55 protein-coding genes and 1 pseudogene (1 of these 56 cut by a window edge) are annotated in these 56,599 nt (G+C 67.9%); 23 read left to right on the top strand and 33 right to left on the bottom strand.

Annotation, left to right across the window (positions count from 1 at the left end):
- From ATJ97_RS20160 to ATJ97_RS00875, 10 genes and pseudogenes are all read left to right on the top strand, one after another.
- Positions 1-339 (top strand): annotated as a pseudogene (locus ATJ97_RS20160) (urease subunit beta) (its annotated part extends 57 nt beyond the left edge of the window); the annotation flags it as partial.
- Between the two features lie 191 nt (positions 340-530).
- Complete coding sequence (gene ureC, locus ATJ97_RS00915) at positions 531-2,243, top strand: urease subunit alpha (protein WP_098482135.1); 1,713 nt, start codon at positions 531-533, stop codon at positions 2,241-2,243.
- A gap of 28 nt (positions 2,244-2,271) precedes the next feature.
- Entirely contained in the window at positions 2,272-2,748 is a 477-nt protein-coding gene (ureE, locus tag ATJ97_RS00910; RefSeq protein WP_098482134.1) for an urease accessory protein UreE, read from the top strand.
- On the top strand, positions 2,729-3,442 hold the full coding sequence (locus tag ATJ97_RS00905; RefSeq protein WP_098482133.1) for an urease accessory protein UreF: 714 nt from the start codon (positions 2,729-2,731) through the stop codon (positions 3,440-3,442). The genes ureE and ATJ97_RS00905 overlap by 20 nt, the downstream gene beginning before the upstream one ends.
- A 54-nt stretch (positions 3,443-3,496) precedes the next feature.
- Positions 3,497-4,111, top strand: coding sequence for an urease accessory protein UreG (gene ureG, locus ATJ97_RS00900; RefSeq protein ID WP_098482132.1), 615 nt, complete (start codon positions 3,497-3,499; stop codon positions 4,109-4,111).
- Positions 4,108-4,965 (top strand): urease accessory protein UreD, encoded by an 858-nt coding sequence (locus ATJ97_RS00895; protein WP_098482131.1) that lies wholly within the window; start codon positions 4,108-4,110, stop codon positions 4,963-4,965. Before ureG ends, ATJ97_RS00895 begins: the two co-directional genes overlap by 4 nt.
- 387 nt (positions 4,966-5,352) lie before the next feature.
- The gene (locus ATJ97_RS00890; protein WP_245861924.1) at positions 5,353-6,360 is read left to right on the top strand and encodes a FecCD family ABC transporter permease; all 1,008 of its coding nucleotides are present in this window, start codon (positions 5,353-5,355) and stop codon (positions 6,358-6,360) included.
- Positions 6,361-6,416: 56 nt separating this feature from the next.
- Positions 6,417-7,403: an ABC transporter substrate-binding protein gene (locus ATJ97_RS00885; protein WP_143426833.1), complete on the top strand. Its 987-nt coding sequence runs from the start codon at positions 6,417-6,419 to the stop codon at positions 7,401-7,403.
- Entirely contained in the window at positions 7,400-8,176 is a 777-nt protein-coding gene (locus tag ATJ97_RS00880) for an ABC transporter ATP-binding protein (protein ID WP_098482129.1), read from the top strand. Before ATJ97_RS00885 ends, ATJ97_RS00880 begins: the two co-directional genes overlap by 4 nt.
- Positions 8,177-8,657: 481 nt before the next feature.
- Positions 8,658-8,972, top strand: coding sequence for an SHOCT domain-containing protein (locus tag ATJ97_RS00875; protein WP_170037010.1), 315 nt, complete (start codon positions 8,658-8,660; stop codon positions 8,970-8,972).
- 405 nt (positions 8,973-9,377) lie between these two features.
- Here ATJ97_RS00875 and ATJ97_RS00870 read toward each other — a convergent pair whose 3' ends face one another.
- From ATJ97_RS00870 to ATJ97_RS00845, 6 genes are all read right to left on the bottom strand, one after another.
- Positions 9,378-9,842, bottom strand: a complete 465-nt coding sequence (locus ATJ97_RS00870; protein WP_098482127.1) for a hypothetical protein — start codon at positions 9,840-9,842, stop codon at positions 9,378-9,380.
- A 44-nt stretch (positions 9,843-9,886) separates the two neighbouring features.
- Entirely contained in the window at positions 9,887-10,669 is a 783-nt protein-coding gene (locus tag ATJ97_RS00865; protein ID WP_211287002.1) for a ferredoxin--NADP reductase, read from the bottom strand.
- Positions 10,670-10,767: 98 nt separating this feature from the next.
- Positions 10,768-13,584, bottom strand: a complete 2,817-nt coding sequence (gene acnA / locus ATJ97_RS00860; protein WP_098482221.1) for an aconitate hydratase — start codon at positions 13,582-13,584, stop codon at positions 10,768-10,770.
- A 2-nt stretch (positions 13,585-13,586) separates the two neighbouring features.
- Positions 13,587-14,126: an OsmC family peroxiredoxin gene (locus tag ATJ97_RS00855; protein WP_098482126.1), complete on the bottom strand. Its 540-nt coding sequence runs from the start codon at positions 14,124-14,126 to the stop codon at positions 13,587-13,589.
- A gap of 78 nt (positions 14,127-14,204) precedes the next feature.
- Positions 14,205-15,260, bottom strand: a complete 1,056-nt coding sequence (gene gap / locus ATJ97_RS00850) for a type I glyceraldehyde-3-phosphate dehydrogenase (protein ID WP_098482125.1) — start codon at positions 15,258-15,260, stop codon at positions 14,205-14,207.
- A 762-nt stretch (positions 15,261-16,022) separates the two neighbouring features.
- Positions 16,023-16,697 carry a helix-turn-helix transcriptional regulator gene (locus ATJ97_RS00845; RefSeq protein WP_098482124.1) on the bottom strand — a complete coding sequence of 225 codons (675 nt, stop codon included), beginning with the start codon at positions 16,695-16,697 and terminating at the stop codon, positions 16,023-16,025.
- Positions 16,698-16,803: 106 nt separating this feature from the next.
- On the opposite strand from ATJ97_RS00845, the gene ctaD reads away from it, so the two are divergent.
- From ctaD to ATJ97_RS00820, 5 genes are all read left to right on the top strand, one after another.
- Positions 16,804-18,588: an aa3-type cytochrome oxidase subunit I gene (ctaD, locus tag ATJ97_RS00840; protein ID WP_098482123.1), complete on the top strand. Its 1,785-nt coding sequence runs from the start codon at positions 16,804-16,806 to the stop codon at positions 18,586-18,588.
- 94 nt (positions 18,589-18,682) lie between these two features.
- Positions 18,683-19,066 (top strand): DUF488 domain-containing protein, encoded by a 384-nt coding sequence (locus tag ATJ97_RS00835; protein ID WP_098482122.1) that lies wholly within the window; start codon positions 18,683-18,685, stop codon positions 19,064-19,066.
- A gap of 26 nt (positions 19,067-19,092) precedes the next feature.
- Positions 19,093-19,437 (top strand): carboxymuconolactone decarboxylase family protein, encoded by a 345-nt coding sequence (locus ATJ97_RS00830; protein WP_211287009.1) that lies wholly within the window; start codon positions 19,093-19,095, stop codon positions 19,435-19,437.
- A 146-nt stretch (positions 19,438-19,583) separates the two neighbouring features.
- On the top strand, positions 19,584-20,078 hold the full coding sequence (locus tag ATJ97_RS00825; protein WP_098482220.1) for a hypothetical protein: 495 nt from the start codon (positions 19,584-19,586) through the stop codon (positions 20,076-20,078).
- 56 nt (positions 20,079-20,134) lie between these two features.
- On the top strand, positions 20,135-20,749 hold the full coding sequence (locus tag ATJ97_RS00820; protein WP_098482120.1) for a class I SAM-dependent methyltransferase: 615 nt from the start codon (positions 20,135-20,137) through the stop codon (positions 20,747-20,749).
- Positions 20,750-21,019: 270 nt separating this feature from the next.
- On the opposite strand, the gene ATJ97_RS00815 is transcribed toward ATJ97_RS00820, so the two are convergent.
- The 15 genes from ATJ97_RS00815 to ATJ97_RS00740 all read right to left on the bottom strand — a co-directional run bounded on the left by ATJ97_RS00815 (position 21,020) and on the right by ATJ97_RS00740 (position 36,299).
- Positions 21,020-21,349, bottom strand: a complete 330-nt coding sequence (locus ATJ97_RS00815; RefSeq protein WP_211287001.1) for a helix-turn-helix domain-containing protein — start codon at positions 21,347-21,349, stop codon at positions 21,020-21,022.
- A complete protein-coding gene (locus tag ATJ97_RS00810) occupies positions 21,346-22,110 on the bottom strand; it encodes a DUF2975 domain-containing protein (protein ID WP_098482119.1) in 765 nt (254 codons plus the stop codon). Before ATJ97_RS00810 ends, ATJ97_RS00815 begins: the two co-directional genes overlap by 4 nt.
- A gap of 774 nt (positions 22,111-22,884) precedes the next feature.
- Entirely contained in the window at positions 22,885-23,505 is a 621-nt protein-coding gene (locus ATJ97_RS00800) for a recombinase family protein (protein ID WP_098482118.1), read from the bottom strand.
- Positions 23,506-24,053: 548 nt separating this feature from the next.
- Positions 24,054-24,722, bottom strand: a complete 669-nt coding sequence (locus tag ATJ97_RS00795) for a 2-oxo acid dehydrogenase subunit E2 (RefSeq protein ID WP_098482117.1) — start codon at positions 24,720-24,722, stop codon at positions 24,054-24,056.
- Positions 24,719-25,558 carry a class II fructose-bisphosphate aldolase gene (locus ATJ97_RS00790; RefSeq protein ID WP_211287000.1) on the bottom strand — a complete coding sequence of 280 codons (840 nt, stop codon included), beginning with the start codon at positions 25,556-25,558 and terminating at the stop codon, positions 24,719-24,721. The genes ATJ97_RS00795 and ATJ97_RS00790 overlap by 4 nt, the downstream gene beginning before the upstream one ends.
- A gap of 4 nt (positions 25,559-25,562) precedes the next feature.
- A complete protein-coding gene (locus ATJ97_RS00785) occupies positions 25,563-27,095 on the bottom strand; it encodes an FGGY family carbohydrate kinase (RefSeq protein WP_098482115.1) in 1,533 nt (510 codons plus the stop codon).
- A gap of 55 nt (positions 27,096-27,150) precedes the next feature.
- Positions 27,151-27,393 (bottom strand): lipoyl domain-containing protein, encoded by a 243-nt coding sequence (locus tag ATJ97_RS00780; protein WP_098482114.1) that lies wholly within the window; start codon positions 27,391-27,393, stop codon positions 27,151-27,153.
- Between the two features lie 30 nt (positions 27,394-27,423).
- Positions 27,424-28,419, bottom strand: coding sequence for an alpha-ketoacid dehydrogenase subunit beta (locus tag ATJ97_RS00775; protein ID WP_098482113.1), 996 nt, complete (start codon positions 28,417-28,419; stop codon positions 27,424-27,426).
- Positions 28,416-29,429 (bottom strand): thiamine pyrophosphate-dependent dehydrogenase E1 component subunit alpha, encoded by a 1,014-nt coding sequence (locus ATJ97_RS00770; RefSeq protein ID WP_211286999.1) that lies wholly within the window; start codon positions 29,427-29,429, stop codon positions 28,416-28,418. Before ATJ97_RS00770 ends, ATJ97_RS00775 begins: the two co-directional genes overlap by 4 nt.
- 46 nt (positions 29,430-29,475) lie before the next feature.
- Positions 29,476-30,360 (bottom strand): HAD-IIA family hydrolase, encoded by an 885-nt coding sequence (locus ATJ97_RS00765; protein WP_098482112.1) that lies wholly within the window; start codon positions 30,358-30,360, stop codon positions 29,476-29,478.
- Complete coding sequence (locus tag ATJ97_RS00760) at positions 30,357-31,871, bottom strand: xylulokinase (RefSeq protein WP_098482111.1); 1,515 nt, start codon at positions 31,869-31,871, stop codon at positions 30,357-30,359. The genes ATJ97_RS00765 and ATJ97_RS00760 overlap by 4 nt, the downstream gene beginning before the upstream one ends.
- Positions 31,872-31,873: 2 nt before the next feature.
- The gene (locus ATJ97_RS00755) at positions 31,874-33,322 is read right to left on the bottom strand and encodes an iron-containing alcohol dehydrogenase (RefSeq protein WP_098482110.1); all 1,449 of its coding nucleotides are present in this window, start codon (positions 33,320-33,322) and stop codon (positions 31,874-31,876) included.
- 188 nt (positions 33,323-33,510) lie between these two features.
- Positions 33,511-34,365 (bottom strand): lipoate--protein ligase family protein, encoded by an 855-nt coding sequence (locus ATJ97_RS19335; RefSeq protein WP_143426829.1) that lies wholly within the window; start codon positions 34,363-34,365, stop codon positions 33,511-33,513.
- Positions 34,362-36,032: a glycerol-3-phosphate dehydrogenase/oxidase gene (locus ATJ97_RS00745; protein WP_098482108.1), complete on the bottom strand. Its 1,671-nt coding sequence runs from the start codon at positions 36,030-36,032 to the stop codon at positions 34,362-34,364. The genes ATJ97_RS19335 and ATJ97_RS00745 overlap by 4 nt, the downstream gene beginning before the upstream one ends.
- Before the next feature lie 24 nt (positions 36,033-36,056).
- Positions 36,057-36,299 (bottom strand): lipoyl domain-containing protein, encoded by a 243-nt coding sequence (locus ATJ97_RS00740; RefSeq protein ID WP_098482107.1) that lies wholly within the window; start codon positions 36,297-36,299, stop codon positions 36,057-36,059.
- 212 nt (positions 36,300-36,511) lie between these two features.
- Here ATJ97_RS00740 and ATJ97_RS00735 point away from each other — a divergent pair, with 212 nt between their 5' ends.
- Positions 36,512-37,468 carry a sugar-binding transcriptional regulator gene (locus ATJ97_RS00735; protein WP_098482106.1) on the top strand — a complete coding sequence of 319 codons (957 nt, stop codon included), beginning with the start codon at positions 36,512-36,514 and terminating at the stop codon, positions 37,466-37,468.
- A 23-nt stretch (positions 37,469-37,491) separates the two neighbouring features.
- Here the strand turns inward: ATJ97_RS00735 and ATJ97_RS00730 are convergent, their stop codons facing one another.
- The 7 genes from ATJ97_RS00730 to ATJ97_RS00700 all read right to left on the bottom strand — a co-directional run bounded on the left by ATJ97_RS00730 (position 37,492) and on the right by ATJ97_RS00700 (position 45,360).
- Positions 37,492-38,478 (bottom strand): sugar-binding transcriptional regulator, encoded by a 987-nt coding sequence (locus tag ATJ97_RS00730; protein ID WP_170037007.1) that lies wholly within the window; start codon positions 38,476-38,478, stop codon positions 37,492-37,494.
- A 102-nt stretch (positions 38,479-38,580) separates the two neighbouring features.
- Positions 38,581-39,483 (bottom strand): ABC transporter permease, encoded by a 903-nt coding sequence (locus tag ATJ97_RS00725; RefSeq protein ID WP_245861921.1) that lies wholly within the window; start codon positions 39,481-39,483, stop codon positions 38,581-38,583.
- 144 nt (positions 39,484-39,627) lie between these two features.
- Positions 39,628-41,091 (bottom strand): sugar ABC transporter ATP-binding protein, encoded by a 1,464-nt coding sequence (locus ATJ97_RS00720; protein WP_245861918.1) that lies wholly within the window; start codon positions 41,089-41,091, stop codon positions 39,628-39,630.
- Positions 41,092-41,193: 102 nt separating this feature from the next.
- Positions 41,194-42,198 carry a substrate-binding domain-containing protein gene (locus ATJ97_RS00715; protein ID WP_170037001.1) on the bottom strand — a complete coding sequence of 335 codons (1,005 nt, stop codon included), beginning with the start codon at positions 42,196-42,198 and terminating at the stop codon, positions 41,194-41,196.
- 565 nt (positions 42,199-42,763) lie between these two features.
- Complete coding sequence (locus ATJ97_RS00710; protein WP_098482101.1) at positions 42,764-43,678, bottom strand: hypothetical protein; 915 nt, start codon at positions 43,676-43,678, stop codon at positions 42,764-42,766.
- Positions 43,679-43,777: 99 nt separating this feature from the next.
- Positions 43,778-44,779, bottom strand: a complete 1,002-nt coding sequence (locus ATJ97_RS00705; RefSeq protein ID WP_098482100.1) for an ATP-dependent DNA ligase — start codon at positions 44,777-44,779, stop codon at positions 43,778-43,780.
- A gap of 242 nt (positions 44,780-45,021) precedes the next feature.
- Positions 45,022-45,360 (bottom strand): hypothetical protein, encoded by a 339-nt coding sequence (locus ATJ97_RS00700; RefSeq protein ID WP_098482099.1) that lies wholly within the window; start codon positions 45,358-45,360, stop codon positions 45,022-45,024.
- A gap of 332 nt (positions 45,361-45,692) precedes the next feature.
- On the opposite strand from ATJ97_RS00700, the gene ATJ97_RS00695 reads away from it, so the two are divergent.
- The 3 genes from ATJ97_RS00695 to ATJ97_RS00685 are packed head-to-tail and all read left to right on the top strand — an operon-like array spanning position 45,693 to position 48,773.
- Complete coding sequence (locus ATJ97_RS00695; protein WP_098482098.1) at positions 45,693-46,001, top strand: MobC family plasmid mobilization relaxosome protein; 309 nt, start codon at positions 45,693-45,695, stop codon at positions 45,999-46,001.
- Positions 45,998-47,920: a relaxase/mobilization nuclease domain-containing protein gene (locus tag ATJ97_RS19945; RefSeq protein ID WP_098482097.1), complete on the top strand. Its 1,923-nt coding sequence runs from the start codon at positions 45,998-46,000 to the stop codon at positions 47,918-47,920. The genes ATJ97_RS00695 and ATJ97_RS19945 overlap by 4 nt, the downstream gene beginning before the upstream one ends.
- Positions 47,921-47,942: 22 nt before the next feature.
- Entirely contained in the window at positions 47,943-48,773 is an 831-nt protein-coding gene (locus ATJ97_RS00685; RefSeq protein ID WP_098482096.1) for a hypothetical protein, read from the top strand.
- A 102-nt stretch (positions 48,774-48,875) separates the two neighbouring features.
- Here ATJ97_RS00685 and ATJ97_RS00680 read toward each other — a convergent pair whose 3' ends face one another.
- On the bottom strand, positions 48,876-51,131 hold the full coding sequence (locus tag ATJ97_RS00680) for a heavy metal translocating P-type ATPase (RefSeq protein ID WP_425432713.1): 2,256 nt from the start codon (positions 51,129-51,131) through the stop codon (positions 48,876-48,878).
- 124 nt (positions 51,132-51,255) lie between these two features.
- On the bottom strand, positions 51,256-51,420 hold the full coding sequence (locus ATJ97_RS19610) for a hypothetical protein (protein WP_170036998.1): 165 nt from the start codon (positions 51,418-51,420) through the stop codon (positions 51,256-51,258).
- Positions 51,421-51,518: 98 nt separating this feature from the next.
- Between ATJ97_RS19610 and ATJ97_RS00675 the strand changes: the two genes are divergently transcribed.
- Genes ATJ97_RS00675 through ATJ97_RS00665 form a run of 3 tightly spaced genes read left to right on the top strand, consistent with a single transcriptional unit; the run spans position 51,519 to position 53,424 of the window.
- Positions 51,519-51,857 carry a glutaredoxin gene (locus ATJ97_RS00675; protein WP_245861915.1) on the top strand — a complete coding sequence of 113 codons (339 nt, stop codon included), beginning with the start codon at positions 51,519-51,521 and terminating at the stop codon, positions 51,855-51,857.
- The gene (locus ATJ97_RS00670) at positions 51,857-52,807 is read left to right on the top strand and encodes a cytochrome c biogenesis CcdA family protein (RefSeq protein ID WP_098482094.1); all 951 of its coding nucleotides are present in this window, start codon (positions 51,857-51,859) and stop codon (positions 52,805-52,807) included. The genes ATJ97_RS00675 and ATJ97_RS00670 overlap by 1 nt, the downstream gene beginning before the upstream one ends.
- Complete coding sequence (locus tag ATJ97_RS00665; RefSeq protein ID WP_098482093.1) at positions 52,804-53,424, top strand: peroxiredoxin family protein; 621 nt, start codon at positions 52,804-52,806, stop codon at positions 53,422-53,424. Before ATJ97_RS00670 ends, ATJ97_RS00665 begins: the two co-directional genes overlap by 4 nt.
- A gap of 3 nt (positions 53,425-53,427) precedes the next feature.
- Here the strand turns inward: ATJ97_RS00665 and ATJ97_RS00660 are convergent, their stop codons facing one another.
- Together ATJ97_RS00660 and ATJ97_RS00655 are read right to left on the bottom strand one after the other, a co-directional pair.
- Positions 53,428-54,252, bottom strand: coding sequence for a F510_1955 family glycosylhydrolase (locus ATJ97_RS00660; RefSeq protein ID WP_098482092.1), 825 nt, complete (start codon positions 54,250-54,252; stop codon positions 53,428-53,430).
- 214 nt (positions 54,253-54,466) lie between these two features.
- Positions 54,467-54,919, bottom strand: coding sequence for a DUF305 domain-containing protein (locus ATJ97_RS00655; protein ID WP_098482091.1), 453 nt, complete (start codon positions 54,917-54,919; stop codon positions 54,467-54,469).
- A 388-nt stretch (positions 54,920-55,307) separates the two neighbouring features.
- On the opposite strand from ATJ97_RS00655, the gene ATJ97_RS19605 reads away from it, so the two are divergent.
- Positions 55,308-55,463, top strand: coding sequence for a hypothetical protein (locus tag ATJ97_RS19605; RefSeq protein ID WP_170036995.1), 156 nt, complete (start codon positions 55,308-55,310; stop codon positions 55,461-55,463).
- On the opposite strand, the gene ATJ97_RS00650 is transcribed toward ATJ97_RS19605, so the two are convergent.
- Positions 55,429-56,541 (bottom strand): sensor histidine kinase, encoded by a 1,113-nt coding sequence (locus tag ATJ97_RS00650; RefSeq protein WP_245861912.1) that lies wholly within the window; start codon positions 56,539-56,541, stop codon positions 55,429-55,431. The genes ATJ97_RS19605 and ATJ97_RS00650 overlap by 35 nt on opposite strands.
- Positions 56,542-56,599: the final 58 nt, after the last annotated feature.

Here is a 56,599-nt window from a genome sequence, read left to right as displayed (position 1 = left end):
GAGACGCGCATCATGAACGTGACGAACCGGGGTGACCGGCCGGTCCAGGTCGGGTCCCACTACCACTTCGCCGAGGTCAATGCGGCGCTGGAGATGGACCGGGTGGGCGCGCGCGGCTTCCGGCTGGACATTCCGGCCGGGACGGCGGTGCGGTTCGAGCCGGGCGATGCGCGCAGCGTGCACCTGGTGGAGATCGGAGGGAACCGGCAGGTTCACGGATTCCAGAACCGCGTGAACGGGTCGCTGGGTGTGAGTATCCCTGCGGCCCATACCGAGGCCATCGGCGGTACCGCTGGAATCGATGCCGAGGCCGAGCCGCAGCTCGCTGCGGAGTTTGATATCGGCCTGCCCAACACGGGCGCCGATTCGACCGGATTCAGCACGAGTTTTGGGGTGGATCCGGTCTACGAGTCGCCCGGCCCGGAGACCGGTGACGCCGGCGAGGAGGTGGGGCGCGGTGCCGCCGAGCCCGCCGCAGAGGAACCAGAGGACGGCGGCGCACCGGCTGCCGAGGGCGGGGAGGACCGGCAATGAGCTTCGAGATGAGCCGCAAGCATTACGCGGAGATGTACGGACCGACCACCGGTGACGCGATCCGTCTGGCCGATACCGAGCTGCTGCTGGAGATCGAGCACGACTACACCCGGTACGGCGAGGAGGTGGTCTTCGGCGGCGGCAAGGTGATCCGCGACGGCATGGGCCAGAACGGGCAGCGCACCCGCGACGAGGACATCCCCGACACGGTCATCACCAACGTCGTCGTGCTGGACTACAGCGGCATCTACAAGGCCGACGTCGCTCTGCGGGACGGACACATCTTCAAGATCGGCAAGGCCGGCAACCCTGACATCTCCGACGGTGTCGACATCGTCATCGGTGCGGCGACGGACGTGATCGCGGGCGAGCACAAGATCCTCACCGCGGGCGCCATCGACACCCACGTGCACTTCGTCAGTCCCGACCAGATCCCTGTTGCGTTGGCGAACGGCACCACCACCCTGATCGGCGGCGGCGCTGGACCGTCGGATGCGTCCAAGGCCACCACCGTGACGCCCGGGCCGTGGCACATCGGCCGCATGCTGCAGGCGGTCGATGACCTGCCGGTCAACATCGGCTTGCTCGCCAAGGGGCACGCCAGCGCACGGGGGCCGCTGGCCGAACAGATCCGGGCCGGAGCCATCGGTTTCAAGGTGCACGAGGACTGGGGCGCCACCACCTCTTCGATCGACATGTCGCTGCGTGTCGCCGACGAGTTCGACGTTCAGGTGGCCATCCACGCGGACACGCTGAACGAGTGCGGCTTCGTGGAGGACACCATCCGCGCCATCGACGGCCGGGTCATTCACACCTTCCACACCGAAGGCGCGGGCGGTGGCCACGCCCCCGACATCATCCGTATGGCCGGGTTGCCGAACGTTCTGCCGGCCTCGACCAACCCGACCCTGCCGTACACGCACAACACGGTCGACGAGCACCTGGACATGCTCATGGTCGCTCACCACCTGAACCCCGACATCCCCGAGGACGTCGCGTTCGCCGACTCCCGGATCCGCAGGGAGACCATCGCCGCCGAGGACGTGCTGCACGACCTGGGTGTCTTCTCGATCACCAGCTCCGACGCGCAGGCCATGGGCCGGGTGGGGGAGATGGTGCTGCGTACCTGGCAGGTGGCCGATGCGATGAAGCGCCAGCGAGGCAAGTTCGCCCAGGATCCCGAACTCGGCGACAACTTCCGGCTCAAGCGCTATGTCGCCAAGTACACGATCAACCCGGCGCTGGCCCATGGGATCGCCGACTCGATCGGGAGCGTGGAGGTCGGCAAGTTCGCGGACCTGGTGCTCTGGGACCCCGCCTTCTTCGGGGTCAAGCCGGAGATGGTGATCAAGGGCGGGCAGATCGTCCAGTCGCTCATGGGCGACGCGAACGGTTCCATCCCGACCCCGCAGCCACGCACCCTGCGTCCCAACTTCGGGGCGCTGGGCAGTGCGGTGCACTCGTCCTCGATCACCTTCCTGCCGAAGGTCGCCATCGAGGAGGGCGTCCCGGAACGGCTGCAGCTGCGCCGGACCGTTCGCGCGGCACACGGCATCCGCACGCTGACCAAGGCGGACCTGAAGTACAACGGCGAGACACCGGACATCCAGGTGGACCCCGAGACCTACACCGTCACCGTGGACGGTGAAGTGGCGACCTGCGAGCCGTCCGACGTGCTGCCGATGGCCCAGCGCTACTTCCTGTTCTAGACCCGACATACCCGAGAGGAGGTACTCATTGATCATCGAGAACGTCATCGCCAACCGGCACGATCTCCCGGAAACTGCGCTTGCCGGCCTGCACGAGGAGAAGGTCGTCCTTCCCAGCAGCCAGCTGGTCAAGCGCGTCCAGCGCGTCACCACCGACCACGGCCGCGACATCGGCATCCGCCTGACCGCGCCGGCGGCGGACCTGCGCGACGGCGACATTCTTTTTCGCGACGAGTCGACCGTCGTGGTCGTCAGCGTCCTGCCCAGCGACGTCCTGGTCATCGCCCCGCGATCCATTCGTGAGATGGGCGTGGTGGCCCACAGCCTGGGCAACCGGCACCTGCAGGCGCAGTTCTTTGACGCCGGCAGCGAGTACGGGCCGGAGGTCATGGTGGTGCAGTACGACCACACCGTCGAGGACTACCTGCGGCACATGCAGGTGCCGTACTCCCGGCAGGAGCGGGTGATGCCCGTGCCTTTCCGACATGCCGAACACACGCACTGAGGCGCCGGGCCGCCACCCGTCGTCGTACCTGCTGCCCCTGCTGCAGCTCTCGGACTCCGCCCTGCCCACCGGCGCCTTCAGCCACTCGTTCGGGCTCGAGACGTTCCTGCAGCGCGGCCTCGTCCACGACGAGGAGACGTTCGCGGCCTGGCTGGCCCAGTACATCCACACCCAGCTCACCTACAGCGACGGCCTCGCCATCCGGCTGGCCATGGAAGCCCGCGCGACGGCGGACGTGCGGCACGTGGACGCGTTGCTGATCGCACAGGCTCTGCCGCGAGAGGTACGTGAGGCCGGAGCGAAGATGGGGGCTCGGATGCTCCAGATCGCCTCGGCCATTCTCGACAGCGAGGAACTCGAGGAGTACCGCCGGGATGTCGCCGGCGGGGCGTGCACCGGGCACCCGGCGCTGGCGTACGCCCTCGCGGGACGCGCCCTGCAGGTTCCGTTGCCCGAGCTGCTCAGCACGTACCTGTTCTCGGCGGCGACCTCGCTGACGCAGAACGCCATCCGCGCGATCCCCATCGGGCAGGACGCCGGGCAGCGGGTGCTCCGACAGATCCATCCTCATGTTGCCACCGCTACGGCACGGATCGCCGAGCTGGACCACCGTGACTTCGGTGCGGCCGCCCCCGGACTGGAGATCGCGCAGATGCGCCATGAACGGCAGCGCGCGCGCATGTTCATGTCCTAGGCCGCCCACCACACCATCGGCCGCCGTGACGGCCCGAAGCCAAGGAGGAAGACAATGGAACCCATCAAGATCGGCATCGGCGGCCCCGTCGGCGCAGGAAAGACCCAGCTGGTCGAACGCCTGACCCGACACCTGTCCGCGGAGATCTCGATGGCCGCCATCACCAACGACATCTACACCATCGAGGACGCGAAGATCCTGGCCGCCACCGGCGTCCTGCCGTTGGACCGGATCATCGGCATCGAGACCGGCGGCTGCCCGCACACCGCAATCCGCGAGGACACCTCGATGAACTCGGCCGCGGTCGAGGAGCTCAAGCAGCGGCACCCCGACCTCCAGGTCGTGTTCATCGAGAGCGGGGGAGACAACCTCTCCGCCACGTTCAGCCCGGAGCTCGTCGACTTCTCCATCTACATCATCGACGTGGCGCAGGGAGAGAAGATTCCGCGCAAGGCCGGTCAGGGCATGATCAAGTCGGACCTGTTCATCATCAACAAGACCGACCTCGCGCCGCACGTCGGTGCGGACCTGTCCGTGATGGAACGCGACTCAAGGGAGTTCCGCGGCGACAAGCCGTTCTGCTTCACCAACCTCAAGACCGACGAAGGCCTGGACGCGGTCATCGACTGGCTGCGACGGGACGTGCTGATGCAGGACCTGGCGCAATGACCGCAGCCGCCCCGGCAGCTCAGACGCAGCTACCCACCGGCGAGCTGCGCCTGACGATCGGTGAGCGCGGCGGCCGTGGCGTCGCCACCTCGCAGTACCACCAGGGCGCCCTCCGGGTCATCCGGCCGCACTACCTGGACGCCTCCAGCCAAGTCGCCTACACGGTCGTCAACCCCGGGGGCGGCTACCTGGGCGGGGACGTCTACGACGTCGAAGTCGAGGTCCAGGACAGGGCCCGGCTGCTGCTCACCACCCAGTCCGCCACCAAGATCTACCGGACACCCGGCGAGCCGGCCGTGCAGCGCACGCGCTTCACCCTCGGCCCAGGCGCCAGCCTGGAGTACGTTCCCGACCAGCTCATCGCCTACCGCGGGGCGAGCTACCGGCAGGAGACCATCGTCGAACTCGCCGCGGACTCCTCCCTGGTGATGTGCGACGTGATCACCCCGGGCTGGTCGCCGGAGGGGGAACTCTTCCGGTACGACGAGGTGCGCATCCGCAACGAGATCCGCCGGGACGGGCGTCTCTTCGCCCTGGACAATCTGCTGATCCGCCCCGGCGAACCCGGCGCGCCGCTGTCGGGCATGCTCCTCCTCGAGGACTACTCGCACCTGGGTGCCATGCTCGTCGTCGACCCCCGCGTGGACGCGGACCTGGTGCGCGAGCTCGAGGACCTGCTGGTCCCGCTGGATCCCGACGGGCAGCTCGGGGTCTCGCTGCTCAACGGCCCCGGCTTCGCCCTGCGGGCCCTGTCCCGCTCGACCGACACCCTGAACACCATGCTGCACGCCGCCGTGGACCTGCTCCGTGACCGCTGGTTCGGCCAGCCGGCCCTGAACCTGCGCAAAGGCTGACACCCGCCCACCTTGCTGTCCCCACGAACCGTGCGTACTCCGAACAGGTACGCACGAGAAGCCTCGGACCGTGATCAGGACCGGCCGCGGCTTGCGCCGGGAGGCCGGTCAGGGACACGGCCCGCGAACCGGTCACCATTGGCCACTCCCGGTTAGCGGTCTCCGCGCGCGTTCAGATGTACGGCTGACCCGTCTGTTTGCCTCACTCTGCGGTCGCCTTCGTCCGTGTGGCAGGGCTCGTCCGCTTCAATTCTCTTTCGGGAGGCACTGATTCTCATTCCATCACGGGGCACGAGCCCCCGCGAACTCGACCGGAGCGATGTTCGAACCCTGTTAGAGGCCGACCCGTTGGGCCGGGCGCGGCTCCGTCGCCATCATCGCTTCTGGGTGCTTACGCTGACCGCTGTTCTCCTCGCCGGAATGGTCGCGTCGGTGGTGAGCGGGCCCGTCACTGTTGATGCGGCGACGGTGGCCCGGGTGATCTGGTCCCACCTGGCCGGGCCGGTGCCGGCGTACCAACTCGATCCGACGGCAGTGGCGATCGTCTGGGACCTCAGACTGCCCCGCGTGGTGCTCGGCAGCGCGGTGGGTGCCGGACTGGCGGTCTGCGGAATGGCCCTGCAGGCGATGGTGCGCAACATGCTGGCCGATCCCTACCTGCTCGGCATCAACTCGGGGGCCTCCAGTGGTGCGGCAGCCATGATCCTGTTCGGTGTCGGACTCGGCCTGGGCGAGCACGCGCTGCCGGCCAGCGCCTTCATCGGCGCCCTGGTGGCGTCGATGATGGTCTTCCTCGTCGCGGGCGCCGCCGGACGGGTGACCTCGATCCGCTTGCTGCTCGCCGGCGTCGCGATCGGTTACGCCCTGACGGCTGTGACCAGCTTCCTGGTCTTCGCCTCCGGATCCGCCGAGGGGTCCCGGTCCGTGATGTTTTGGTTGCTGGGGTCTTTGACTTTGGCGCAGTGGGGCAGCCCCTTGGCCATCGTCGTCGCAGTCGTCGTAGCGACCACGGGCGTGCTGACTCTTCGCGGCACGCAGCTGGACGCACTGGCGATCGGGGACGAGACCGCGCACATCCTCGGCGTAGCACCCGCACGATTCCGCGCCCAGCTTCTCGTCATCGTCTCACTGTGCATAGGTGTGGTCGTGGCCGCCGCAGGGTCCATCGGTTTCGTCGGACTGGTGGTCCCGCATCTGGCGCGCAGGCTCGTCGGGTCCGTGCACACCTGGGCCGTACCCGTCTCTGCGTTGCTCGGTGCGATCTTCCTGATCTGGGCCGATCTGCTGGCACGGACTCTGCTCCAGCCCCAGGAGATTCCGATCGGGATCATCACCGCGTTCGTCGGTGCCCCCTTCCTGATCCATCTCACCCGAAGGATGGCCCCGGTCCACTGATCCTCCCTCCGCGCACCCGTCCGTCGCTCAACGCCCACTGTTCGAAGGAAAGAGACATGCGAACCATCCACCTGCTGTCCGTGTCCGCCGCCATTGTTCTCGCGATTGGCCTCGGCGGCTGTGCCGGCAGCCCCAGCACGACCGGCCAGCAGCCGGACGTCGACGGATACCCAGTGGTCACCACCAACTGTGGCGTCGAGGTCACGGTGGATGCGCCGCCGGAACGGGTGGTCCTGCTGGACAGTTCACCGGTGGCCTACCTGACAGCGCTTGGTGTGATGGACAAGGTCGTGGCCCGTGCGGGCGTCTACCCGTCCGACTACTTCGATGCGGCAACCCGGTCCGAGCTGGCGCGCGTTCCGCTCCTGACCGACAAGTTGGACACCACCGGCCACCTGCAGATCTCGCAGGAAGCCGTGCTGGCGCAGCGTCCGGACCTGGTCCTCGGTTCGGCTGAGAACCTCAACCGAGAACAACTTGCCGCCGCCGGCATCCCCGTGCTGCAGGAACCATCCTTCTGCCCCGGAGCCCCCGAAGCGCCGACGTTCAACACCATCAGCGACCAGCTGCACACCTACGGAGAGATCTTCGACGTCGAAGAACAGGCTGCGGCTGCGGCCAGCGAGCTCGAGGGCCAGCTGGAGCAGCTCACCTCCGAGACGAGCACCACCGCCCGCCGCACGGCGGCCGTCCTGTACCCGACGGTCGGCGGCGGGAGCATCTACGCCTACGGCACCAGGTCCATGGCCCAGCCGCAGCTGGAGGCCGCCGGACTGATCAACGTGTTCGACGACGTCCACCAGCGCGTCTTCGAGGTCACCCGCGAGGAGCTCATCGGTCGCAACCCCGACGTCCTGGTCCTGCTCCACTCCGACGGAGATCCCGCTGCCGTGGCCGATGCCGTGACATCGCTGACGGGTGCCTCGGCCATCACTGCGGTGGCCAACAACGACGTCCTGGTCCAGCTCTTCAACTTCACGGAGCCCCCCTCGCCACTATCGGTTAAGGGACTCGAGCGCATCGTCGAACGGTTCAACCCGTGATCTCCGGCTCTGGGATCTCCTTCTCCTACGGCCCCCGCAACGTCCTTGATCATGTAGACCTGCAGGCGCGGCACGGCGAGGTCCTGGGCCTGGTGGGACCGAACGGCAGCGGCAAGAGCACCCTGCTGCGGATCCTGTACGGCTCGCTGTCCCCCCGGACCGGCACCGTCATGCTGGACCACACGGAACTGCACCGTCTCAACGCCCGCGAGCTGGCGCAGACGGTCTCCGTGGTGGTGCAGGAGACCCCCGGTGACTTGCCGCTCCTGGTCTCCGACATGGTCCTGCTCGGCCGCACCCCGCACCATCCACGGCTGGGTCGCCACACGGCACGGGATGAGCAGGCTGCCGCAGAGGCACTGGAACGTGTGGGGATGCTGAGCCGAGCAGACCAGAGCTTCGACCGGCTCTCCGGCGGGGAACGCCAGCGAGTGCTGATCGCCCGCGCCCTGGCACAGGAAGCCACCCACCTGCTGCTGGACGAACCGACGAACCACCTGGACATCCGCTACCAGCACGAGATCCTCGACCTGGTGCGCAGCCTGGCCCGCAACAGCGACCACGCCATCGCCGTGGTCCTGCACGACCTCAACCTCGCCGCCGCCTACTGCGACCGCCTGCTACTCCTCAGCCAGGGCCGGGTCATCGCGTCCGGCACACCACCCGAGGTCCTGACTCCCGAAAATCTCGAGCCGGTATACCGCATAGGAGTCCGCCGCCTCGAGCTCGACGACAGCTTCCACCTCGCCTTCAGACCATCATCGCCGGCATGACATAGAAGATGTGGTCCGAAGCCGATGCTCAACTTCGCGAGTACAAACGCTGATTTGCGGATGCGGCCAGGCGTCGATGGTCGGGCCGGTGACGACCGGTCTTCCACTGACTACGCGGTCGCGCGGCCTCACGCCCGACCAGTACGGCCAGCCCATCAAGGCAGCCGTGCACCCCTGTGCCCGCCCCGACGGGTATTCGCACTCGCGATCGCCGCCGACATCCGGTCGGTCGATGCGGTCGCGACGATGGACACGCCGGGCAGTGCAAGTCCGGTACACCGACGACGACAGCATCAGGTGGGCAGATACGGAGAAGCGGCGGTGAGGATGCCAACCCCGCGCCGATCACCTTGCCCTGGCTAAAACTGCCGTGCAGAGTTGGCGCCCGGGCAGAGACGACCTCAGCGATTGGCCGGACGCGGTCGTCACCTGACCTGATGTCGGTATGCTCGCGCCACTGTCGGACGACGAGGGAGCGATGATGCCCACCGACCTGCTGCCGCCTGACCCGGCGTTCGCCACTCTCTTCATGGTCGTGACGGTCCTGATCGCGATCGGCGGTCTCACCGTCGTCATCATCGCGGTAAAGAACTTTCGCCGAGCCCGCCAGCACGGTCTGGACCCGTTCACGGTAGAGACCGACCTGGCGGCGCGCGTGATGGAGAGCCAACTCCTCGCCCCGCGCGACGCATCTCCGATCCGGGCGCGGCTGGACGAGTTGGCGATGCTCCACCGCGACGGGGTGATCAGTGACGAGGAGTACGGCCGGGCCAGGGCTGCAGCGCTGGGCAACTGACGCACGTGGAAATACCTATGGTGCCCTCCGGCGGGTTCACCAGTTCCTGCGCTGGCGTGGATCCGTCCCGGGTGGGGCCTGTGAGGCTCACCCCCTGCTCACCCCCTGCCCAACGCTGAAGTTCCCCCAGGCGTCCTCTGCCAGTCACAGCTCACGGGCCGCAAACGATGATGTGGTTTCCTAGCCGGCGGCCACTGCGGGGGCGTCCTGCTCCGGGACCCCGGGCGGGTGCTGGTCCGCCGGCGCCCCAACTTCGCCCTGCGCCCGGTTCGCCATGGCAAGTTGGCGCCGTAAACCGACATGACAGCACTTGGCTCGGACTCGAAGCTTCCATGCGACGAGACGCCGGCCTCCGTGAGGGCAGCGTGCGGGTCACGCATGGCGGTTCCTTCGTGATCGGAGCGGTCAGTGAGTGGCGGGGGCGGGTCGTTGCCGGGGCCGGTCGTAGACGCTGGCGAGCTGGCCCAGGGTCAGGGCGGCCAGCAGCAGCCCGAAGTCGCGTAGAGCGATGTCGTAGAAGCCGGTGTAGGTCAGCAGGTTGAGGAGGATGCCGGCCAGCCACAGGGCGACGACGTAGGCGCCGTAGCGGGGCTTGAGCGCTACCAGGACGCCCGCGACGATCTCGATCACGCCGACGATCATCATGGCGGTGTGGGCGGTGAAGGGCAGCAGGTTCACGATCCACGGGGCGAGGTAGGCCTCCCAGTTCGTCAGGACGTTGGTGAACTTGTCGAGGCCGAAGACGATCGGCAGGACGGTGAAGCCGATCCGCAGCAGCGCGAACGCGCCGTAGGCGGGATCGGTGCGGGCGTGGTGCTGCGCGCCGGCGTTGGCTCCTGGGGTGGTGGGGCTGGCGACGTTGGCAGCCATGAGACTTCTCCTTCGAAGTGGGTGCGGGTGTGATGGTGGGTGGCTCAGTAGCCGGAGAACTCCTCGGTGCGGATGTCGTCGTCATCGACGCCGGCACCGTTGAGCACCGCGCGCATGGCGCGGACCATCGTGGCGGGGCCGCTGAGGTAGTAGATGGGGGCCGTGAGGTCGTCGAGGTGTCGGGAGAGCATGGCCTGGTCCACGTGCCCGGTCTCGCCCGTCCAGGCGGTTCGGGATGTCTCGGGCCGGGTCATGGTGGCGACGAGGGTGAAGTTTGGCTCGGTCTCGGCGAGCCGGTGCAGCTCCTCGAGGAAGGCCGCGTCCTCGGGGCGCTTGTTGGAGTAGAACACGGTGATCGCGGGGCCTGTCTGCTCGTGGGCGGCCTGCAGGGCGATGCTGCGCACGGGGGTGATGCCGATCCCGCCGGTGAGGAAGACGGCGGGCCGGGCGACGTTGTGGTGAAGGGTGAAGGAGCCGTGCGGGGCGTCGAGCAGGAGCTCGGTGCCGATCGGCAGGTCCCGCAGGACGCGTTTGAAGGCGGTGTCGCGCAGGCGGGTGGTGGCCATCAGCCGGGGCTCGTAGGGGGCGCTGGTCAGGGTGAAGCCGCGGATGTCACCCTCGCTGTCGGTCTCGGCGGGGTCGAGCAGGGTGTAGTCGGCGAACTGGCCGGCCCTGTACTCGAACCCGGGCGGCTTCTCGAAGTAGAAGGCCATGGTGCCGTCGGCGACCTCCTTCCGGTCCAGGAGCCGCGTGCGTGGCAGGGGAGCGGCTTCGTCCGGGTCCGTCGGGCCGCTGGAGCGGCCGGCGCTGGTCACTGGTGTGGACATGGTGTGCTTTCCCTCGTGGTGGGTCGGGGGGACCGGGGCTGTGGTGGGGCGCGGTATGAACCTGTCCGGGGCATGCCGCGGCCACTTCTGGGCGGGTGTCAGCTCGTGCCCACCTCCGCGGTTGTGAGGAGGTGTCGTAGGACGTACTGCAGGATGCCGCCGTGGCGGTAGTACTCCTGCTCCGCGGGGGTGTCGATCCGTACGACGGCGGCGAACTCTGTCTGCCCGTGCTCGCCGTCGGCTCGGACCGTGACCTCGGGCGGGACCGTCTCGGCGCCGGCGAGGCCGGTGACGGTGAAGGTCTCCTCCCCGGTGAGGCCGAGGCTGCGGGCGGACTCCCCCGGGGAGTACTGCAGGGGAAGGACGCCCATGCCGATGAGGTTGGAGCGGTGGATGCGTTCGAAGGACTCGGCGAGCACGGCTCGTACGCCCAGGAGTGTGGTGCCCTTGGCGGCCCAGTCCCGGGAGGACCCGGAGCCGTACTCGGCGCCGGCAAGTACGAGCAGGGGCACGCCGTCGGCGGCATAGGCGGTCGCGGCGTCGAAGATGCTCATCTGCTCCCCGTCGGGCAGGTGGCGGGTGAACCCGCCCTCGATGCCGGGGACCAGCTGGTTGTGCAGCCGGATGTTGGCGAAGGTGCCCCGGATCATCACCTCGTGGTTGCCGCGCCGGGAGCCGTAGGAGTTGAAGTCGCGGACGCTCACGCCATGGTCGAGGAGGTACTGCCCGGCGGGTGAGTCCTTGCGGATCGATCCGGCCGGCGAGATGTGGTCGGTGGTGACCGAGTCGCCGAGCACGGCCAGCGCCCGGGCGGCCGTGATGTCACGCAGCGGCTCGGGCTCGCGGGGCATCGCTTCGAAGTAGGGCGGGCGGCGCACATAGGTGGAGGTGTCGTCCCAGGTGAACATCTCCGCCGAGGGCATGTCGAGGCTGCGCCAGTTGGCGTCACCGGCGAAGACGTCGGAGTAGCCCTTGGTGAACATCTGTGCCTGGACCACCTGCCCGACCACCGCCTCGACCTGGTCGGTGGAGGGCCAGATGTCGCGCAGGTACACCGGTTCGCCGTCGGTGTCGTGGCCGAGGGGGTCGCTGGTCAGGTCGGTGTTCATGGTCCCGGCCAGGGCGTAGGCGATGACCAGTGGTGGTGAGGCGAGGAAGTTCATCTGGGTCTCGGCGTGGATGCGTCCTTCGAAGTTGCGGTTGCCGGAGAGCACCGCGGCGACGTTCAGGTCGTGCTCGGTCACCGCGGCGCTGACCTCGGGGATCAGGGGGCCGGAGTTTCCGATGCAGGTGGTGCAGCCGTAGCCGACCAGGTCGAACCCGAGCTCGTTCAGGTACGGGGTGAGTCCGGCCTCGTCGTAGTAGTCGGTGACGACCCGGGACCCGGGAGCGAGGGAGGTCTTGACCCACGGCCGCGTGGTCAGTCCGCGCGCGACGGCGTTCTTGGCGAGCAGGCCGGCGGCGAGCATGACCGAGGGGTTGGAGGTGTTGGTGCAGGAGGTGATGGCGGCGATGACGACGTGGCCGTGGTCGAGCTCGGTCGCCCGGCCGTCGATCGTGACGGGTACCGGCGCGGTGGGCCAGGTGACGTCGGCGTCCGGGCGTGATCGGTCCACCGGTTGCTGCTGGTCCTCGATGCGGCCGAAGGCGATGGGGTCCGAGGCCGGGAACGACTCGGCAGAGGCTTCGTCCAGGCCGACGAGCTCGGCCGGCACCTGTGAGCCCTCGGTGAGGATCTGACCGATGACGCGGCGGGCCTTGGACAGGGCGATGCGGTCCTGGGGGCGTTTTGGCCCGGCGATCGAAGGGACCACGGCGTCCAGGTTGAACTCGACGGTCTCGGAGTAGATCGGTTCGTGGTCAGGCTCGTGCCACAGGCCCTGCTCCTTGGCGTAGGCCTCCACGACGGCGACGTGTTCCGTGCTTCGCCCCGTCAGCCGCAGGTAGCGCAGAGTCTCCTCGTCGATGGGGAAGATCGCGCTCGTGGAGCCGTACTCGGGGCTCATGTTGCCGATGGTCGCCCGGTTGGCCAGCGGGACGTTGGCTACGCCGGGCCCGTAGAACTCGACCATCTTGCCCACGACGCCCTTGTGCCGCAGCAGCTGCGCGACGGTGAGGACGAGGTCGGTGGCGGTCGCGCCGTCGGGAAGGGCACCGGTGAGCTTGATGCCCAGGACCTGGGGGACGAGCATGCTCATCGGCTGGCCGAGCATGGCGGCCTCGGCCTCGATCCCGCCGACGCCCCAGCCGAGCACGCCCAGACCGTTGACCATCGGGGTGTGCGAGTCCGTGCCGACGAGCGTGTCGGGGTAGGCCTGCGGCAGCCCCGACCCGCCGAGGATCTCGCGGGTGAACACGACCCGGGCGAGGTACTCGAGGTTGACCTGGTGGCAGATCCCGGTACCGGGCGGCACGACGACGAAGTCGTCGAAGGCCTGCTGGCCCCAGCGCAGCAGCTGATAGCGCTCCTGGTTGCGGGAGAACTCCAGGTCGGCGTTGACCCGGAACGCGTCGGGGCTGCCGAAGGCGTCGGCGATCACGGAGTGGTCGATGACCAGCTCGGCGGGGATCAAGGGGTTGATCCGTTGCGGGTCACCGCCGAACGTGGCCATCGCGTCGCGCATCGCCACCAGGTCCACGACACAGGGAACGCCGGTGAAGTCCTGCATCAGCACCCTGGCCGGGGTGAACTGGATCTCCGCGCCGTGGTGCGCCGCCGGGTCCCAGCTCGTCAGAGCGGTGATCTGGTCAGCGGTCACGACCGTGCCGTCCTCGCACCTGAGCAGGTTCTCCAGGAGGACCTTCAGGCTGTACGGCAGCCGCGCGGTGCCCTGGACGTGGTCGAGACGGAAGATCTCGTAACGCCGGCCACCGACCTTCAGCTCGGCGCGAGCATCGAAGCTGTTGCGCGTCACGGTCATCTCCCTCGCAAGGACTGCACCTGGCGAGCAGCGGTCCCACGGAACACGGGTCTTGCTACCGCCGATGGCCGGATACTCCTCGGTCCCGGGACAGGACGCGAGGGCTGGAGGGTGGTGCTGAGGGTGACCTCGACGGCGGTCAGGGCCCGGCTGAGCGGGCAGTTCATCGCCGCTGACTCGGCGATGCGCCGGAAGCCTTCCGCCGAGACTCCCGGGACCCGGGCGGTGATGTGGAGGTGGATGCCGGTGATTCCCGTGCCGGCGACGAAGCTGACCTCCGCGGTGGCGTCCAGCCGTGTCGGTCGGGTGCCGTTCTCGGTGAGCTCGCGGGAGAGCTGCATCGCGAAGCAGGCGGAGTGTGCGGCGGCGAGGAGCTCCTCGGGCGAGGTCCTCCAGCCGTCGTGGCTCGTGGTGCGGGCCTTCCAGTCGACGTTGAACCGTCCGACCCCGGAGCTGTCGAGCGTGGTCGCGCCCGATCCGGAAGCCAGGTCCCCGTTCCAGGTGGTGCTTCCCCGGCTCTTCAGTGGTGTGCCCATGGCGTGTGCCTCCTAGCGTGCTCCCGGTCTCCGCGAGTCGAAGCCGTGGCGGTTGTCTGCCCGTTCGCGCGGACCCGGTCAGCCGAGTACCGCCTGTGGCGCGCGTGCTGGCCGAGGTCGATCGGGGGAGAGGTGCTGACCGACGTAGGCGGTGATCAGCACCAGGCTGTGGGCGTAGCCCCACTCGTTGTCGTACCAGGCGACGACCTTGACCAGGTCGCCGATCACCTTGGTCAGGCCCGCGTCGAAGATCGAGATGTGCGGGTCGCCGGCGATGTCGGAGGAGACGACGGGGTCCTCGGTGTAGGACATCAGGCCCTTCCACTGCTCGCTCTCGGTGGCCTTCTTCATCGCGGCGTTGACAGCTTCGATGCTCACCGGTCTTGCGGCGGTGAAGGTTAGGTCGGTGGCGGAGCCGGTGGGGACCGGGACCCGCATGGCGTAGCCGTCCAGCTTGCCCTTGAGCTGGGGCAGGACGAGGGAGACCGCCTTGGCGGCGCCGGTGGTGGTGGGCACGATGTTCAGGGCCGCGGCCCGGGCGCGCCGCGGGTCCTTGTGCGGGCCGTCCTGGAGGTTCTGGTCGGCGGTGTAGGCGTGGATGGTGGTCATCACGCCGCGCACGATGCCGAACTCGTCGTCGAGCACCTTGGCCAGGGGGGCGAGGCAGTTGGTGGTGCAGGAAACGTTGGAGATGATGTGGTGCTTCGCCGGGTTGTACTCGGTGTGGTTGACGCCCATGACGAAGGTGGCGTCCTGATTCTTGGCCGGCGCGGAGATGATGACCTTCTTGGCGCCGGCGTCGAGGTGGGCGCGGGTCTTGGTGGCGTCGGTGAAGCGGCCGGTGGACTCGATGACGATGTCCACGCCCAGCTCGTCCCACGGCAGCCCGGCCGGGTCCTTCTCCGCGAACGCCCTGAAGGTCAGGGCCCCGACGCTGATCGAGTCCTCGGTGAAACTGACCTGCTCCTCGAGCCTGCCCAGGACCGAGTCGTACTTCAGCAGGTGGGCGAGCGTCCTGGTGTCGGTCAGGTCATTGACGCCGACGATCTGGATGTCGGCGCCCTCGGCCAGCACGGCACGGGTGAAGTTGCGGCCGATGCGACCAAAGCCGTTGATGCCGACTCGGATAGTCACGATGTCCTCCCGGGGGCGCCTCACCGGCGCGCTAACCCCCTGTGTTCTTGTTGGGTCGACCGCGCTGCAACAACTGAGGTTGAGATGTCGGGCTTCGCCCTCCCCAATGGCCGTTCTCCGCAGCTCGCGGTCTCCTCGTGGGAACGGTGATCGGGGTGAGAGCGGCTAGGGGCAGCCGTCGACGCGTGGAGCGGAGCCCCGAACCACAACCTGGGTGGCCGGGCCTTGAGTGCCGTGCGAGACCGGGTCAGCTGCGACCCCGGCACAGCGATCGTTGACGCGCCCGGACGAGCCGGAGGCGCGGCTAGCCGTGAGTGCTCATGATGCCTCTTTTTCACGAGTTGTCCTTGTATTAACCCCCGGGAGGACGGAAGATGCAAGGGCTGACGGTTGGAGGCAGACGTGGACCTACGGGACTGCTGCGCAGGCACCGATGTGCAGGGCAGGCCCATGTGGACGAGCGTCCGGGGGGCCACATGGACGAACCGACCTCCGCCGCTGCGCATCCGCGCCGACGAGGGGGAGCGGCGCGCGGCACACCTGATGGCAGCTCGCCCGATCCGCGTGATTACGGCGCAACAGTCGCGACGTTCCACCCCGCGTCGGCTATGTCATGGGCGAGGAGGTGGGGCGAGAGCTGCCGCTTCCTGGCTCAGCCCCGGCGTGGGAGCAGCAGGTCCAATTGACGATCCGGTGCCGGTCCCGGAGGCGGTGGCGCGGAGACTGCCCATCCGTGCTCGGCCAGGTCTTGATCCGTTCCTGTCATCTCGTCGCGAACTGCACGAGGCATCCCTGGGAGGTGGCGAAGGGCACCAGGCGGGTCACCTCGACCGGGGCGCCGAGGCGTTCGAGCAGGCCGCGGATCAGGCCGAGTTGGAGCGAGCACACGACGTCGCGGTGCTCCTGGGCGATCTCCAGGAACGGGCAGTGGCGCTGGAGCAGCGAGAGCTGGTGGCGGTCGGAGGTGATCTGGGGATCGAAGCCGATGCTGGTCAATGCTTCTGCCAGCAGGGTGATGGCCTCGGTGGCGTCGGCGGCCGGCCCGGTCCAGTCTTCCATCAGGCGCTGCGACCAGGCCTTGCCGGCCTGCTCGGTCAGCTCGGCGGACCGAGGGACGCCCTCGGCGAGAACACTCGCCAGCACCTCGGCCAGCGCCCGGAACTCACGTCGGGTGCCCAGCGCGTTGGGCTGCGGGGCCGCGGTGAACCGCAGCGCAGGACGGCCGGGAGAGTTCGGGTGCTCGCCCTGGCGGTGGACCAGGCCGTCCTGCTCCAGCCGACCCAGGTGGAAGCGGACCGTGTTCGGGTGCAGGCCGAGCCGGGTCGCGAGGTCCTGCACGCCGAGACCTTCTGGCGAGTCCCGCAGCGCGCGCAGGACGCGGACACGGCTGGAGACCGCATCGGTGCGGTCTGGGTCCACCTCCCCGGCAGCTCGCATGCCTCAATCGTCTCACCCGCAGCAGGCACGTGCTCCGTCCGAGTTGTGCTCCCGTCGAGAGCCGGCGCTCCGTGCGCCCCGACCATCAGCCCTGAGGGGGCCGAAGATGGCTACCACCGCTGAGTTCCGCACCCACGCCGTACCAGGCCTGCCACCGGGCAAGCAGCGGTGGGGCAGGACGGTGGTCTCGTGGCTGACCTCCACCGATCACAAGGTGATCGGCTACATGTATCTGGTCACCTCGTTCATGTTCTTCATCGTCGGTGGCGTGCTGGCAGTGCTGATCCGGGCGGAACTCTTCGCCCCGGGCCTGGAGCTGGTGCACTCCCACGAGCAGTACAACCAGCTGTTCACGATGCACGGCACGATCATGATGCTGCTGTTCGCGACCCCGCTGTTCGTCGGCTTCGGCAACATCATGGTCCCGGTCCAGATCGGCGCCCCGGACGTGGCCTTTCCGCGGCTGAACATGCTCGCCTACTGGCTCTATCTCCTCGGTGGCCTGGTCGTCGTCGCGGGCTTCCTGACCCCCAAGGGTGCGGCGAGCTTCGGCTGGACGGCCTACAACCCGCTCTCCAACGCCGTCTTCTCCCCGGGTCTCGGAGCGGACCTGTGGGTCTTCGGCCTGGCGATGACCGGGTTTGGGACCATCTTCGGTGCGGTCAACTTCGTCGCCACGATCATCACGCTGCGCGCCCCCGGCATGACGATGTTCCGGATGCCGATCTTCACCTGGAACGTGCTGATCACGTCCCTGCTGGTGCTGATGGCCTTTCCGGTGCTGGCCGCCGCCCTCTTCGGCCTGGGCGTCGACCGTGTGCTCGGCGGGCAGATCTACAACCCGGAGGCGGGCGGGGTGCTGCTGTGGCAGCACCTGTTCTGGTTCTTCGGCCACCCGGAGGTCTACATCATCGCGCTGCCGTTCTTCGGCATCGTCACGGAGGTCCTGCCCGTCTTCTCCCGCAAACCGGTGTTCGGCTACAAGGGACTGGTCTTCGCCACCATCGCGATCGCGGCGCTGTCGATGTCGGTGTGGGCGCACCACATGTTCACCACCGGCGGGGTCCTGCTCGCCTTCTTCTCCCTGATGAGTTTCTTCATCGCCGTGCCCACCGGGATCAAGTTCTTCAACTGGGTCGGCACCATGTGGCGGGGCAAGCTCACCTTTGAGACACCGATGCTCTTCTCCCTCGGGTTTTTGGTGACGTTCCTCTTCGGTGGGCTCACCGGGGTGGTGCTGGCCAGTCCGGCGATGAACTTCCAGGTCCATGACACCTACTTCGTGGTGGCGCACTTCCACTACGTCGTCTTCGGCACCGTGGTGTTCGCGATGTACTCCGGCTTCTACTTCTGGTGGCCGAAGTGGACCGGCCGGATGCTCGACGAGCGCCTGGGCAAGCTCAACTTCTGGTTGCTGTTCATCGGCTTCCAGACGACCTTCCTCGTCCAGCACTGGCTCGGCGTGCAAGGCATGCCCCGTCGCTACGCCGACTACATGCCCGAGGACGGTGTCCAGCTCTACCACCAGATCTCCACGGTCGGCGCCGTCATCCTGACCCTGTCAACGCTGCCGTTCCTGTGGAACGTCTACATCACCCAACGCGGCCCGCGAACCGTGTTCGTCGACGACCCGTGGGGCTTCGGCAACTCCCTGGAGTGGGCCACCGCCTGCCCGATCCCGCGACACAACTTCACCGCACTGCCGCGCATCCGTTCCGAGCGCCCCGCCTTCGACCTGCACCACCCCGAGATCGCGGCGATGGCACCGACCGGGCACAACCGCGACCTGCTGGAGTCCATCTACGCCGGCGCAGAAACCGAAGGCCAGACCCAGGTGATCGACCAACGCGCCACGCACGACGAGCCGGACGAGCCAGGCGGCGGTCGATGAAGTCGGCCGGACGGTCATGGCAGCCCCGCTGTGCCTCGGTGGCAGAGCCCGGTGGTGTCTCGGGCTCGAGGAATTTTGAGGAGAGGAAGCTGTCATGGCGCACAGTCATGAGGTGAGGGTCCGCCGTGCGTACGAGGAGCCGGGACCGGGCGATGGTGCGCGCGTGCTGGTCGACCGCATCTGGCCCCGAGGGGTGAGCAAGGACAGGGCTGGCTTGGACGAATGGTGCAAGTCGATCGCGCCGTCGACGGAGCTGCGCAAGTGGTACGCCCACGACCCGGCACGTTTCGAGGAGTTCGCACGCCGCTACCGCGCCGAGCTCGACGAGCCCGAGCGTGCCGCAGCCCTCGAGCACCTCCGCGACCTGGCCGAGCGTGGGCCACTGACGCTGATCACCGCCACGAAGCACGTCGACATCAGCGAGGCCACGGTCCTCACCACCCTCCTCCAGGTACAGACCCGTAACCACAGACCCTAAAAAGGAGAGAGCCCGTGGAGGACACGATGTACCACCGCACCACTCCGGAGCTGGCCGCTCGGCGCCGCGAGCTCGCGCCGGGCATCCACGAGGCCTTCGAGGAGTTCAGCCGCGCGGTGTTCGCCGACGGCGCGCTGCCGGAGAAGACCAAACAGCTGATCGCCGTTGCGGTCGCGCACGTGACCCAGTGCCCGTACTGCATCGACGGGCACACCAAGCTCGCCCAACGCAAGGGGGCGAGTCCCGAGGAGATCATGGAGGCCATCTGGGTCGCCGCCGAGATGCGCGCGGGCGGCGCCTACGCCCACGCCACTTTGGCACTGCACGCCATAGCCGAGGACGCGCCCCACGTGGCCGCTAGATCGGTGTGAACAACAACGCCCGGCCCGGGACCCGGCATCTACATTCACGGCGGCGCGACGCCACGGGGACGCCTGTCATCCCGGGCGGGTTGAGTCTCGACCGGCACGCGGTACGCCCGAGCCGCCCGTCGAAAGGAACGGCGGGAGACCAAGTGATGCCAGAGCTCGCCACCACAACCGATGAGGACCTGCAGCACCGATGGCACGCGATGGTGCCCTTCGTGTCGGTTGGCCTCGTCTGCATCATCGTCGGCGGGCTCGTCGCTGCCGTCACCGGTCCGACCGGCTTCGAGGACGGCTCATGGGCCGCCGCCTATCTCGTGCTCGTCGCGGGAGTCGCCCAGCTCGGCCTGGGTGTAGGTCAAGCACTGGTCCCGGCTCGGCTGCCGACCCCACGCACGAGGGCCTGGGAAATCGTGATGTGGAACGCCGGTAACACCGCCGTGCTGGCTGCGACACTCGCCGGCACCCCGGTGCTCGTTGCCGCCGGCGGTCTGGTCCTGATCGTCGCGCTCGCGCTGTTCGCCCACGCGGTCAGGGGGCCGCGCACGGGGAGCGCCGTGTTGTTCGTGGCCCACTTGCTCCTCGTGTGCGTGATCGCTGTCAGTATCCCGGTGGGCCTCGTGCTCTCGGTCCTCCGTCATCGTTGAGCTGCACGCAAACTGCGTCCGAACTTCACGTCCGCGTCCGACTTGAAGGTGTCACGATGCTGATGAACTCCGTTGAGACCATTGCGGTGAACAACCCCGCCCGCCGGGCGCTGCAGCGCTACTACGAAATGGCTGTGCTCACCCGACTGGGAGGCCGGGTCGGCGGCGGACGCGTGCTGGAGATCGGCTGCGGGTCTGGCTACGGGACCAAACTGATCTTGGACCGTATGGGCGCGGCCACGGTCGACGCGGTCGACGCGGATCCGGCCATGGTGGCTCGTGCCCGACGTAGGCTGCAGCGCTACAACGACGCCGTGTGGGTTGAATGCGGCGAGGCGCACGACCTGCGGGCAGTGCTCGGCGCCCAGGACGCCACCTACGACGCCGTGTTCGATTTCGCCGCCCTCCACCACATCGAGAACTGGCGCTCCGTACTCGCGGAAACCGCACGAGTGCTGCGCCCCGGCGGACGGTTCTACTTCGTCGAAGTCACCTCGGCCGCCTTGGCACGACCGAGTTATCGCCTCCTGTTCGACCACCCCGAACAAGATCGGTTCGGCGCCGGGCAGTTCCTCGCCGAACTACACCATCACGGCCTTGACCCAGCGGAGCGGTGGAAGACGGCCATCGGATCGGACTACTTGCTCGGGGTAGCAGAACGCCTCACTTGACGAGTCGCAGCAGGGATGGATCAGAACAGCCGCACCCATTGCCGGTGCTGCGGTGATAACGACGTTCAGCAGCTTCTCACTGCACGAACGTTTGGGCGGGACGCCGAATCCGCAAGCCGCGACGTCCCGTACCTGGGTCTGTCTAACTGCCGGGGATATGGGGTCCATAGCGTTCGAGACCTGAGGCTGGTATTCGTCAACCGAGGCTGCGCAGCCGAGCCTCTGATGACCCGCATCCGCGGCGTGGTCTCGCTGGCAGAAGCGCGTGGCTTACAGATGAGGTGCGTGCGAATCTCCATCGTGACGCGCCTGCGCTCTGACAGCCTTCTGCTCAGCGTCAGCTGCGTTCACTCGGTCCCCGGCGCGCCGGTAGGAGAGCAGATCCCCCGGCTGGCAGTTCAGCTCGCGGCAGATCGCGGCGAGTGTGGAGAAGCGCACCGCGCGGGCGCGGCCGTTCTTAAGGATCGAGAGGTTGGCGATGGTGATGTCCACCCGGGCGGCCAGCGCGGTGAGCGTCATCCCCCGGGCTTGGAGGAGCTCGTCGAGGTGGACCTCGATCGCCGACGCGTCGTCGTCGGTGGCGGGTTCGGTCGGAGTCACACCAGCCCCTCGACCTCGTGCTGCAGCTGGGTCCCGAGCCGCAGGATCTCGGCGCCGACCGCGATGCCCAGCCCGATGAGCAGCGGGACGAACGAGATCGTCCAGGTGACGTCGACGGCGCCCGCGAGCGGGGGGCTCTGGAGCACCCCGATCCGGCCCCATGCGCCGGCGATCTCGGCCAGCATCCCACCGATCCCGGCGACGGCGGCGACGGAGTAGACGCGGCGCAGATTCCGGTTCGTGAAGAGGGCGCCGCGGCGCAGGTCCCGCACCATGGCGATCACCAGCAGGAATGCGGCCGCGAGGACGAGCCCACCCAGCAGCTCGGCCCCGGCGACGCCGACGAGCTGGCGGAACGTCATGGGTTCCCAGACCGAGATCTCCACGCCGGTGGGTAGCGTCGCCTCGACGTGCTCGCCGCGTCCGGCCGGCCCCCCGGAGAGTCCGTGCACCAGCGCGGGCGGCACGGTGCCACCCATCTGCTCGACGGCGGTCCGCCACGTGGCGTCCGACAGCCGCGCCGGCACCGATGCCCCCAGCCCCCAGTAAGGCCCCTGCCCGAGTCCGAGCATCGCCGGGCCGAGGATCGGCCGGAGGATCCGTGTCAGCAGCACGACGGCGAGCGAGGCCCACAGGGCGGCCTCGAGAACCACGGCGCCGGCGCGCGCCGCGCCCGCCGACCGCGCGGACTTCCAGGCCCGGGCCGGAGCGGTGAAGGTGGGACGGGACGGACGCCTCGGCGTCGGCTCTGACGCGACCATTGCACATCCTTATTGTTTGTCGATGTTATCGAGAAACAATAGGCCCGGACCTTCGTCGGCGCAAGGGGGGAGGGCCGTGCGCAGGATCTCTCTTGGCGAGGAGCTGGCGGCTGATCGGCGGACCCGGCGATCGGCTCACGAATGATCAATGCCATGACTGACAGACCGAGACTGAGACCGTAGGTGGAGATGGCCAACCAGTCGGGTCTGTCGCCGCGGTAGGGCTGGTCGGCGCGCCTGATGGCGAGTCCCTCGAGGCCGCCGAGAAGGCTCCGGCTTACAGCACGAGCACGGTCAGGAGTCGACGCCCACGGGCGACCCGGCGTGCGGGCCTAAACACCAGGCCGGTCACGTATACGAGGGTGAGCAGTGCCCCGACGGCGGTGAGGTAGAGGTCGGTGGCATGGACGGGGGAAAGGACGGCGGTGTCGGACGGGCAGGCAAAAGGAGAAACGCACTCAACGAGCAGCTGCTCGTCACCACGCCACCAGTCGGGGGCGAGTAAACAAATGTTCCCTGGCTCGTCGGTGCAAATCCTGTGGCGGCGACACCCCCAGGATTCCCTGTCGCCCTGCAACGGCGGTGACTCCTGCTTCAAACCAGCCCAGCCTGTCGAGAATGTCGAATTAACGTTCGGTTCTGAAGCAATCCGGGGAATCAACTGCCGAGCCCCCTGCGCGTCCAAAACCGGCCTCACAACGGTCTTGTCGAGGTGTGTTTTGAGAGGGCGTTTGTGAGGCGCTCGGACGGTCCGACGGCGGAACCCTCGTCCCGTCAGGTCTCACCGTTGGCTGGGCCAGCGTCCGAGCTCGTCTGCATGGTGGTGAGTGGGAGGGCGCGGTAGAGGGTCGATCGGTCGATGCCGAGCCGGCGCGCGACCTGGGCCTTGGGCACGCCGGCCCCGATCCACTCGCGAGCGTTGGCCAGGTCCTGGGCGGTCAGCTTGCGCGCTCTGCCGGTGTAGACGCCTCGCGCCTTCGCAGCGCGGATGCCCTCGGCCTGCCGTTCCTTGGCGATGGCCCGCTCCAGCTGGGCGAAGGACGCCATGATGTTGAGCTGGAAATCCGCGAAGGCGTCGGTGGCGCCCGGCCGGAAGGTGACCCGCTCGGAGAGGAACTCCACGACCACCCCCTTGGCGACCAGCTCGCCCACGATCTGGTTCAGGTCCACGACCGAACGGGCCAGTCGGTCCATCGAGGAGACCACGACCGTGTCCCCCTCGCGGGCGTAGCCGATCAGGTCCGCCAGGGCGGTGCGACCGTCGCGCCGGGCGCCGGACTGCTTCTCCTCGAACAGCCGATGCACCTGGCCGAGCGTGGCGACCTGCCGGGCGAGGTTCTGGTCGGTGCTCGATACCCGCGCGTAACCGATCCGCTGCCCGGTGTGTTGCGTCATGTCTAGACCTTTGCACACATCTGTTGCAGAAGCTCGGAAGTGGGCTTCATGCAGCAGGCAAGATGGCTGGTCACCGGCTGTAGCGTTGGGGTGCACCCAAGTGCAACATCAGCGCGGATGTGCCGGGGAGGCAGCAATCTCGGTGCATGGTCCTCTAGATGAGTGGCCGAGATAGCTACTCCGAAAGTAGTCGAACACCTGGCCGACCCCCAGACGGACTGTCGCGCGATCGACGCTGCTCTTCGCCTCGTAGAGGACGTTCCCGGTGACGTCGTAGGAGTCGGTGACCAACGTGTGGCGCTCCCGGCACCTTGATCCGGACCCGCCGAACCTCATGCCCGCGGCCGCGCAGCCAGGATTCGAACTGGGTCACCTGCTTCGCCTCTTCCCGCACGGCGATCGTCCCGGTCCGCGGAGACTGCTCGAACTCGGTAACGGTGTTCTGCTCGCTTGCCACCAGGGAAACATCCACTCAGGTTTCTTCTCGATCGGTGTTTCGGCATTGCGTGCCTCGACCCGCAAGAGCCGGCGCCCCTCCGGCGCGATGGTCACCTACCCGACTCCAGGGCCGCCTTGAGCTTGGTCAGGAACTGTGCGCCCGTGGCGCCGTCAACCGCTCGGTGATCACAGGTCAGCGTCATCTCCGCCAACGGAAGCCACTGCGGGGCACCGTCGTTCCAGACCTGGCGGTGCTCTGTGCGGCCAACGGCCAGGATGGCAACCTGTGGCACGTTGAGGATGGCGTCGAACCTGTCGACACCGAGCATGCCGAGATTCGAGACGGTGAAGGTCCCACCCACTACGTCCGCCATGCTCAACGATCCGCTGCGGGCGCGTTCGACCACATCCCGTCGGCTGGTGGCCAACTCTTCGAGGTCCTTGCTCGGCACGTCGTGGACGACCGGGACCACAAGGCCGGCATCGGTCGCCACAGCGATGCCGATGTTGACCTGGTCGAAGAGCGTCACTGCTTCGTCGCCATAGTGTGCGTTCACCGCCGGCGTTTGCTGCAGCGCGGCACCACAGGCGGCCAGCAGTGCGTCGGTAACGGTAGCCCCCGGCGCCCGCTCCTTGACCGCCAGGGCATCGGTCATGTCGACCGCGACGGTGAGGTGAAAGACGGGCGCCTGCCATGCCGTGACCATGCGGCGGGATGTCGTGCGGCGGATGCCCTTCAGCGGCTGCGTGGTTCCTTCGAGCGCGAGCGTCGTTGTCATGCTGCTGCCGCCAGCGAAGCTGCGTCTGCGCAGCCGTAGAGCCGCATCTTCTCGACTGTGGCGGCGATCATCCGTTCGCGCCCTTCCGCCATCGCCTCCTCGAGCTGACGGTCTCCCTCGCTCCACACGGCCTCCATGCCGGCGCGGAAGGCGTGGCGCAGGTCAGTGTCGGCGTTGAACTTGTGCACGCCGGCAGCCAGGGCCGCTCGGATCTCCGACTCGGGGACACCAGAGGCGCCGTGCAGCACGAGCGGGATACCGGTGACCTCGCGAATCTTCTCGATGCGCTCGATGTCGAGCGGCTGGGGGGAGGACATCGGCACGCCGTGGACGATGCCCACCGATACGGCGAGGAGGTCGACGCCGGTTTCCGCGACGAAACGCTCCGCCTGCGCGACGTCGGTGTAGTACGAGGACCAGTCGACCTGCTCGTCAGCGTCCGGGATCTTGCCGAGCTCTGCCTCAACAGGGATGCCGAAGTCGTGTGCGACCTCGACCACCCGACGAGTCACCTTGATGTTCTCCTCGAACGGCAGGTGGGCGCCGTCGAACATGACGGAGTGAAAGCCGAGCTTGATCGCCTCGTACACCTCCTCAAGCGGCCCGTGGTCGAGGTGGATGACGAGCTCGGCGTCGCTCTCTTCGGCCACGCGCCGGGTCATCTCGTACGCGGCCCGCAGACCCCGATGGGGAACAATGGCCCTACCGACCTGCAGGAAGACAGGCGAGTTGGCCTGCTCGGCGGCGCGCACCAGAGCTTGTGTCGTCTCCAGGTTGTGCATGTTGAACGCGCCGACCGCGTAACCGCCGCGCACCGCGCGGTCGATGATCTCCATGGGGTTACCCCAAGCCATGATGTGTCTCCTCAAGAGTCTGTGATGTCTTCTGTTGCGCACCCACGGTGCTGATTGCTTCGAGCCATCCGACGTAAAGTTCTTCGCGGCGGTCAACCGGCATCTGTGGTTCGAAGACGCGGTCGACGGACCAGCCCGCCTCCACGTCATCGGGGATCTTCCACACGCCAACCCCAGCTCCGGCCACGTATGCGATTCCTAGAGCGGTGCGCTCGAGCTCGACGGGACGCACCACGGGGATGCCGAGAATGTCGGCCTGGAACTGGCACATCAGGTTGTTCCGGGCCGCACCGCCGTCAACCTTCAGTTCGCTGACGTTCATGCCGCCGGCGACAAACGCGTCCACGATGTCCCGCGTCTGGTACGCAAGCGCTTCCAGACCCGCGCGCACGACATGCTCGGCGGACGTTTCCAACGTCAGGCCCACAACGCTGCCTCGAGCATTCCGTGCCCACCACGGCGCACACATCCCCGCAAAGGCCGGCACCAGGTACACGCCGCCGGAGTCGGGAACGCTCCTTGCGATTGCCTCGACGTCATCGCCGGGACCGAACAGCCGCAGCTTGTCCCGCAACCACTGCACTGTCTGACCGCTGTGGAAAGCCACACCTTCGGCCTGGTACGCGGTCTGCCCGTTGAGCGTCCACAGGACGCTCGAGGTCAGGCCGTCGATCAGCACCGGTTGGCTGCCGCAGTTGGCGCTGAGCACTCCGGTCGTGCCGTAGGTGTTCTTCGCGGTGCCGGCTCCGAATCCGGCCTGGCCGATCATCCCGGCCTGCTGGTCACCGAGCACTGCTGTGATTGGGACCCCGGCGCCGCGACCGCCGAACACGGCGGCAGCGGCCTCGCCGAAGTGGCTGTCCGAGGGCCTTGCCGGCGCCAGGAGCTCGGTGGGAATTCCGCATGCGCGGCAGAGCTCTTCATCCCACTCGAGGTTTGCCAGGTTGAACAGCGCGGTGCGTGAAGCCTCGCTGTGGTCGGTCAGGTGGACCTGCCCGCCGGTGAGGTTCCACAGGATCCAAGAGTCGATCGTTCCCGCGGCAAGTTCGCCCCTTTCGGCGCGCTGGCGCGCTCCAGGGACGTTCTCCATCAACCACGCCAGCTTGGCTGCGGTGAAGAAGGAATCATTGCGCAGCCCGGTCCGGGTGCGGAAAGCCTCATCGAGCCCCTGTGACGACCAGCGTTGCACGATGCCGTCGGTCTGCTTCGACGACCACATGATCGCGTTGTGCACCGGCTGTCCGCTCGTCCGGTCCCAGACCACGACGGTTTCTCGGTGCGTGGTCACGCCCACCGCCACAAGATCCCTCACCGTTGCACCAGTCCTGTCCATGACAGCGAGAACGCTGCGGTGAACGGCGTCCCAGACCGCGAGCGGGTCTAGCTCGACCCACCCCGGGTGCGGCATGAGCAGCTGGAGTTCATTGCGCGCCTCGGCCACGACCCGGCCGTCGAGGTCGACCAGAACCGCACGGGCGCTGGATGAGCCTTCGTCGATGGCGAGGACGTAGCGAGTCATGGTTCTTCTCCGTCAGTTGGACTGGTGGGCTATGCGATCTCGATGATGGCGACCGCTACTCGGTTTCGATGATGGCGATCGGGGTGCGGACCTCGACGGTCTCTCCGGTCTGGACGAGGATCTTGGTGAGGATGCCGGTGGCGGGGGCCTCGAGGCATTCCTCGACCTTCTCGGCCTCGATCTCTGCGAGGTCTTCGTCTTCGGTGACCGCGTCGCCGACGTTCTTCAGCCAGGCGGTGATGGTGCCTTCGCTCATGCCCATGCCCCACTGGGGCAGCAGGACCTCAACTTCAGCCATGTGATCGTTCCTTCTTTCTCGTTGTGTTGGTCAGCCGAGCACGCGCCGCACGGCGGCGGCGATGTTGTCCCTGTTGGGGTAAAGCTGCTTCTCAAGAGCCGGGCTGAACGGGATCTGGGTGTCAGGTGTCGTGACTCGGACGATGGGCGCCTTGAGGGCGTCGAACGCGTCCTCCGCCACGACCGCGGAAATCTCCGCCGCGGCCGAGCATGTGCGGTGTGCCGGATCGGCCACGACGAGCCGGCCGGTCCGGGCTACCGACTCCAGCACGGCATCTGTGTCCAGGGGGACGAGCGTGCGGGGGTCGATGACCTCCACCGAGATGCCGTCCTCCGCCAGGGCGTCGGCCGCGCGAACTGCCTCCGGCACGGCTGAAGAGATGGCGACGACCGTCACGTCACTTCCCGGACGGACGGTGCGGGCCACCCCAAGCGGGATGCGGTACTCCGCTTCGTCAACCTCCTCCTTCATGCCCCACAGCGGGCACGCCTCGAAGGTGAGCACCGGGTCCTCAGAGTCCACGGCGGAGCGCAGCAGGCCCTTCGCGTCGCTGGGTGAGGCGGGAGCGATGATCTTCAGGCCCGGGACATTCATAAACATGGGGTATGGCCGGTCGGAGTGGTGTGCGCCAGTGTTCAGGCCGTAGAACATCGCCGAACGGAACACCACCGGCAGCGAGGCCTGACCGCCGAACATGTACCGGTTCTTGGCGACCTGGTTTACGAACTGGTCCATCGCCATGTACAGGAACGACGAATAGGAGAGGTCAACGATCGGGCGCAGGCCCGTCATCGCCGCACCTGCGGCGGCGCCCACGATGACCTCTTCAGAGATCGGCGTGTTGCGGATCCGGTTACGTCCGAACATCTCCAGGAAGTCGCCCTTGTCCCGACGGGACTTGCCGGCACCCGTGGTGCCATAGACGTTGGCCTCGACGTCTTCTCCGATGATGACGACTCGCTCGTCGGCTTCCATCGCTTCACGCTGGGCCGCTCCGATGGCGCCCAGGTAGCTCATGACCGTCATGCGGGTGCTCCGATCAGCTCAACGGCGCCGCGAATTGGCACCGGCTCGGTGTACAGGTCGGCGAACGCCATCGCCGGGTCGGGGTAGGGCGAGTCCTTGGCGAACGCCTCGGCGGCGTCCACCTCCGCGGCAACCTCGGCCTCAAGAGCATCAAGCTCGGCGTCGGAGGCCACCCCGTTCTCGGCGAGCCAACGGCGGAAGAGGACGATCGGGTCACGCTGCAGCCACGCCGCCTTCTCCTCGGCGTCCCGGTAGTCAGTTCCCAGTCGTAGGCCCTCGGAGTGCTCGTGGAACCGGTAGGTCACAACCTCCACCAGGGAGGGCCCCTCACCAGCCCGCGCCCGCTCCACCGCAGTGTTGACCGCCTCGTACACGGCGAGCACGTCCTGACCGTCCTCCACCCGGACTCCGGGCATGCCGAACCCAGCGGCACGCTCGGCAATCACTCCGGAGGTAACGGTGTGGGCAGGGGTAGACAGGGCGTACTGGTTGTTCTCGCACAGGAACACCACGGGCAACTTCCACACGCCAGCGAGGTTCATACCCTCGTACAGGCACCCCTGATTAGCGGCACCATCGCCGAAGAAAGCCAGCGAAACGCGCTTGTTGCCGAGAACGCTCGCAGAAAGACCGGCACCCACCGCAATCGGGATCGATGACCCCACGATGCCCGACTCGCCGAGCGAGCCCACCGAGAAGTCCGCAAGGTGCAACGACCCACCCTTGCCGCCGCAGACACCGCCGGACTTGCCGACAAGCTCAGCCATCAGCGGACCAAGCGGAGAGCCCTTCCCGATCGGGTGGCCGTGCGAACGGTGGTTCCCCGTCATGTAGTCGGACTCGCCGAGAGCCATGCACGCGCCCACGACCTGAGCCTCTTGCCCGATCGAGGTGTGCACCGTCCCCGGGATGAAGCCGCGCTTGACCATCTTCGACGCGCGCTCATCGAATCCGCGGATGCGGAGCATCCGTCGCTGCATCTCGAGCAGCACCTCTGGCGCTAGACCCATGACCACCCTCCCTTGGGTAAACATTCAGTGGATGACTGAACATAACCTAGACGGTCGTCGGGCGTCCAGCACCGGCGGCCGCCGGGCTGTCTTCGAGCGATCCCTGCAGCGGTTGAAGGAGCTCGTCGATGCGTTCAAGGACGTACGTCGGACGCCGGTCTGCGGGCGCATCTTCGACCGTCTCCCGGGTGCTCTCTCCCGTGAGCACGAGTGCCGAGTCGATGCCCGCGTCCACCGCCATGGCGATGTCGGTGTAGAGGCGGTCGCCGACCATGACGCAGTCGGTGGCCTCAAGGCCGAGAACCCTCAAGGCGGTATGGAGCATGAGAGGGCTGGGCTTACCCACATTGACTTGGCAGCGCGTGCCCGTGCATGCCTCGATTGCAGCGACGACGGCCGCTGCGTCAGGCTCCCCCCGGCCACCGGGAAGGGGGCAGTAAGCGTCAGGATTGGTGGTGACAAGACGTGCGCGGCGGTGCTGCCACAGCGCATCGAATGCAATCTGAAGCTTCCGGTAGTCGAAGGCCCTGTCATAGCTCGCGACAACAACGTCAATCTGTCTGGGATCGTCGGTCAGCCGGAACCCTGCCGCGGCGATGGCGCGCTGCAGGGGTTCCTCACCGATCACGAAGACGCCCGCCCCTGGGGCATGGCGAAGTAGCCAGTCGGTCATCGTCACGAGCGGGTTCACAACATGGCTGACAGGTGTCGGTATCCCGAGCTTGGCGAGCTTGGCCGCATACATCTCGGGATCGCGCGTGGGGTTGTTGGACAGGAACAAGGTCTGGCGTCCAGCTGCGCGAAGGCGGGTGATGAGCTCGGAGGCTCCTGGGAGCAGTTCGTCGCCCAGGTAGATCGTCCCGTCGAGGTCGAACAGGTACCCGCCGTACGTACGCACCGTCGCGGGCGCCAGGCCAGGTTGCGCGCTCATCGCTGAGCCACCGAGGACAGGCGCCGGTACACGTCACGGAGTGCGGGGTAGATCTCGCGATAGACCTCGTACAGCTCCTCGTACCGGGACGCGCGTGCGGAGTTTGGTTCGTAAGCCGCCCGGGTGCCGCTCATCGCGGCTGCGGCCTCGGGAATGCTGGAGTGAAGTCCGACCGCGGCGGCGGCCAGCATGCCTGCGCCAAGGCAGGTGCTTTCTGGCTCGCGCACCACGTCGACCTGGCGCTGCATGACATCGGCCAAAATTTGGCACCACACCCCGCTGCGGGACCCGCCTCCCATGGTTAGGACCGCCCGTATCGGATCGCCGGTCGCGCGCTCGGCCCCGTCGGTGAGTAGTCGCTGCTCGAACGCGAGCCCTTCGAGAAGTGCCCGGTACATGTGTGCCTTGCCGTGTGCCCCGGTCAGTCCGATCAGGGCGCCGCGCGCGTGATGGTCCCAGTACGGTGTCAGCGCTCCGGTCCAGTAGGGCAAGGCGATGAGGCCGTCGGATCCGGGGGGGAGTGATGCGGCCGCCGTTTCGAGGATCTGCTCGGGCGCGAGCGGTAGACCGAGCGCGCGGGTGTCTACGCCGGCGAACCGGTCCACGAACCAGGTCAGGTTGTGTGTCCCACCGCCGATGAACGTCTCCAGGGTGTATGCACCCGGAACAGCCGCGAACAGTGTTCGGTACTCGATGCCGTAGGTGTAGTTGGGGCTGTACGTGCCCGAGACGATGCCTGAGCCGAGATTCAGGTATGCCGCTCCGGGTGCCGTGATCCCGGCCCCCAGCTGCGCTGACTGACCGTCGCCCACGCCGGCGACGACCGGCACATTGCTTGGCAGACCGAGGCTCTGCGCGACCTCGCTGCTGAGCTCGCCCAGGACCGCCCCAGGTGCATGCAGCTCGGGGAGTTGTTCTCGCGCGATGCCGGCCGCGTCGAGAAGAGTGTCGTGGTAGTCCTGAGTCGTCATGTCGACCAGGCCGAGCGGGTCCGCGCTGGCCCATGAGGTTGCCCAGTGACCAGTGAGTCGGTGGACAAGGAATCCCTGCACGTCCGTGATCACTGCAGCCCGCAAGAGAGTCTCTGGCTCGTGACGGCGCAGCCACAGGAGCTTGTACCAAGCCGGCGTGGGGTTCGGTGGTTTGCCAGTTGTCTTGTGTACGTCCTCAGAGCCGTGCTCTTCCACCTCAGAGACCGCTCGCGTGTCCATCCAAAGCATCGCTGGCCGCAGTGGGCGGCCGCCGGAGTCGACGCAGACAAAGGTCTCGCGCTGGTGCGTCACACACATGGCGGCTACTCGTGAAGCGTCGACCGTCTGAACTGCGCGGCGCACCGCTGCTGCTGTTGCCGACCACCAGTCTTCGGCGTCCTGCTCACCCCAGCCGGGCCGTGGGTGGGTCAGGTCGAAGCTGAAACGTGCCTGCGACACCGCGGTGCCGGAGGCGTCCCACACCACGGCCTTGGCCGCCGTCGTTGAGCAGTCGACGCCGATCACGTAGTCGCGCTGCATGATCAGATCACCACGGCCAGTTCGCCGGCAGCGTGCTGAGCGGCACGCTGCAGGACCTCGTCCACGTCTGCAGGGGTCCACCAACCGAGGAGTGTCAGTAGGTCAATCACGTTGACCCGGTTACGCATCAGTGCGCAGGACTCAACCGCCCAGCGAGCCAGCTCGGGGGTGATGTTGGGAACGAGATCGCTGAAGTCGACCGGGCTTCCTGCCTCCCGTAGCCCGTCGGCAATCTGGGCCGCCGGCCGGACCAGGGATCGCAGTTCTCGTTCGTGCGCCGGCCACCAGGAGATCAGGTCTTCGATCCGGTCACGGTTCGAGGCCAGCACCGAGAGTTTCTGGGAGTAGTCAGCCCAGCACTCCTCAGCGATACGCCCGTCGAGGTGTGAGAAGGCCTCTCGGACACGGTCCTCGGCGGCAGCTACGTCGAAGGCGGCATCTTGGATGTGGGCCCGTCCGGCCGCCATCCGCTCAAAGAGCATCTCCCACGCAGTGGCCGCCACAACAGCGGCGACACCGACCTGTGCGCCGTGAAGGCCGATCGGCGAGCCCTTGGCGCCTTGGTGCAGGTCGAGCATGTGGCTCACCACGTGCTCGACGCCGGACAGGCACGCGGTCGTGCCGGCGACACCGGTTGCGATGCCGCGGACGTCAAGCGCGAGGGCCAGCCCTTCGACTGCGCGCAGATCTGCTTGTCGCAGCCCGGACGACCACTCATCGATCGTTCCCGCAATCGCCTCCATGATGGCGATCGGTCCGCGGTGAAACGATTGGTCCGTCCCGAGCATGCTTGCCAAACGCCAATCCGCAGGCGCCGTGAACATCGACGTCATCTCGCCATAACCTGCGCGGTTCATCGCCTCCGGAGCCTCCGCGATCGTCTCAGCATCGGCGATGACCACGTCGGGCCACCGCGATGGGACGGTCCGCTTGACGCCGTCTCGAAGCACGACGGAGACGTTGTCCGTGAAGCCATCCACCGATGCCGCTGTCTGCACAATCACCACGGCAGGCACCCCGGCACGTGCAGCCGCGAGCTTGCCGATGTCGCTGATGGTCCCTCCACCAACCGCGACGACCGCCTGCACGCCACGGATCGCCTGCGTGGCCTGCTCCAGCACGTCCTCAGTGACATGCAGCACGGCATGGCCGTCACTAAGGATCACGTCCCGCACGTCGTAGACCTCCCCAAGCTGGCGGCGCACCCGCACCTTGAGGTCTGACCCGCTCCGGGTGATCACCGTGGTGTCTGCGACGAGGGCCACGGTCTGTGACGCGCCCTCAAGGGAGTGCACCCGCAAGGCTGACTGAACGGCGTCCACGAGCGTGTCGATGGTTCCGCGTCCGACCCGCAGCTCGGACAGCTCGAGAGGGACAAGTACGCCCTCCGGATCCCACTTTGCGAGGAGTTTGTGGATCTCGCCGATGCCGCTGAGCGTAGATGCACTCATCACAGTCCTTTCCGTGCCGCGGACTGGTGGGGCGGCGAGATGCCGGCACCACTGCGTGCCCTCGGCGGTCGTGCACACAACGGTGTGCGTATCAATTCACAAGGCCGGTAGATATGCCGATAATGGGTGTGCGAGGCCACGTTGTCAACGCCGCCGCATCGCTTAGAACGGTTCTGACCTAATGGCGGTCAGACTCGAACCGGACTGCCGCCAAGGCTCATTTGGGCGGAGGCCCGTGCTGGTAGAGCGGGGTGGTCGAAGGCCGCTGCAGCGGCCCGTTCATGAAGCCATGGAAGTGTTGGGGACTCCGTAAGGGGAATCGCGTGCCGTTCGAACTGCGCCCACAGTGCCGACTCGACGTCCTCGACGCTGACACCGCCTACAAGGTCCTCGAGCGCCCCTACGGTCCGTACGTCCAGTGGTTGGTCAAGCGCACGATAGACATCAGTGATCACATTGCGAACCGGATCGCCGCCCTCGACGAGTATCACGGCGCCCAGGAGCCACGCAGACTTGGCGAGTCGCTGAGCCGACCCGACCAGCTTCATACCTTGCGCGTGCACGCTGAAGCGACCAGGGCAGTACTCGGCCGGCAACTCACCGACCTGCGCGTCCACGCCCAGGCTCTGCAACGCACCAACGAGCAGAGCTGAGAGGTCCTCGAACCGCCGCATCGCTGCCGACGTCGGATCATCTGCCGACACCACAAGATCCAGGCACAGCGCACCGCCGTGGTAGGCGGCGGCCCGGCCGCCCGGTGCCCGAAGCACCGGTTCGAAGCTATGGTTCTGAGCCAGTTCCACCGCGGCGGGGAACCCCGGGCTTAACGTGTCCCGACGGCTGAACGCGACGGTCGCCGCCGGTCGGTAGATGCGCATCCAACCAGCACGAGTGCTGCGCGACGCTGCTGCAAGCAGTGCCGGGCCGATCCCGATATCGACACGCGGAGACAGATTGTCGGGCCCATGAATGACCTGAAGTTGGCCAGCGGTCGGCAGCAGTGCAGCCGGTCCTGCCGGCGTCGACAGTTCCAGCAAGGTCAACGACTCTCCACTGCCTCGGCTCCGAAACTCTCGGACCGAGGTCCGTCGGGGTTCGGAACCGCAAGCCGATCGAGCCACCGGCGGTATCCGTCGAACTCGTCGACGCGGCGCTCAAGATCCCATCCGAGATGCTCTCCGAGCACGTCAGCCGCGCGAGCAGCGATGTCCAGGCCATGACCCGGTTCAAAAGCGAGAAGGACTCGGCGCGCCAGCACGTCCGTAAGGGTCGCAGCCAGGTCCACCTCTACCGCGAAGACCAACTCCGCCGCGGTCAGTCCGGTCGACGGGTCGATCACCTCACCGAGTGCAGGCTTCGCCGCAGCCAACGCCCACACATCAGCAGCCCGTGTTCCGTAGAACTTTCTCAGGCGGCGCACCACCTGCTCAGGCGCTCCAGCAGACCACTTCTCCGGCTCACGGCGAGGACGCGCACCAGGGAAAGCGCGTTTCTTCGTCTGGCACGGGGGAGCCTTCCTGCCGAGACGACGGAAGACGTCCTCGACCACGTCCTGGGCGAGCTGCCGGTACGTCGTCAACTTGCCGCCAACCACGGTCACAAGGCCCGGCAAGCCGCTGCCGGCATGGTCATGCAGCACATGAGAGCGAGGAACCTTGGACTCCGGGACGCCGGGCGCATACGGCAATGGGCGTACTCCGCTGAACGTGTAGAGCACATCATCCATCGTCAGTCCCGCTTCCGGGATGAGACTGTTCACCTCGCTGAGGAGGTACTCGGCTTCACCGATATCGCAACGCGCGTCCACGGGGTCACCCTCGAACCGTATGTCCGTGGTGCCGATCATGTAGCGCCCGTACCACGGGATCACGAGGACGAGGCGGCCGTCGCGGCGAGATTCGTAATAGACGACATCGTCGGGGGCTCCGGGGAAAGGGTCGACGATGAGGTGACTACCCTTGGTTCCACCGCCCAGACGTGGCTGGGGAGACTCGGTGCCGGCGAGGACCTGGTCGATCCACGGTCCGGCCGCGTTGACTACCACTGCTGCTCGGGACTCTCCGGTCTCGCCGGTGAGCTGGTCCGTCCACCGCACGCCCACCACCTGCCCAGCCTCGACAAGCGGGCCATCCACGCGGGTGTGCGTTCGAAAGTCGGCGCCGCCGGCCACGGCATCCACGGCGATCTCCACGCACAGCCGCTCGGCGAGCTCCACCTGACCGTCCGTGAACACCCCTGCGCCACCGAGGCCGTCGCGGCCGATGCCACGGAACCGTTCCTGCAGCCGTGTGGTGTTGAGGACCTCGTGCCATGGCGACTTCTTGTCGAACGAAAGAACGTCGTACGCCAGCATCCCGAGACGGATGAGCCAGGAGGGGCGACGGTTGTGCTTGTAGAACGGCATGACCAGCCGTACCGGCTTCACCAGGTGCGGAGCCAGGCGGAAGAGTCGCTCACGCTCGCGCAGAGACTCGCGCACGAGAGGGATGTCGTAGTGCTCCAGGTACCGGAAGCCGCCATGGATCAAGCGACCCGACCACGCGGAGACGCCAGAGCAGATGTCGTCCTGCTCGATCAGAAGAACCCGCAAACCCCGCAGGGTGGCGTCCTGGGCGACGCCGACGCCGTTGATGCCCGCGCCTATGACCAGAACGTCGTACTGGTCCGGCGTCCTCGAGTTCTTGTGCGTTGCTGACGCGTTGGGAGTCATGGCGTTCTTCCGGTGGAGTAGGGATTAATCGGTTTCGATGATGGCGATCGGGGTGCGGACCTCGACGGTCTCCCCGGTCTGGACGAGGATCTTGGTGAGGATGCCGGTGGCGGGGGCCTCGAGGCATTCCTCGACCTTCTCGGCCTCGATCTCTGCGAGGTCTTCGTCTTCGGTGACCGCCTCGCCGACGTTCTTCAGCCAGGCGGTGATGGTGCCTTCGCTCATACCCATGCCCCACTGGGGCAGCAGGACCTCAACCTCAGCCATATGTGTTCTCCATCCTTGGAGGGGCGACCGGCCATCTGTGGCGTTCATGCAGTCGGTGCATTAATATTCTAACCTTGAACTGTTAGGCCCTGCAAGTCTGCGAGGCTTCCCAGCAGGAGTTGCCGGGTGTGCCAGACTCGCTTCGCTTACGCAACGTTCACGACATGACCAAAACGCCTGCCCCCCAGGTGACCGAGACAATGAGGACTTAGGTGGAGCATCTGGACCAGCTGCGCATGATGACCAAGGTCGCGAGGCTGTACCACACGCGTGGAATGCGGCAGACCGAGATTGGTGAACGACTGCGGATCTCGCAGTCCCGCGTCTCGAGGCTCCTTCAGCAGGCCGAAGACGCAGGCATCGTGCGAACCGTGGTGTCGGTACCTCAGGGCTTGCACGCTGAGCTGGAAGAAGCGGTCGAGCTCGAGTACGGCGTCGCGGAGGTCCACGTAGTCGACGCGGTCGCGAACGACGAGGTTGAGCTAGCCCGTGACCTCGGGCATGCGACCGCCTTCCTTCTCTCAGAACTGACCACCGCCGCGCCAGTCATCGCCTTCACCTCGTGGAGTCAGACGTTGCGGCAGGCCGTTGATGCCCTGCAGGTCCTCCACAGCGATACCGGCTACGTGGTCGAGACACTCGGCGACCTCGGCCCGCCACTTCTTCAGCATGAGGCGGCCCGGTCGACCCAGCGCCTCGCGTCACTCTCGGGCGGGCGGCCGGTGTTTCTGCGTACGCCAGGAGTCGTGGCGAGTCCTCAGATCCGCGAGGCGCTTCTCGCTCAGGACCCGTACGCCCGCCAGGCGTTGGAGATGCTCGATGACGTGGATATCGCGCTGGTAGGCATCGGTTCTGTCGATGTCGCTCCCTGGCTCAAGGCGGGGGACAACTACTTCACCGAGCGGCAACTCGCGAATATTCGCGCCCAAGGTGCTGTGGGCGAGGTGTGCCTTCGCTTTATCGACGAGGACGGAAACCACATCGCGAGCGACTTAGACGACCTGGTCATCGGAATCTCACCGGACCAGCTCAAGAGAGCCCGGCGCCGTTGGGCCGTAGCAGGTGGTGAGCGGAAGCTTGATGCGATCAAGGCCGCGCTCCGTGGCGGCTGGGTCGACGTCTTCGTCACCGACGCCCAGACCGCTGAGCGGATTGCGAAACGCGCCTGAGCACGGGCCGTCCGGCCCCAACGTCAGCGAGGTGCTTCCTCGGGCAGGGCGCTGATCACCTCACGAGCCTCGGCGACGACATCACCTGAGGCCCGCTGCAGCAAGAACCGAGCCGTTGTTACATCAGTCAGAAGAACGTCGACCCACCGTCCGCGCAGGGCAGCGAGAAGAGCCTGATGTTTTGACAGCCCGCCGGTCACCACGATCCGTCGACGGGCCGAACGCAGCTGATCAAGAGTGATGCCGATGACCAGGTCGTCCAGATCCGTGGTGAGTGGTTGGCCCTGCGCATCGAGGAACCGCTGGTTGAGCTGACCGACGGCACCGGCCTTGCGTACCTGCGCGAGCTGGCTCGCCGTGAAGAAGTTGGCTCCCTCCTGCAACGGCCCGTGGAAGTCAGCCGGCCCCACGCCAAGGAAGACGACGTCAAGTTCGTTGAGCTGCTCGAGAGCTTCGCGGACATGGCTGTCCTGCAGCGCCGCGTCGCGTAGATCGCGGCGGCTGAACACCCCAGGTGCGCGGAGAAAGACCGGTTCGGCATCGATAAGGCCCGCCAGCCTCTGGGTCGCCCGAGCAGCTTCATGCTGCAGGATCGGTGGACCAAGATCGCCCAGCGTCTCCACGACCCTCTTGACGGGCGAGCGGGGGATGCGGTCCATCTGACGGACCATCGACCGCAGAGTCGAGCTCCACGACGTGTACCCGATCGTCGCCCCGTCCAACGAAGCTCCGGCAAGATACCGAGCAGCAGCCCCCGCAAGCGCAAGACCGGGGTCGTCAGCGGATGGAAGTCCCACGACGTGCGCCTCGACGAGCCCGTAGGCGAGTTCGAGGCCTTCCTCCAGCTCAGGGTGTAGCCCCTCGGGAGGCACAAGAACCGTATGGACCAAACCGCGCTGTTCAGCCTGCTGGAGCAGCCTCGAGACGCGTGCTTGCGACATTCCTAGTCGGTCTGCGATCTCGCGCTGGCGCTTGCCATGAACGTGATACAGGCGTGCGACCTGGCTCATCGTCCGAACGCCGTCGTCCGGCTCTCGTGGGGCCATTCTGCGATCCGTCTCCTTCTGTGAGCCCCCGCAGACGCCCTTGGAGATGTCTGCGGGGGCTGTTGATCACTGGGACCGGGTCCGAATGCCCTTACGGTCGGTTAGGACAGCGACGATGATCGCAGCCCCGATGATCACAGGCTGCAGGTTGGGGGAGACGTTCAACAGAGACATGCCGTTGTTAAGCGTGCCGATGATCAGCAGACCGGTGAAGGTGCCAAGCATCGTTCCGGACCCCCCAGCCAGGCTCGCACCACCGATAACGACAACAGCGATGACGTCGAGGAGGTCACCGGTGCCCGCAGACGGCTGTGCCGAGTTCAGTCTTGACCCGACAAGCAGACCCCCCAGGGCGGCAAGGAAGCCGGCGAGGACGTACACCCGAATCTTCAAGGACCGCACCTTGATTCCGGACAGGCGCGCGACCTCCTCATTCCCGCCAATGGCGTAGAGGGCGCGCCCGCTCGGGCGGTAGCGCAGCCAGAATGCCGCAGCCCCGTACACAGCAACCAGAAGGATGCCTTCGACAGGAATGCCGAGGATGCTTCCGTTGGTGAGCCACTTATACCAGTCCGGGAACCCGGTGATGGGGTTGCCGTTCGTGATGTAGAGGGCAAGTCCCGCCGCCGCCGACATGGTGGCCAAGGTCGCGACGAATGCCTGGATCCGACCATAAGTGGTGAGCACGCCGTTGATGAGTCCGACCAGGGCGCCCGTCGCGAGGCCGATCAGTACAGCCACCGTGAACGGCAGGCCAGCCTCCTTGTAGAGGTAGGCGTTGACCATGAGGCTGAAGGCGACTGTAGACCCGACCGACAGGTCGATACCGCCGATGATGATCACCAGGCAGGCACCGACGGCCATGATGCCGATGTCGGAAACCTGACTGACCAAGTTGAGCAAGTTGCGGCTGGTCAGGAAGTAGGGCGAGAGGAAGGACAGAGCCACGAAGATGGCAAGAAGCCCCACGACTGGTCCGGGAATCATCCTGGCCAGGCGCAGCGCGTGCTGGCCAGCGCCCTCGGGCTCTGACGGGCCCCTACTCTGCTGTCGGGCGCCCTCTGTGGCGGTCTTAGGCGTCTTGAAGTCAATAGTCATTGTTGGGTCCCTGACTTACGCGTGGGCGGACAGTGCGGCAGTGTCGCCGCGGTGGTCGTCAGCGGGGTCGGATCCGAAGGCGAGGGCGATAACAGCCTGTGGGGTGGCTTCTTCTCGAGGAAGGATCCCTTGCTGGCGGCCACCGGACATGACGAGGACTCGGTGGGAGAGCCCCAGAACCTCCTCGAGCTCCGAGGAGACGACGATCACCGCAGCCCCGCGGGCAGCAAGGTCGTGGATGATCTCGTAGATGGCCGACTTTGCGCCGACGTCGACGCCTCGGGTGGGTTCGTCGATGATGAAAACCGTCGGTTCGCGCAGGAGCCACTTCGCCAGCAGGACCTTCTGCTGGTTACCGCCTGACATCGACTTGACGGGAAGTTCCATCCGACCACGGATGTCGAACTCCTTGCGCTTCACCTCGGCAACCTCGGCCACGGTGCTCTTAGTGACGATCCCACGGCGTGTGAGCTGCTTCTCCCAAGGCAGGACCATGTTCTCTGCCGCGGAGCGCGGCAGATTCAGTCCCTGATTCTTGCGGTCCTCAGGTACGAGGACGACGCCGGCCTTGATCGCGGCTTCCGGCTTACCGCTGGGTATCAGGTCGCCGCGGACCCGCACCTCGCCAGCGTCGGCACGGTCCATGCCCGCCACTGCGCGCACGACCTCGGTGCGCCCCGCACCAACCAGGCCGGCGAACCCCAAGACCTCGCCTGCGCGCACATCGAAGGTCAGCCCCTCGAAAGCGCCGTCGCGCCGAAGGTCTCGCACCTGCAGCACTACCTCATCACGCGATGGGATCGGTGCCTGGTGCTCGTGGGTGAACTCGCGGCCGACCATGGCGTTGACAAGATCGGACTTGGCAACGTTACCCGTGTCCCAGCTCGCGACCCGGGCGCCGTCACGCAGGCAGACGATGCTGTCTGCGACCTCACGGACTTCGTCCAGGCGGTGCGAGATATAGACGACGCCGGAGCCGTACTCGCGAAGCGCCCGGATCTGTTCGATGACCTTCGCGGTCTCGGACTCCCCGAGAGAGGCGGACGGCTCATCGAACACCACGTACCGCGGCTTGCGGCTGATCGCTTTGGCGATCTCGATCCCGTGCTGCGTCGCGATCGGTAGTCCCCGGACGGGCCGATCTGGATCGAGGTCGACCCCGAGCCGGTGCAGGAGCTCCTGCGCTTCCGCGTGGATCGCGCGCCGGTCGAGACGGCCGCCCTTGAGAGGGAGTCGGCCCAGGAAGATGTTCTCAGCGACCGACAGCTCGGGCAGCAGACGGATTTCCTGATGGATGAGCGCGACGCCCCTATGCAGGGCATCGGCCGGCTGCAGTGGGTTGTATGGCTCGCCATCCAGTGTCATTGCGCCTGCGGTCGGCTGCACAACGCCCGTGATGATCGAGCTCAGCGTGGACTTACCGGCCCCGTTCTCGCCGATGAGTCCGACCACCGAGCTGGGCGGCAGGTGGAAGTCCACGCTCTTCAGAACCGTGACGCCCGAGTACGCCTTGCTTATCTGGGAGCAAACCAGACCCGACCCAGATGCTGTGTCCACGTCGTTGACTCCAGATCCCACGGCTCAGTTCGATCGCTTGGCGTCGGGGCCGTAGTAGTCCTTCACGTCCTCGGTGTCGACGTTCTCGCTGGTGATGAGGACGGTGTCCTGGTACTGCTCAGGCTCGAGTTCGTCACCCTCGCCCTTGAGCTGGGCCACCGCCTGCTCGACTGCGAGCTTGCCCATCGCGTACGGCTGCTGAGCCATGGTCGCCTGCACAAGACCCTCAGAGACGGCGTCGAACATCGTCGGGAAACCGTCGATGCCCACGAAGTACATCCCCTCGTGGCGACCGGCCTGCTGAGCTGCCTTGGCAGCACCCATCGCCATCGCGTCGCTCTCGGCGAAGAAGGCATCGAGGTCCGGGTTGGCGGCAAGCATGTTCTGCGCTGCCCCGTAGGCCTCGGTCTCATCCCAGTTTGCAGCGTCCTCGGCAACGACTTCGATGTCGGGATACTCCTCGAGTGCTTCGTTGCAGCCCTGGGTGCGCTGAATCTCGGCTGTCGATCCCAGCACGCCACGGATGATGGCGATCTTGCCGGACCCGCCCATCTGGTCGAACATCCACGTGCAGAGGTCCCGGGCGGCCTTCACGCTGTCGGTCGCGATGTAAGTTGCAAGATCGCCCGAGCCGTCCTCAGGGCGCTGGTCCACGGCGTAGACGGGCACGTCGGCAGCGTTGGCTGCGGCGACACCCGACGCTGCGGCGGTCGAGTCCTGTGAGATGAACACGAGGGCGTCGATCTGCTGCGTGATGAGGTCGTTGATCTGCTTGACCTGCTGAGCTGAGTCGTTGTTCGCGGAGGTGAGGCGCAGCTCAACGCCAAGCTCCTCCGCGGCGGCCTCCATCCCCTGAGCGGCGGCCACGTAGAACAGAGACTTCTGATCGGCGACCGAGGCGCCGATGACGATCTCATCGCCACCATCTCCAGGTGCCGCACCAGCACCGTTGGAGCAAGCCGTGAGCATCAGGGCAAGGCCACCGACGAGCGGAGCGGCCATCGTCTTGCGAAGTCGTCCTCGACTCATGATTCCTCCTCGTTGCACAGCGACGTCGCTGCATGGGGGTGGGGGGCTCTCCACGCAACAGTGCATGGAGACTCACTGCATAGATATTAATGTGCCAACTGCTGACTCGCAATAGTTCATGGAGTCAGGGCTTGCGTCAAGTCCTCGGCAGTCACTGCTGGGAAGAGGGCGTTGGTCTCAGATGGCCACCGGCGATGGTCGTCGACGATCACGCGACCCAGTGCGCGCGAGAACCTAGCTGTGCTGCAGCCCGGTCTCGATGCTTAGGTGTCGCGACACATGCTGAACGACACGACCGTTCAGCAGGGGCCGTGTCCCACAAAACACGATCACCCAGCTGAGCGGGCAGCCGCACCCGACTGAGCGAGTCCATGGTGTGAGCTCCGGGGAGCCCCCCTCGCACGTCTAGCCTCGCCGAGCGTGGGATCTGGATCGGCGTAGCCACGCACTGAGCTATGGCCGCAGTTCGGCACTGTGAATCTGCCTTGTATGACCAGAGGCGGCGGTACGAAGATTCCCGCAACGCGTGGCGGCTGGCGGAGACGCGGGCTGTCTGGCCTTCGGTTCAGCCGGTGGGCAGGGCGGCGATGAACATCGGGTCGGACCAGTCAGCCGACACGGCCCAGGTGCCGCCTTCCAGGGCGTCGGCCGGAATTTCGAACGGGAACGTGCCAAGGGCGGATCCGCCGGTGTAGAGGTCGTCAACGTCCGTCATCGCGCCGGGGATTCCCGACATGATCTCGGCGTCGTAGGAGCGGCCGTCGGCGGATACGAACGCCACGTCGACGTCGAGCCACGGGGTGCCCGACCCCTGTCCCTTGTACGTGACAGTCACGGGCAGCAGGACATAGACCTGCCCTGCGGCGGGCGGGTCGTAGAAGCGGTTGGCGGCCGAGATCTCGGGCCAGGCGTCGAAGTCGGCGTACCCGACCTTCACCTCCCACGTGGGCTGGGCTCCCTCGGAGAAGGTGATGACGTCTACGTCGGGCATACCGGGGTTGTCTCGGGTTCCCTTCTCTGGCGTCGGTGGGGTGGTCGGGGTCGGCTTCGGCGTGGGGGCGGCCGCCGGCGTCTCTTCGTGGCCCTCGGTAGCCATGCTCACGACACCGTTGAGCGAGCGCACCACCTTGCGGAGCTCCTGGAGTTCGGAGTTGATGACGAACGCATCGCCGACGAGCACGTTCGAACCCATGGCGGTCATTTCGCTCGCGTGAGCGTTGGCGGCCTTCTCATCGGTGAAGACCATCAGGACGGTGTCATCGTCGCAGTCGGCGGCATCGGTTGCAGCGGTGACGTTGCGGGGAGAAAGTTCCTTGCACGTCCCACCAGCGTCGACGAATGCCTGGTGCAACTTCTCGATCGTGGTTATGGCGCCGTCTTCCTGGGGCTCGGCCTTTTTCGGCTCGGCGTTACCGGTCGAACAGCCAGCGAGAGTCAGGGCCGCGGCGGCGACTGCAGCGGCGATTCGGGTGTGCTTCACGAGTGGGCAGAGCTCCAGCGGTCATGCGGCTTAAGGGGGGACGGAGCGGGCGACCGCATTGCCGACGCTCCACCACCGATTCTCTACCGCAATGAGTACTCAGCGGGGCGGAATGACGTCTTCAATCTGGAGCTCGAGTCTGGCGCGGACGTAGCGGAGTGGGTGGCGGTAGGAGGTGCCGGACCAGGCGACGTCGGCGGTGACCTCGATGACGAGGGGGTCAACGAGGGTGATGTCGATGGGCTCTTTGTCTCGTGCGAAGCGGTCGAGGGCGCCGCGGGGGATGCGGGTGGGCCAGGGGTGTTCGCCGGCGGGCGGGTGCAGGAGCGCGCTGAGCGCGCGGGCGGGTCCGGCGTGTAGGGGAGTGGTGCGTCCGACGATGCGGAGCCGGCCGTCGATGACCAGGCCGGCGATGAGCGCCTCGGGACGCTCGAGGGTGCCGATGACCGCGCCGCACACGACCTCTGCCGTGTCGCGGTGTTTCACCTTGAGCCAGTCACGCTTGCTCCCGCGGTAGGGCTGGGCAGCGCCCTTGAGGATCAGGCCCTCGACGCCGGTGACGTGCAACTCGTCGAGCCACCGGCGGGCCTCGTCGGTGTCGGTCGTAATCGGAGAGATCTGCATGGGTGGTTCCCAGTCGCTGGCGAGTTCCTCGAGCAGATTGCGGCGGTCGCGCAGGGGGAGGTGGCGCACGTCCTGGTACGCGACGGCGAGGATGTCAAAGGCGACGTAGGAGGCCGGTTCGCGGCGGATGAGGTCGGCCAGTGCACGCTTGGAGCTGGTCATACGGTGCTGCAGCGAGGAGAAGTTGAGCCGGCCGTCGGTGAAGACGACGATCTCGCCGTCCAGCACGCATCCGGGCGGCACCGCTGTGGCGGCCGCGGCGTAGAGGTCGGGGAAGTAGCGGGTGAGGTCCTTGCGCTGCCGGCTCCATAGGACGGTGCTGTCTCCGTCGCGAACCACACTCGCGCGGTAGCCATCCCACTTGGGCTCGGCGATGAGACCGCCGGGCAGCGTGCCGGGGGCCGGGAGTTTCTCGACGGCTCTGGCGAGGGCGAGGTCGACTGGGCCGCGGAGTCCCTCGGGCAGTGTGCTGCTCATCCCACCTTCGCTTCGTCGTCGTTGCGCCTGTCGGCGAGCATCGCAAGAACTGAACCTTGCCGCGCCAGGAGAGCGCCGGCCCTGGGTGGTGGGTGCCGCTGCTTCTTCGGCCCCGGGCAGAGTTGTTCACCCAGTTCGGTGGGTGTTGTCAGGGGTGCGGCTTGCCGCATCGCGAAGCGACGCCGTGCGCCCTTGAGGGCACCCACCGAACCGTGACCATCAGGAACTCCGAGGAAGGGCGGTCAGTTCAGCGACGGCTCCGGCTCCGGGGCCGGAGCCGTCGCCTGACCGTCGACGCCAGTGGTGTCGGCGGCGGGCTTCTTGGCCGCCGCTCGACGGCGGGTCCTCGCCTTCTTCTCCGGCTCGGTCAGCCCTAGCTTGCGGAGCTCGTCGGGCGACCAGCCGTCGCTCAGTGCGGCGTTGTAGAGGCGCACGTGGTCGCGCTCAGCTTCGGCGACCTGCTCGCGCAGCTCGGCCAGCCTCTGCCGCGCGGTGACGAGCGTGCGGACCGACGCGATACGTCGGTCGAGCAGTTCACGGGCCTTCTTCTCGGCGTCCTCGACGCTCAGTTCCTTCGTCATGCCATCAGCCTAGGGTGACGGACTGACGCCGACCGATACCCACGCGTCCCATGCCCTTTCGGCATTAACGCCTAACGCCAGGCGCACAAGTGCGCCAACCTGTCCGAGACCGAGCAAGTTATATAGTTACGTGCCGTAACTGGCCGCCATCGCTGGACGGCCTGCGGCCTTTACTGGCACGCTGGTCGCGTGGTCCCCGCACGGGGCGGGGTCGCTGCGCTGGGCCGGGAGAGGCGGTGGTCGCGGTGGCGGAGGAGCCTGCGAGGGCGCGCCGTGTGGTCCGGCGTCGGCGGGCGAACGTGGCTGGTGGTCGCCAGCACAGCCACCGCGTGATGGTCACGCCCGAGGAGGAGGCGCTGCTGCTGCAGCGCGCGGAGGAGCACCGGGTCACGGTGCCCCGGCTGCTGATCGAGTCGGCGCTGGCACCGACGGGGGAGACGCCGACTGAGCGACGCAACGCGGTCGTCGAGCTGTTCGCCGTGCACCGGCTGCTCGCGGGCATCGCGAACAACGTCAACCAGATGGCCCGGGTGACGAACGTGACCGGTGAGGTGCAGGCCGAGATGGTCGCCACGCTGCGCGCGGTGCGCCGCACGGCGGAGCGCATCGACGACGCTGTCGACCGGCTCGGGACGTCGTGATCCCGCACATCGTCCGGGGCGACCGGATGGCCGGCCTGATGGTCTACCTGGCGGGTCCGGGACGGCGTAACGAGCACACCGAGCCGCACCTGGTCGCCGGTGATCCGGCGCTGATGGCGTGGCACGACGACGACGAGCTCGACCGCGACGCCGCACTGGCGATCGCGAAGTACCTCGACCGCCCGCGCAAGGCGCTCGGGGTTGACGTGACGATGGGCGTCTACGAGCGCCAGGTCACCGGCCGCGACGACGCCGGCAAGCGGATCTTCAAGAACGTCAAGGTCGGCGAGAAGCAGGCCCACGTGTGGCACTGCTCGCTGTCACTGCGGCCCGAGGAAGGCCGGCTCACCGACGAGCAGTGGGGTGCCATCGCAGGCGAGTTCATCAAGCGCATGGGGTTCGACGACCACGAGGGCACGAAGGCCCCGTGCCGGTGGGTCGCGGTGCACCACGGACTCTCGTCGAAGGGCAACGACCACATCCACCTGGCGGTCAACCTGGTGCGCGAGGACGGCACCAAGGCGTCCACCCACAACGACTACAACCGTGTCCAGCAGGTCGCTCGCGACCTCGAGCGCGAGTTCGACCTGCTGCCCCTGGTGCCCAACGAGTACGAGACCGCCCGCGCGCACACCCGCGCCGCGTGGGAGCACGCCCGCCGGACGGACGGCCGGGTGCCGTGGGACGAGCTCACTGGTGAGCTGCAGGACGCCGAGGTGAGCAAGCAGTTCGCCACCGACCAGGCCTGGCAGCGCGCCCTGACGGGCCGGGACCGGCACGGGCCGGCGGACACCGCCGAGCGTGCCTACGACCCCGCCGAGCAGGAGGCCCAGGCCCGCGGCCGCGCCCGCGCGAAGCACGAACGCAACCGCCGCCACGGCCGGGGAGAGGTGCCGTGGGAGCAGTTGCCCGCGGCCGAGAAGCACGCCCGCATCAGCGCCGAGCTGCGCGCGGACGAGCCGCGCCGCGCACTCGCCCGGACCGTGCGCGGCTGCTCCACCGCGGCCGCGGACGAGGCCGAGTTCGTGCGCCGGATGCGCCGCGCCGGTCTCCTCGTGCGGCCACGTTTCGCAGACGGCCGCACGGACGTCGTCACCGGCTACTCCGTCGCCACACGGCCCGAGGCCGGCGAGCGGGCGATCTGGTACGGCGGCGGGCACCTGGCCCGCGACCTGACCCTGCCCCGGCTGCGCCAGGCATGGCCCGACACCCCCGCGGCGGCGACCGCCGCGGCGGGGGAGTGGACCGCCGCGAAGCGCAACCGCCGCCCGGTCGCGCCCGGCCGCGAGAGCGCCGAGGTCGACCCTCGACTGTGGGAGCTGTACGCGACCGAGGTAGACGTGCTGCGCGAGCGGCTGCGCAGCGTGCCGATCCACGACCGCGACACCTGGGCCCAGGTCGCACGCGACACCGCCGGCGCTTTCGCCGCCTGGTCGAACCGCGTCGAGGCCGTGCCCGGGCCGCTCGCCGCGACGGCCGACGCGCTGGCGAAGTCGGCCCAGCTGCGCCGCCAGAGCGTGCACCCCAAGGCTTCCGGGAAGGCGTCGGTCGGGGGAGTCGCGATGCTGCTGGCGTCGGCCACCATGGCTGGCCAGGGCGCCATCGCCCAGGCGGCGATGCTGCGCCAGCTCGTCATGCTCGCCCAGGCCGTCTACGCCATGCACCGAGCCTCCGCCGAGCACCATCGGGCGGCCCACATCCGGCACGTCGCCGAGCGACGCCTGCGTGAGGTCGCAGACCGCCTGCCACCCGTACCTGCCGCCCCGGCGCACGACGACAGGGCGGCCGAGGCCGCTCGGGTCGCGGCCACGGGCCAGGTTCGGGCCCGGCCGATCGGGTCCCCGGTTCCCAACCGGATCGATCCCGCCCGCCGCCACCAGCTCGCAGGGCACGACAAGGACCGTGGACCGGAGCGGTAACCAACACAGATGGGGGAACGTCATGGTTGAGGAATCCGACGGCATCGAGGAAGCCGTGACCGGATCGGTGCGCGTCGCCGTCACCGTCGGGGCACGCATGGGCGAGATGCTCGCCCGAGCCCGCGAGGAACGCCTTCGTCGCGCCGAGGCTGCCGATGAACAGCAGGCCCGTGAGCTCACCGCCCGGCTGCACGCCGAGCAGGCCGCCGCCCTCGCCCCGGCCTTCCGCACGGAGTGGTGGGACCAGGCCGGTCCCGAGGACATCCAGCACGTCTACACCGCCGCCCGCGCCTGGACCGGCCAGGACCCTGAGGCCGACCGAGCCGCCGACCGCATCCGAGACGAGGTCCGACGCCGCTACGGCGTCGACGTCGACCGTGCCGCCGCCGACCCCGACCTCGTGCGCGTCGCGCTGGAACGCGCCGAGGCCCGCCGCGCCCAAGCCGAACAGGAACGCGGCCGCGTTGCCGAGGAACAGGTCCAGGCGCAGCTCTTGGTCGCCGAGGCCGGGATGGCCGACCAGGCCGCCGCGACAGCCCGCGCAGCCGCGCAGCACGAACCCGACCCCGCCGAGCGAGCCGAAGCAACTCTCGTAGCGGAGCAGGAGCAGATCCGCGCCACCGCCGCCCGCGAGGCCGGCAAGGACAACTACGACAGCGCCGAACGACGCCAGGCGTTCGCCGCCGACCTCGAGCGTCGCGGTCTCGACTACGAAACCGTGGCCGCACGCATCACCGCCGACGTCAGCCAGGGCACCCACCCCTCCGCGGCAGTCAAGCCCGCAGGCAAGAAGGCGCCCAAGGCGCGGAAGAGCCGCGGCCCAGAACAGCGACAGCAGGAGCTGAGCCGGTAGTTCGGCGGAAACGCCCCGGGGATGTCCCCGAGGCGTTCGCGTTGTGCCGGTAACGGTGCTTCAACTAGTCGTGCTGTGCAGGCGGCTTGCAGGTTCGGTGGGTCAGCGGCTTGCCATCTCGGGCTGCGGCTGGCGTGCGGCCTGGCGGCCGGGGACTTGCGGCGCGCCGTGGGCGGCGGCGGTGGAGGCCTCGGGACTGAGGTCGAGCCGGCGCAGGAGCTGGGCGTTGGCGGCGACGACGATGGTCGAGGCCGACATGAGCAGTGCGCCGATCTCCATGGGCAGGACGAACCCGACGGGGGCGAGGACGCCCGCGGCGAGCGGGACGGCGGCGATGTTGTACCCGGCGGCCCACCACAGGTTCTGCTTCATCTTCCGGTACCCGGACCGGGAGAGCTGGATGACGGACAGCACGGAGCGGGGGTCGTCGGAGGCGAGGATGACGCCGGCCGAGGCGATGGCGACGTCCGTGCCGGCACCGATGGCGATGCCGACGTCAGCCTGCGCGAGGGCGGGGGCGTCGTTGACGCCGTCGCCGACCATGGCGACTGTGCGGCCCTGGCGCTGGAGCTCGAAGACCTTCTCGCTCTTGTTCTCCGGGCGCACACCTGCGAAGACCTGGTCTATGCCGAGCTCGGCCGCGACGGCGCGGGCGACCGGTTCGGCGTCACCGGTGATCATCACGACGTGGACGCCCAGCGCGTGCAGGGCCTCGACGGCCTCGCGGGACTCCTGACGCACCTCGTCCTCCAGGGCCAGCGCCCCGGCGACCTGCCCGTCGACGAGGACGTGCAGCACGATCGCACCCCGCTCTGACCATGCCGCCGTCTGGGGCAGCGGGGCCAGGCCGTGCTCGGCGAGCAGGTTCGGGCCGCCGACGGCGACCTTCCGTCCGTCCACGGTGGCGGTGACCCCGACGGCGGTCGAGGCGGAGAAGTCGCTCGCGCGGGGCACGCTCAGTCCGCGTTCGTCCGCCGCGGCGGTGATGGCGCGGGCGAGCGGGTGCTCGCTGTCGGCCTCGGCCGCGGCGGCCAGGGCGAGCAGCTCGTCCCGGTCCAGGCTCGTGGTCTCGATGTCGTGCAGCGCCGGTTCGCCCTTGGTGAGGGTGCCAGTCTTGTCGAAGAGGACGGCGTCGACCGTGCGCATGCGCTCCAGTGCACCTCGGTCCTTCACCAGGACTCCGGCCCGGCCGGCGCGCTCGGTGGAGATCGACACCACGAGCGGAATCGCGAGGCCGAGAGCGTGGGGGCAGGCGATGACCAGGACGGTGATCGCGCGGATGATCGCGAAGTCGGGGCTGCCGACGATCGACCAGATGGCGATGGTGATGATCGCCGCGACCAGGGCGAACCAGAACAGCCATCCCGCGGCCCGGTCGGCAAGAAGCTGGGCGCGGGTGGTGGAGGACTGGGCCTCGGCGACCAGCCGCTGGATGCCCGCGAGAGCGGTGTCGTCCCCGACGGCGTCGACCCGCACACGCAGGGCGTTGTCCGTGGCGACGGTGCCTGCGACGACGTGGGCGCCGCTCTCCCGTCGCACGGGCCGGGACTCGCCGGTGATCATCGACTCATCGACGTCAGCGGCGCCGTCGACGACCGTGCCGTCGGCCGCGATCCGCCCGCCGGGGCGAACGATGACGACATCGCCGAGCCGGAGGTCGGCCGGGGCGACCGTGACGACACGATCGCCGTCGACCTTCTCCGCCTCGTCCGGCAGGAGCGCGGCGAGCTCGTCCAGCGCCGAGGATGTCTTGGCCAGGGAGCGCATCTCGAGCCAGTGACCGAGCAGCATGATCACGACCAGGAGCGCGAGCTCCCACCAGAAATCCAGCTCGGGGGACAGCACACCGAGCGTGGCGCCCCAGGAGGCGACGAAGGCGACCGTGATCGCCATGCCGATCAGCAGCATCATCCCGGGCTTGCGCGCCCGGACCTCGGAGACGGCGCCGGTCAGGAACGGCCGACCGCCCCAGAGGTAGATGACCGTGCCCAGGACCGGCGAGACGAGTGCGAGTCCCGGCGCCTGGGGCAAGGAGTAGCCGAGCAGGTCTGCGAACATCCCGCTGAGCAGCACTGTCGGGACCGCGAGGAGGAGGTTGATCCAGAACAGCCGCCGGAACATCCCGACGTGGTCGCCGTGCCCGCCGTGTCCCGCGTGCGCGGCGTGGCTGGCGTGCTCGTGGGCTGAGTGCTCACCGTCGACCGTGGTCGTCATGGCATGGCCTTCGTGGGCCATCTGCCCGGCGTCGTGACCACCATGGCGGTCGTGCACCGGTGGTGAGCTCTCGGCAGAGTCATCCGGTCCGGCGGGGTGGCCCGCTCCGGGTACATGTTCGTGTCGGTGCTCTGAGCCGTTCATCGCTCGCCTCCTTGGTGCTGCGGTTGATACCCCGAGGGGGTATCCGGCGCAACTGGTGCCGCGACAGATCTGTTCCCCAAGCCACGAATCTTCAGAGTTTCTTCATCATGGGGATATCCCGGCCTTATGCGTTCGTGCTGTCGTCGAGCACTTCACGCAGAGCCCGGACGGCGTCCTCACGGCCGGGGAAGGTGTGGCCGGACTGCTCGACGCCGCCGAGCCAGCGGGCCCACCAGATCCAGGAACCGTCGGGCTGCTGATGCACGCCCGCGTCACCGTCGTCGGTCACGGATTCATTCTCCACCGCATGGCCCGCCACTGGAGTCTTCGTCGTTTCTTCACAGGTCCGTCGCAGAACGGACGGTACGGGTCGGCCACGCTTCGCTGGTGAGCAGCGCTACTTCGGTGGAAGGGGTCGACGTGGACGTCGACAAAGGGAAGATTCCGGTTGTCGTGGTGACCGCGCCGGCGTGCCACTTCTGCGAGGACGCGGAGCGGGTACTGGCCCAGCGGGTGGACACCCTCGGTCTTGAGGTGCGGATCGTCGAGCTGGAGTCGGAGGAGGGCATCCAGCTGGTGGCCGAGCACCGGCCGGCGTTGAGCCCGCTGGTGCTGGTCGACGGGGCGTTCTTCAGCTCCGGCCGCCTGCCCCGGCGCAAGCTCGAGAAGCTCGTCGCCGCCCGGCGGACCGCCACGTCGCCCGCTGCGGCTGCCGGGGGCCGGTGATGGGCAGCGAGCTCCTGGCCGGCGGCTCCGTCCTGGCGGCCTTCTTCGCCGGCGGGGTGGCCCTGTTCGCCCCGTGCTGCATCGTCTTCCTCGCCCCGAGCTACCTCGCCGGTGCGGTGAAGAACCGGCGGTGGCGGCTGCTGCCGTTGACGTTCGTCTTCACCGCCGGCCTGGCCCTGGTGCTGGTCCCGATCACCGTCGGGGTGAGCCTGGTGGCCGGGGCGATCGCGAAGTACCACGCCCCGCTGTACGTCACCGGCGGCCTGCTGATGCTCGTCCTGGCGGGGCTGTCGCTGTCGGGCCGGATGTGGTCGCTGCCGAGCTTCCTGCGGGCACCGGACACCGCCCGGGGCGACACCGCCAGCTTCTTCGCACTGGGGGTCTTCTCCGGCGTCGCCTCCAGCTGCTGCGCCCCCGTCCTCGCCGGCGTGATGACGCTGTCCGCCCTCTCCGGGTCCGTGGCCGGAGGTGCGGTGCTCGGGCTGGCGTACGTCTTCGGGATGGTGTTCCCACTGTTCGTCATGGGGCTGCTGTGGGACACCCTCCGGCTGGACCAGCGCCGACCCTTCCGTGCCCGGCTGGTCAGGCTGCGGCTCGCCGGGCGGACGCTGGTGACCAACACCGTCAACCTCGCTGTCGCGGTCGCGTTCGCCGTCATGGGGATCTTCGTCATGGCTCTGGCCGGCAGCCCGGACATGACCGGCGGCACGGCCGCCCAGGAGGCGGTCGGCACGTGGCTCGCCGAGGTCTTCGCGGGCGTGCAGAACTGGCTTGCCCCGGTGCCCGAGCCGGTCCTCGGCGCCGGCCTGCTCGGCCTGGCCGCGATCTTCGTCGTCGCGGCGCTGCGTGACCGGCGCACCCCGTCGACCCAAGCCGCCCACGAGGACGGTCCCGGCGGCGCCGAACAGTCCTGCCACGACACCCACGAACCAGAAAGGCTCCACCGATGACCAGCACCGCCACCAAGGCACGCCGGCAGAGAGGGGCCGTCCTGGCCCAGCTCGCCGAGGAGCGCCGCACCGCCGACGCTAAGGCCCGCCGCATCAGGATCGCCTGGCTGCTCGGTCTGCTGCTCGCCGTCGTCGTCGTCACCGCCGGGCTCCTCTCCGCGCGCCCGGAGGCGGGCGAGCAGGACCACCTCGCGCCGGACTTCACGCTGCCCACCACGGCGGGGGATGAGGTGACCCTGTCCGACCTGCGTGGCGGCCCCGTGGTGATCTACTTCAACGAGGGCGCCGGGTGCGCCTCGTGCACGGTGCAGATGGCCGAGATCGAGAAGGAGCCAGGGTTCGCCGAGGCGGGCATCACCGTCCTGCCGATCGTGATGAACACGGCCGAACAGATCCAGCCCGACCTGACCCGCTACGGCGTCACTACCCCCTACCTGATCGACGACGGCATGGTCTCCGAGGCCTACGGGGTCCTCGGGACCGGCATGCACGCGGGCCTGCCCGGGCACGGGTTCGTCCTGATCGACGCCGACGGTGTCCAGCGCTGGCAGGGCGAGTACCCCTCCATGTGGCTCGAGCCGGCCAAGCTCCTGCAGGAGGTCACCTCCCGGCTGTGAGAGTCAGCGGGCGGACCCGGAGACGACCAGCCAGGTGCTTCCGCCGTCGTCGGTGCGGGCGATGTCGGTGCCGAACGCGGCCAGGTAGGTGTCCTCGTCCACCGCGGTGAACGCATGCGGTTCGCCGTTCTCCGGGCCGGCTGAGCTCCACGCCGCCCCCGGGAAGCGCCACAGCACCCCGGCGGTGTCGAGGCCGACCAGGGGTGTCGGGCCGCCCTCGTCGGCGGGGAGGTGGTCTACGACGACGAGCGGGCGGGGCGGCTGGAGCTCGGCCGGGGCGAAGGTGACGCCACCGTCCGTGCTGACCACGAGCCCCTCGGCGGTGGTGGCCACCACCCGGTCCGGGTCGGCCGGGTCGACGTCGAGGTCCCGGGCGGGCAGGCTCGCGCCCTGCTGCCACGTCTCGCCGCCGTCGTCGCTGCGCATCACCGTCCCGGTGCCCGAGTCCAGGCCGTAGACCCGGTCCCCGGTCGCGGTCAGCCCGTGGAAGTCGCTCTGCCCGCCTAGGGACACCTCTTCCCAGGTCTGCCCGGCGTCGGTGCTGCGGATCAGGCCGAGGTTGCTCGGCCCAGCCTCGTCAGGAGCCGGGTGTCCGCTCGCCAGGAAGGTGTCCTCCCCGACGACGGTGAACCCCATCAGATCGGCACGGGAGGTGCCGACCCGCTCGCCGGCACCGTCGAGGGAGTAGAGGCCGTGATGGGTGGCGACGTAGACGGTGTCCTCGGCCGGGTTCACACCCAAACCGTGGACGTGACCGAACGCCGTGCCCGGGTCGTTCGCCGCGGCCGCGGCGGCTGTCCGTCGGGCGTGGTGCCGGTCTGCGAGCACGCGGCCACGACCGTGCTCAGCGCGAGGACGAGGGCGACCCGCGCGGTCATAGATGAGGCGGACAAGGAACTCTCCTCCGGTGAACAGGCATACGTTTGCCGGCGGCGCGCCCCAGGGGGAGTGGGGCCGCGCCGCCGGCGGTCAGGGTGAAGGCGTGGGGCTGCGGGCGGTTCGCAGGTCCGAGGACTCGTCTCTCCGCGCCGTCCCCGGAACGTCACAGGTTCTGCAGCATCTGCTCCATCTGGGCGATCTCGGCCTGCTGGTCGTCGATGATCTTCTGCGCCAGCTCGAGCGCCTGGGGGTTCTCCCCGTCGGCGAGTTCGTCCTCGGCCATGGTCACCGCGCCCTCGTGGTGGGCGATCATCAGCTCGAGGAACCGGCGGTCGAAGTCGGGACCGGACTGGTCCTCGAGGTGGCCCATGGCCTCCTCCTGGCTCATCCCGTCCATGTCCATGCCGCCGTGGTCCATGCCGCCGTGGTCCATGCCGCCGTGGTCCATCGGCATGGTCTCCTCGCCCCAGGCCTCCAGCCAGGAGGTCATCTGCTCGATCTCCGGGCCCTGCGCGGCGGAGATGTCCTCGGCCAAGGCGCGCACCTCTTCCGAGTCGGCCTTCTCCACGGCGAGGTCGCTCATCTCGATGGCGCCCTCGTGATGGACGATCATCATCTGCGCGAACGTCGTGTCGGCGTCGTTGTGCGCCTCGTCGACCGCCGCGTCGCCGGACGTGCCAGCGGTCGCCGTCGCGGCCTGCTCCTGGGGGGTCGCGCCCGGCCTCGGCAGCCTCCTCCGAGCCGCCGCAGGCGGCCAGGGTCAGGGAAAGGACGAGGGCGCCGGTACCGGCGGCAAGACGGGAAGCGATCTTCACGGGAACGTGCTCCAACGTTTGGCGACATCTGTGCCCTGGGAGTGGAACAAGGGGGCAGGTGCCGGGTCCAGCCCGGGGGCCGGTCTTCATCAAACCTTCATCAAACTGGCCCGGGATCTTTGTCCCACCTGCAGGGGTAGCCGGGGGTTGCCGTTGGAGACTTGTCCCCGTCCGTGGGAGGAGATCGACATGTCGGTACAGCTGTGGCTCGTGCTCGTCCTGGTGTGCGTGCTCTACGTGGGCCTGGCTGTCTGGGTGGTCTCCGCGATCTTCCCGGCCCGCCGGCAGCGGCACCGGCCTCAGGCCGCCCCTACGCCACGTCTGCCGCAGGGAGCTCGACGGTGAACGCCGCTCCCTGACCCTTTCCGGCGCTGGTGGCGGTGACCTCCCCGCCGTGGGAGCGCACGATCGACCGGGTGACCGCCAGGCCGATCCCCGAGCCGCCGTGCGCGCGGTCCCGAGCGGTGTCGGCCCGGTAGAACCGCTCGAAGAGGTGCGGCAGGTGCTCGGCGGCGATGCCCTCGCCGTCGTCGGTGACCTCGATCCGCACGGTCCCGCCTTCCCGGCTGGCGTGGATGCCGACGAGTCCGCCCGCGGCGGTGTGCCGCAGGGCGTTGTCGAGGAGGTTGGTCAGCACCTGGCCCATCCGGTCCACGTCCGCCGAGACCACCGTCTCGCGCACCAATGTCGACGCGGTGACGTCGAGGTCGATCCCGCGGACGGCGTACCGCGCGGCGGCCTGGGCCTGCGCGGCGTCCAGGAGGGCACCGACACGCACCTGTTGCCGGTGCATCGTGAGCCTGCCCTCCTCGGCGGTGGTGACGAGGGAGATGTCCTGGGCCAGGCGGGCCAGGCGGGAGACCTGGTCGCGCAGCATCGCGAGGGTCTCCTCGTCGACCGGTACGACGCCGTCCTGGATGCCCTCGAGGTAGCCGTCGAGGGTCGCCACGGGGGTGCGCATCTCGTGGCGAGGTCGCCGAGTATGCGGGTGCGGGTCTGCTCGATGCGGCCCAGGTCTTCGGCCATGGTGTTGAACGAACGTGCCAGGTCGTCGAACTCGGTTTCCCATCCCGACCTCGGGCACGCGGGCGGAGTAGTCACCGCCCGCAACCTTCGCGGCGGCCTGGCGCACCGGGTCCAGCGAGTGTGCGATCCGCCGTGTGAGAAAGATGCTGACCAGCACGGAGGTGGCCAGGGCTGCGGCCAGGGCCAGGCCGAGGGAGTAGGCCGAGGCGGTGGCGAACGCCTCCTCGGAGTGGCGCACCACGCCCGGGTCGGAGGTACCGGACTGTTCGATGTGGAGGTGGAAGACCGCCGGGCCGATCGCGGAGGCGACCGCCCAGGCGGTCGCCGACCCCGCCAGGACGACCACGACGATCGCGGCGAGGAGCCGGGCCGCCAGGCCCCACCGGGCGATCCTCACCGGCCCGGCCCCATGCGGTAGCCGACCCCGCGCACGGTGCGGATGAAGACCGGGTCGG

The sequence above is a fragment of the Georgenia soli genome (assembly GCF_002563695.1).
Classification (GTDB): domain Bacteria; phylum Actinomycetota; class Actinomycetes; order Actinomycetales; family Actinomycetaceae; genus Georgenia; species Georgenia soli.
Note: the sequence above shows the minus strand (reverse complement) of the source record. Positions and strands in the feature narration are given on the sequence as shown.

Coding starts and splice junctions, on each gene's coding strand:
- ATJ97_RS00745 (WP_098482108.1), bottom strand. CDS start 36,032: ATGACTCCCAACGCGTCAGCAACGCACAAGAACTCGAGGACGCCGGAC.
- ATJ97_RS00770 (WP_211286999.1), bottom strand. CDS start 29,429: ATGGGTCTAGCGCCAGAGGTGCTGCTCGAGATGCAGCGACGGATGCTC.
- ATJ97_RS00825 (WP_098482220.1), top strand. CDS start 19,584: ATGCCAGAGCTCGCCACCACAACCGATGAGGACCTGCAGCACCGATGG.
- ATJ97_RS00835 (WP_098482122.1), top strand. CDS start 18,683: ATGGCGCACAGTCATGAGGTGAGGGTCCGCCGTGCGTACGAGGAGCCG.
- ATJ97_RS00740 (WP_098482107.1), bottom strand. CDS start 36,299: ATGGCTGAGGTTGAGGTCCTGCTGCCCCAGTGGGGCATGGGTATGAGC.
- ATJ97_RS00755 (WP_098482110.1), bottom strand. CDS start 33,322: ATGAGTGCATCTACGCTCAGCGGCATCGGCGAGATCCACAAACTCCTC.
- ATJ97_RS00705 (WP_098482100.1), bottom strand. CDS start 44,779: ATGAGCAGCACACTGCCCGAGGGACTCCGCGGCCCAGTCGACCTCGCC.
- ATJ97_RS00685 (WP_098482096.1), top strand. CDS start 47,943: ATGGTTGAGGAATCCGACGGCATCGAGGAAGCCGTGACCGGATCGGTG.
- ATJ97_RS00875 (WP_170037010.1), top strand. CDS start 8,658: ATGCCCACCGACCTGCTGCCGCCTGACCCGGCGTTCGCCACTCTCTTC.
- ATJ97_RS00655 (WP_098482091.1), bottom strand. CDS start 54,919: ATGATGATCGTCCATCACGAGGGCGCCATCGAGATGAGCGACCTCGCC.
- ATJ97_RS00665 (WP_098482093.1), top strand. CDS start 52,804: ATGACCAGCACCGCCACCAAGGCACGCCGGCAGAGAGGGGCCGTCCTG.
- ATJ97_RS00760 (WP_098482111.1), bottom strand. CDS start 31,871: ATGCAGCGCGACTACGTGATCGGCGTCGACTGCTCAACGACGGCGGCC.
- ATJ97_RS00855 (WP_098482126.1), bottom strand. CDS start 14,126: ATGGGCACACCACTGAAGAGCCGGGGAAGCACCACCTGGAACGGGGAC.
- ATJ97_RS00895 (WP_098482131.1), top strand. CDS start 4,108: ATGACCGCAGCCGCCCCGGCAGCTCAGACGCAGCTACCCACCGGCGAG.
- ureG (WP_098482132.1), top strand. CDS start 3,497: ATGGAACCCATCAAGATCGGCATCGGCGGCCCCGTCGGCGCAGGAAAG.
- ATJ97_RS00865 (WP_211287002.1), bottom strand. CDS start 10,669: ATGTCCACACCAGTGACCAGCGCCGGCCGCTCCAGCGGCCCGACGGAC.
- ATJ97_RS00845 (WP_098482124.1), bottom strand. CDS start 16,697: ATGCGAGCTGCCGGGGAGGTGGACCCAGACCGCACCGATGCGGTCTCC.
- ATJ97_RS00785 (WP_098482115.1), bottom strand. CDS start 27,095: ATGACTCGCTACGTCCTCGCCATCGACGAAGGCTCATCCAGCGCCCGT.
- ATJ97_RS00730 (WP_170037007.1), bottom strand. CDS start 38,478: ATGAGCCAGGTCGCACGCCTGTATCACGTTCATGGCAAGCGCCAGCGC.
- ATJ97_RS00775 (WP_098482113.1), bottom strand. CDS start 28,419: ATGACGGTCATGAGCTACCTGGGCGCCATCGGAGCGGCCCAGCGTGAA.
- ATJ97_RS00830 (WP_211287009.1), top strand. CDS start 19,093: ATGTACCACCGCACCACTCCGGAGCTGGCCGCTCGGCGCCGCGAGCTC.
- ATJ97_RS00670 (WP_098482094.1), top strand. CDS start 51,857: ATGGGCAGCGAGCTCCTGGCCGGCGGCTCCGTCCTGGCGGCCTTCTTC.
- ATJ97_RS00800 (WP_098482118.1), bottom strand. CDS start 23,505: ATGACGCAACACACCGGGCAGCGGATCGGTTACGCGCGGGTATCGAGC.
- ATJ97_RS00795 (WP_098482117.1), bottom strand. CDS start 24,722: ATGACAACGACGCTCGCGCTCGAAGGAACCACGCAGCCGCTGAAGGGC.
- ATJ97_RS00700 (WP_098482099.1), bottom strand. CDS start 45,360: ATGACGAAGGAACTGAGCGTCGAGGACGCCGAGAAGAAGGCCCGTGAA.
- ATJ97_RS00695 (WP_098482098.1), top strand. CDS start 45,693: ATGGTCACGCCCGAGGAGGAGGCGCTGCTGCTGCAGCGCGCGGAGGAG.
- ATJ97_RS00790 (WP_211287000.1), bottom strand. CDS start 25,558: ATGGAGATCATCGACCGCGCGGTGCGCGGCGGTTACGCGGTCGGCGCG.
- ATJ97_RS00810 (WP_098482119.1), bottom strand. CDS start 22,110: ATGGTCGCGTCAGAGCCGACGCCGAGGCGTCCGTCCCGTCCCACCTTC.
- ATJ97_RS19605 (WP_170036995.1), top strand. CDS start 55,308: ATGTCGGTACAGCTGTGGCTCGTGCTCGTCCTGGTGTGCGTGCTCTAC.
- ATJ97_RS00780 (WP_098482114.1), bottom strand. CDS start 27,393: ATGGCTGAAGTTGAGGTCCTGCTGCCCCAGTGGGGCATGGGCATGAGC.
- ATJ97_RS00715 (WP_170037001.1), bottom strand. CDS start 42,198: ATGAGTCGAGGACGACTTCGCAAGACGATGGCCGCTCCGCTCGTCGGT.
- ATJ97_RS00905 (WP_098482133.1), top strand. CDS start 2,729: ATGCCGAACACACGCACTGAGGCGCCGGGCCGCCACCCGTCGTCGTAC.
- ATJ97_RS00765 (WP_098482112.1), bottom strand. CDS start 30,360: ATGAGCGCGCAACCTGGCCTGGCGCCCGCGACGGTGCGTACGTACGGC.
- ATJ97_RS00870 (WP_098482127.1), bottom strand. CDS start 9,842: ATGGCTGCCAACGTCGCCAGCCCCACCACCCCAGGAGCCAACGCCGGC.
- ctaD (WP_098482123.1), top strand. CDS start 16,804: ATGGCTACCACCGCTGAGTTCCGCACCCACGCCGTACCAGGCCTGCCA.
- ureC (WP_098482135.1), top strand. CDS start 531: ATGAGCTTCGAGATGAGCCGCAAGCATTACGCGGAGATGTACGGACCG.
- ATJ97_RS00680 (WP_425432713.1), bottom strand. CDS start 51,131: ATGAACGGCTCAGAGCACCGACACGAACATGTACCCGGAGCGGGCCAC.
- ATJ97_RS00820 (WP_098482120.1), top strand. CDS start 20,135: ATGCTGATGAACTCCGTTGAGACCATTGCGGTGAACAACCCCGCCCGC.
- ATJ97_RS00885 (WP_143426833.1), top strand. CDS start 6,417: ATGCGAACCATCCACCTGCTGTCCGTGTCCGCCGCCATTGTTCTCGCG.